30 protein-coding genes, 6 tRNA genes and 1 rRNA gene are annotated in these 40,514 nt (G+C 47.4%); 26 read left to right on the top strand and 11 right to left on the bottom strand.

The window, feature by feature from the left end; genetic code table 11:
* The first annotated feature begins 140 nt into the window (after positions 1–140).
* From rrf to IEY34_RS31775, 11 genes are all read left to right on the top strand, one after another.
* Positions 141–257 (top strand): 5S ribosomal RNA (gene rrf / locus IEY34_RS31825).
* A 54-nt stretch (positions 258–311) separates the two neighbouring features.
* Positions 312–388 (top strand) — tRNA-Met (locus IEY34_RS31820).
* A 7-nt stretch (positions 389–395) separates the two neighbouring features.
* Positions 396–471, top strand: a tRNA-Lys gene (locus IEY34_RS31815).
* Between the two features lie 19 nt (positions 472–490).
* A tRNA-Leu gene (locus IEY34_RS31810) sits at positions 491–570 on the top strand.
* Between the two features lie 43 nt (positions 571–613).
* Positions 614–688 (top strand) — tRNA-Gly (locus tag IEY34_RS31805).
* An 8-nt stretch (positions 689–696) separates the two neighbouring features.
* Positions 697–773, top strand: a tRNA-Arg gene (locus tag IEY34_RS31800).
* Positions 774–804: 31 nt separating this feature from the next.
* A tRNA-Pro gene (locus tag IEY34_RS31795) sits at positions 805–878 on the top strand.
* A 689-nt stretch (positions 879–1,567) separates the two neighbouring features.
* Positions 1,568–3,757, top strand: coding sequence for a GGDEF and EAL domain-containing protein (locus IEY34_RS31790; RefSeq protein WP_229757935.1), 2,190 nt, complete (start codon positions 1,568–1,570; stop codon positions 3,755–3,757).
* Positions 3,758–5,386, top strand: coding sequence for a thiamine pyrophosphate-binding protein (locus IEY34_RS31785; RefSeq protein WP_189019634.1), 1,629 nt, complete (start codon positions 3,758–3,760; stop codon positions 5,384–5,386). It abuts the gene before it with no gap.
* A gap of 2 nt (positions 5,387–5,388) precedes the next feature.
* The gene (locus IEY34_RS31780; RefSeq protein WP_189019633.1) at positions 5,389–5,778 is read left to right on the top strand and encodes a carboxymuconolactone decarboxylase family protein; all 390 of its coding nucleotides are present in this window, start codon (positions 5,389–5,391) and stop codon (positions 5,776–5,778) included.
* 160 nt (positions 5,779–5,938) lie between these two features.
* Positions 5,939–7,927, top strand: a complete 1,989-nt coding sequence (locus IEY34_RS31775) for a transglycosylase domain-containing protein (protein ID WP_189019631.1) — start codon at positions 5,939–5,941, stop codon at positions 7,925–7,927.
* A 166-nt stretch (positions 7,928–8,093) separates the two neighbouring features.
* Here IEY34_RS31775 and IEY34_RS31770 read toward each other — a convergent pair whose 3' ends face one another.
* Together IEY34_RS31770 and hprK are read right to left on the bottom strand one after the other, a co-directional pair.
* Complete coding sequence (locus IEY34_RS31770) at positions 8,094–9,011, bottom strand: hypothetical protein (RefSeq protein ID WP_189019629.1); 918 nt, start codon at positions 9,009–9,011, stop codon at positions 8,094–8,096.
* 571 nt (positions 9,012–9,582) lie between these two features.
* Positions 9,583–10,497: an HPr(Ser) kinase/phosphatase gene (hprK, locus tag IEY34_RS31765; RefSeq protein WP_189019627.1), complete on the bottom strand. Its 915-nt coding sequence runs from the start codon at positions 10,495–10,497 to the stop codon at positions 9,583–9,585.
* Positions 10,498–10,661: 164 nt separating this feature from the next.
* On the opposite strand from hprK, the gene IEY34_RS31760 reads away from it, so the two are divergent.
* Positions 10,662–10,931: a zinc ribbon domain-containing protein gene (locus tag IEY34_RS31760; RefSeq protein WP_189019625.1), complete on the top strand. Its 270-nt coding sequence runs from the start codon at positions 10,662–10,664 to the stop codon at positions 10,929–10,931.
* A gap of 161 nt (positions 10,932–11,092) precedes the next feature.
* Here IEY34_RS31760 and IEY34_RS31755 read toward each other — a convergent pair whose 3' ends face one another.
* The 4 genes from IEY34_RS31755 to IEY34_RS31740 form a co-directional block, all read right to left on the bottom strand.
* The gene (locus IEY34_RS31755; RefSeq protein ID WP_189019623.1) at positions 11,093–11,263 is read right to left on the bottom strand and encodes a hypothetical protein; all 171 of its coding nucleotides are present in this window, start codon (positions 11,261–11,263) and stop codon (positions 11,093–11,095) included.
* 120 nt (positions 11,264–11,383) lie between these two features.
* Positions 11,384–12,757, bottom strand: coding sequence for a DUF4129 domain-containing protein (locus tag IEY34_RS31750; protein WP_189019621.1), 1,374 nt, complete (start codon positions 12,755–12,757; stop codon positions 11,384–11,386).
* Positions 12,720–13,871, bottom strand: a complete 1,152-nt coding sequence (locus tag IEY34_RS31745) for a DUF58 domain-containing protein (protein WP_189019619.1) — start codon at positions 13,869–13,871, stop codon at positions 12,720–12,722. The genes IEY34_RS31750 and IEY34_RS31745 overlap by 38 nt, the downstream gene beginning before the upstream one ends.
* 3 nt (positions 13,872–13,874) lie before the next feature.
* Entirely contained in the window at positions 13,875–14,831 is a 957-nt protein-coding gene (locus IEY34_RS31740; protein WP_189019617.1) for an AAA family ATPase, read from the bottom strand.
* Positions 14,832–15,057: 226 nt separating this feature from the next.
* Here IEY34_RS31740 and IEY34_RS31735 point away from each other — a divergent pair, with 226 nt between their 5' ends.
* The 7 genes from IEY34_RS31735 to IEY34_RS31705 all read left to right on the top strand — a co-directional run bounded on the left by IEY34_RS31735 (position 15,058) and on the right by IEY34_RS31705 (position 25,294).
* On the top strand, positions 15,058–16,716 hold the full coding sequence (locus IEY34_RS31735; protein ID WP_189019615.1) for a response regulator: 1,659 nt from the start codon (positions 15,058–15,060) through the stop codon (positions 16,714–16,716).
* 77 nt (positions 16,717–16,793) lie between these two features.
* Positions 16,794–18,530 carry a cache domain-containing sensor histidine kinase gene (locus tag IEY34_RS31730; RefSeq protein WP_189019641.1) on the top strand — a complete coding sequence of 579 codons (1,737 nt, stop codon included), beginning with the start codon at positions 16,794–16,796 and terminating at the stop codon, positions 18,528–18,530.
* Positions 18,531–18,579: 49 nt separating this feature from the next.
* On the top strand, positions 18,580–19,560 hold the full coding sequence (locus IEY34_RS31725) for a substrate-binding domain-containing protein (RefSeq protein WP_229757934.1): 981 nt from the start codon (positions 18,580–18,582) through the stop codon (positions 19,558–19,560).
* Positions 19,561–19,672: 112 nt separating this feature from the next.
* Positions 19,673–20,752 carry a galactose ABC transporter substrate-binding protein gene (locus IEY34_RS31720; RefSeq protein ID WP_189019613.1) on the top strand — a complete coding sequence of 360 codons (1,080 nt, stop codon included), beginning with the start codon at positions 19,673–19,675 and terminating at the stop codon, positions 20,750–20,752.
* Positions 20,753–20,893: 141 nt separating this feature from the next.
* Positions 20,894–22,408 (top strand): sugar ABC transporter ATP-binding protein, encoded by a 1,515-nt coding sequence (locus tag IEY34_RS31715; RefSeq protein WP_189019611.1) that lies wholly within the window; start codon positions 20,894–20,896, stop codon positions 22,406–22,408.
* 19 nt (positions 22,409–22,427) lie between these two features.
* Positions 22,428–23,459: a galactose/methyl galactoside ABC transporter permease MglC gene (mglC, locus tag IEY34_RS31710; RefSeq protein ID WP_189019609.1), complete on the top strand. Its 1,032-nt coding sequence runs from the start codon at positions 22,428–22,430 to the stop codon at positions 23,457–23,459.
* A 104-nt stretch (positions 23,460–23,563) separates the two neighbouring features.
* On the top strand, positions 23,564–25,294 hold the full coding sequence (locus IEY34_RS31705; protein WP_189019607.1) for a methyl-accepting chemotaxis protein: 1,731 nt from the start codon (positions 23,564–23,566) through the stop codon (positions 25,292–25,294).
* A 339-nt stretch (positions 25,295–25,633) separates the two neighbouring features.
* On the opposite strand, the gene IEY34_RS31700 is transcribed toward IEY34_RS31705, so the two are convergent.
* The 4 genes from IEY34_RS31700 to IEY34_RS31685 are packed head-to-tail and all read right to left on the bottom strand — an operon-like array spanning position 25,634 to position 29,556.
* Positions 25,634–26,098: a RidA family protein gene (locus IEY34_RS31700; RefSeq protein WP_189019605.1), complete on the bottom strand. Its 465-nt coding sequence runs from the start codon at positions 26,096–26,098 to the stop codon at positions 25,634–25,636.
* Positions 26,099–26,139: 41 nt separating this feature from the next.
* Positions 26,140–27,744, bottom strand: coding sequence for an N-acyl-D-amino-acid deacylase family protein (locus IEY34_RS31695; RefSeq protein ID WP_189019603.1), 1,605 nt, complete (start codon positions 27,742–27,744; stop codon positions 26,140–26,142).
* 22 nt (positions 27,745–27,766) lie between these two features.
* Entirely contained in the window at positions 27,767–28,900 is a 1,134-nt protein-coding gene (locus IEY34_RS31690) for an alanine racemase (protein WP_189019602.1), read from the bottom strand.
* Complete coding sequence (locus IEY34_RS31685; protein ID WP_173226928.1) at positions 28,900–29,556, bottom strand: helix-turn-helix transcriptional regulator; 657 nt, start codon at positions 29,554–29,556, stop codon at positions 28,900–28,902. Before IEY34_RS31685 ends, IEY34_RS31690 begins: the two co-directional genes overlap by 1 nt.
* Positions 29,557–29,715: 159 nt before the next feature.
* Here IEY34_RS31685 and IEY34_RS31680 point away from each other — a divergent pair, with 159 nt between their 5' ends.
* From IEY34_RS31680 to IEY34_RS31650, 7 genes are all read left to right on the top strand, one after another.
* A complete protein-coding gene (locus tag IEY34_RS31680) occupies positions 29,716–31,512 on the top strand; it encodes a sensor histidine kinase (protein ID WP_189019600.1) in 1,797 nt (598 codons plus the stop codon).
* On the top strand, positions 31,509–33,068 hold the full coding sequence (locus IEY34_RS31675; RefSeq protein ID WP_189019598.1) for a response regulator: 1,560 nt from the start codon (positions 31,509–31,511) through the stop codon (positions 33,066–33,068). Before IEY34_RS31680 ends, IEY34_RS31675 begins: the two co-directional genes overlap by 4 nt.
* 135 nt (positions 33,069–33,203) lie before the next feature.
* The gene (locus IEY34_RS31670) at positions 33,204–34,550 is read left to right on the top strand and encodes an extracellular solute-binding protein (protein ID WP_189019596.1); all 1,347 of its coding nucleotides are present in this window, start codon (positions 33,204–33,206) and stop codon (positions 34,548–34,550) included.
* Positions 34,551–34,622: 72 nt separating this feature from the next.
* Entirely contained in the window at positions 34,623–35,498 is an 876-nt protein-coding gene (locus tag IEY34_RS31665; protein WP_189019594.1) for a carbohydrate ABC transporter permease, read from the top strand.
* A 28-nt stretch (positions 35,499–35,526) separates the two neighbouring features.
* Positions 35,527–36,399 carry a carbohydrate ABC transporter permease gene (locus IEY34_RS31660; protein ID WP_189019592.1) on the top strand — a complete coding sequence of 291 codons (873 nt, stop codon included), beginning with the start codon at positions 35,527–35,529 and terminating at the stop codon, positions 36,397–36,399.
* Positions 36,400–36,520: 121 nt separating this feature from the next.
* Positions 36,521–37,492, top strand: coding sequence for a phosphotransferase (locus IEY34_RS31655; RefSeq protein ID WP_189019590.1), 972 nt, complete (start codon positions 36,521–36,523; stop codon positions 37,490–37,492).
* A gap of 140 nt (positions 37,493–37,632) precedes the next feature.
* Positions 37,633–39,537 (top strand): sensor histidine kinase, encoded by a 1,905-nt coding sequence (locus IEY34_RS31650; RefSeq protein ID WP_189019587.1) that lies wholly within the window; start codon positions 37,633–37,635, stop codon positions 39,535–39,537.
* Positions 39,538–39,605: 68 nt separating this feature from the next.
* Here IEY34_RS31650 and IEY34_RS31645 read toward each other — a convergent pair whose 3' ends face one another.
* On the bottom strand, positions 39,606–39,842 hold the full coding sequence (locus IEY34_RS31645; protein ID WP_229757933.1) for an NHLP leader peptide family RiPP precursor: 237 nt from the start codon (positions 39,840–39,842) through the stop codon (positions 39,606–39,608).
* Between the last annotated feature and the right edge of the window lie 672 nt (positions 39,843–40,514).

Raw genomic sequence — 40,514 nt, 5'->3', positions numbered from 1 at the left:
ATAGGTTCGAGGTGGAAGTGCGGCAACGTATGCAGCTGACGAATACTAATCGGTCGAGGGCTTAACCAATAAACCTAAGAAATCCTAACTTTACGCACGTTTCGTATCTAGTTTTCAAGGCGCAAATCACGTTTTGACTGTTTGGTGATGATGGCGGAGGGGACCCACGCGTTCCCATCTCGAACACGACCGTTAAGCCCTCCAGCGTCGATGGTACTTGAACCGCAGGGTTCTGGGAGAGTAGAACGTTGCCAAGCAGTATCCCTTTTGGGGTATTTTACAGCAAGAGATTGTAGGGCATCTAACTATGACGCGGGGTGGAGCAGCCCGGTAGCTCGTCGGGCTCATAACCCGAAGGCCGCAGGTTCAAATCCTGCCCCCGCAACCAATGATGCGAGTCATTAGCTCAGTTGGTAGAGCACCTGACTTTTAATCAGGGTGTCGTAGGTTCGAATCCTACATGACTCACCATTTGCCTTATTTACAGCATGCGCGTATGGCGGAATTGGCAGACGCACTAGACTTAGGATCTAGCGGGCGACCGTGGGGGTTCAAGTCCCTCTACGCGCATCAATCATCCCCAAGGAGTGTTACACGCCTTGGGGATCCCTATGCGGAAGTGGCTCAGCGGTAGAGCATCGCCTTGCCAAGGCGAGGGTCGCGGGTTCGATCCCCGTCTTCCGCTCCATTAAGTAAGCGCCCTTAGCTCAGCTGGATAGAGTATTTGACTACGAATCAAAAGGTCGGGAGTTCGAATCTCTCAGGGCGCGCCATTTTTATTTATATGAATAGTTTACATACTTTCGGGACGTAGCTCAGCTTGGTAGAGCACCTGCTTTGGGAGCAGGGGGTCGCATGTTCAAATCGTGTCGTCCCGATACAGAATTAGCATAGTCAGTCAGCGCGTAAGCTGATCTGTTTATGCTTTTTTTAATATACAAATATCTATCATTTTAGCAATATGATTAATTCCAAAATTAATGTATAGTAGTGTTATATGTTCCTCATAAATAGTAGTTGGTACGATTGACATAACTAGATGGTGGCAGCAAGGAATACCCGCTGAGAACCCATTCTTATGACCTTCTGCATGGATGTGTTCTTTGCATAATGGGTGGGGTTCACGTCTGTCTTTCTAATTACTGGGGTGCGCAGCTTGGTTGTGAAAGCTGCGTTGTTCAAGGAGAAGGAGAAGACGGTAGGGGTGTAAATTATTCCATGTGACACATGCTCTTGTTGTTTCCAAAAGTGGCACCTGCTTAATTAGGCAGGTGTCTTTTTTAAAAGAAACTTCCAAGTGTAAACAAATGTAACCAATTCTAAACAGTTTTGCAGGGTAATATCTTTTTTTGTCGAATTATACTAAAAGAATTAAATCGGATCTACATAATTAATGAAATTGAACCTATAGGCTCAAACAAAAAGATACTACTATAAAAGTTTAAATAAATGGGCGGTGGTAAAATTGGAACAACTGAATCATGAACCTGACTATATCGTTGAGTCTAAGAGAAAATGTATTGCAGCAGGAATGGACCCTAATGAAATTAGAAAGCCAAAACGTTCAATGTCAGAAAAACAGTTGTTGGCAAAGAGAAATACATATAACGAAATTCTATCCGTTATTGATTTCTTTTCAAAAAAAATTCTAGATTCATTAAGTGGAACGCCTGTACTCATCGTAATCTCGGACGAAAACGGATATTTGATTCATATGGTTGGAGACGAAACCATCCGGATAACCATTAATCAACTTGGCATACGTGTAGGTGCACAATTTACGCAAGAGGATATGGGTACTAATGTTGTGAGTTTATCGTTGCAACAAACGCATCCGATCCAGCTTGTGGGCTCCAATCATTATCACACGATTCTTCATGGTACAGCTTGTTACGGGGTTGCTTTCCATTATACGGATGTAAATAATTTGCTTGGAAGCATATGCATCATGACAGCTACGGAATTACATAATCCATTTTTCCTGACCATGCTGACAACGGTAGTAGACTCGATCGAGAGAGAGCTTCTTCTTAGAAAGCAGAATCGAAAGTTAGATATGTTGAACCAGATTATGGTCAATAAAAATAGAAACGGTATCATTATCACGAATGCGGATGGGGTCATCAATTCGGTGAATGATTTTGTTATCGGGAAATTCGGGATTCAGAGAGAGATTAGCATTCTGGAAAGAAGCGCAGAAAATCCTGGATGCTTAATCAGCAGTCATATGAAGAAAGTGATTAACAACAAAAAGAGTTTCGACAACGTGCAGATGATGTTGAAAACGGTCGATAATCAAAAGGTGGTCTGCTTGTTTGATGCACAGCCTATCTACGATGAAACGAATAATTTTATCGGCTCGTACTCGCAGCTAAGAGATATAACGGAGCGTTATCTCAATGAAGAAAAACATAACTATTTGGCCTATCACGATGAATTGACTTCGCTTCCGAATCGCAGATCACTGAAAGAAACCTTGAACTCCTATATCTCCTCCTCGTTATCTACGGGTAAAAATATAGATTTGGCACTTATGTTTCTAGATTTGGATCACTTTAAAACCATTAATGATGCTTTTGGTCATTCCAATGGGGATGTATTGCTGAAACAGGTATCCAGCCGGTTAACAGAATGTTTAGGTGATTATGGCAAAGTATTTAGAATGGGCGGAGATGAATTTATTTTCTTGTTCAGTGACATTACTGGGCAGAAGGAAGTCATCAATAAAGGCAAACAGATCATTGATTTATTTGATACTCCATTCACGATTAACTCTTCGAAATTTCATGTCACGGCAAGTATTGGTATCGCCATTTATCCGAATGATGGGACGGATGCCGAAACGTTCATGGTGTATGCAGACAATGCCATGTACAAATCCAAATCAAAGGGGAGAAATAATTATACACTGTTTGATTCCAATATGAAGACCTATTCGAAAGAAAAAGATAAGTTATCTTTGGAAGTTCTTTTAAGAAGGGCGTTGGAAAAAAAAGAATTCATGGTGTATTATCAGCCGCAAGTTGATCTAATGAAGAAGAAAGTGATTGGTGTGGAAGCGCTGCTAAGATGGAATAGTCCTGAATATGGCATCGTGTCACCAGAGAACTTTATTCCGATTCTAGAAGAAAACGGGCTGATTTCTCAAGTTGGCGAGTGGGTTTTAAGCGAAGTGTGCAATCAAAGCAAGAGATGGGTCGAGAAAGGATTCCCACGCATTCGAATGGCAGTGAATCTCTCTTCCCAACAGTTTTTGAAGGACAATTTGGTAGAAATCATCAACAATACGCTTATTGAATTTGGCATGGATCCTAATTATTTGGAGTTAGAGATTACGGAAACCATGACGATGGATGTGGAGCGTGCGATCAATGTTTTGGGCCAGTTGAATGCCTTGGGCGTGAGGATCAGCATTGATGATTTTGGAACGGGTTACAGTTCGTTAAACTATTTGAAAAAGTTCTCTATCCATACGTTGAAGATCGATAAATCGTTCGTACGAGATATCATGTTGGATAAGAATGATTCAAACATTGTCAGTACCATTATTTCGATGGCGCACAATTTGAATTTGGATGTTGTAGCTGAGGGTGTTGAAACGAAAGATCAACTTGATTTTTTACAGATGAGAAAATGCGATGTAGTTCAAGGATATTATTTTAGTAAGCCTCTTTCTGCCGATGATTTTGAAAAGTCATTTTACAAAATTAATGAGGGGATCGAAATCAATTTCACAAATGAAATGGATGGTTTGTAAATGAAAAAAATTTCCGAGATAATAGCAGTCCATTTGAAAAAGTGGGAAATCAACCACGTATTCGGCATTCCTGGCAAAGCTGTCACCGCACTCATCCTAGACTTACACAACCATGATATCGAATTCGTGCTTGCGAAACATGAATCCGGAGCTGGCTTCGAGGCGGCTGGATATGCATTAATGAAGAATCAATTGGCGGTAGCGATTGGAACATCCGGCCCCGGTGGAACGAATCTCTTAACTTCAGCCGGTCAAGCCAAAGCTTCTCACCTTCCCGTTTTATTCATCACAGGGCACCCTTCCATTAAAGATTCTGGCAGGGCCTTAGGGCAGGACTCCACCATGTTCGGAACGGATGTCGTCAAAATGTTTGAACCTGTAACCAAGTTCAGCGCCCGGATAGAACGAGCGGATACGTTCAAGGCTTATTTTGAGCATGCGATCGAGAAGGCTTACTCAGGTGTTAAGGGTCCAGTGCATCTGTCGATTGCAGCAGACGTTTTGGCGGAAAGCATCGAAGAATTTCACATGGATCTACCGGAAGTGATTCACCCTGTTGCCTCGAATTTAGAGCAATGTAAAGAGTTAATCAATCGTTCTGAGAAGAAAGTCATCTTCGTGGGCAAAGGGGTACATGCAAGCAGAGCTTATCGCGAAGTGAAGATGTTAGCCGAGATTTTCGATATTCCCGTTATGACGACGCCTGGCGGCAAGGGAGCTTTTGAAAGCAAACATCACTTGTCCTTGGGTGCTTTCGGGCTGGGCGGCACGCAGGAAGCAAGTGCTTATGTGGAGAGCGGTCTGGATTTAATGATTGTCATTGGGACTAAGCTTTCCGATATGTCTGTAGCTGGCCTAAACCCTTCCGTATATCCCAAAAAAATAATTCATTTTGATTATGATCAAACATTTATAGGTAAAACCATTCAGGTCGAAACGCTGCCGATTCTGGGTGACATCAAAACCAATCTTCTTGCACTTTTTGATAAACTAGATTATAAAGAAATCATTAAAAAGCCTTTTGATATGGACAAGTATAAAGGCATTGAATCTTACATAGAGAGTAAGTCTCCCATAAGAGCGGCGGAAGCAGCTAAGGTTATGAGCGCAACATTCGATGAAGACACGGTCATTTTTGGCGATGATGGCAGTCATACGTTTTATGCGATCCAGAATTATGAAGTGAAGAGACCCGGAACCTTCTATTTTGATGATGTGTTCGGAACCATGGGCCATGCGATTGGGTATGCAATTGGCGCCAAACTGGCAAAGCCGGATGCCAAAATTGTCTGCTTAACCGGCGATGGATGCACGTTTATGCATGGTTCGGAGATTTCAACAGCTGTTAATTATGGAGCTAATGTTATTTTTGTGGTGTTCAATAATGGGAAAATCGATATGGTAGATAACGGGATGACACTGCACTTAGGGAAAGCTATCGGCACCGTATATAGAACGATGCTAGACGCTCAAAAGTATGCGGAATCCATGGGGGCGCTCGCCTTCAAGTGTACAACTGCACAAGAGTTGGAAGACGCCATTCGTCAAGCGCAAACAGCCAATACAACCGTTGTCATTGAAGTTATTGTTGATCCTTTAGAACTTCCACCAACGGCAAAGAGGGGATAGCGATGAGTAGAAATCCGGAAAGCTATAATAAAGGCATTGAAGTTTTGAATGACATGGTTGGCGAACCAGGTTTAAAAGCGATCGGGGCTTTTGAAAAATTTTACCCAGATTTCGCTGATTTTCTTGTTTCTTTTGGCTTTGGAGAAATTTATTCTCGCGAAGCGCTGGATTACAAGCAAAGAGAACTCATTACGTTAACGGCGTTAATTACCCAGGGAGCTTTTGAGCAAATGCCTTTTCACTTGAATGCTGCCCTGAATGTCGGACTAACACCCAAAGAGATTGTAGAGCTAGTTATTCATAGCGCTGCCTATGTGGGTTTCCCCAAAGCATGCAGTGCCATGACGCAGGTCATGACCGTTTTCGAGCAGCGGGGCATCAAAGATATTTAACGCGGGATTTGGTATTGCCTTTTGATCAAGCGCCGACTTCAATAGCCTGAAAGAAGCAAACGCGTCTTTTCCCAATGGGAGAAGGCGCGTTTTTTGGTGATGCGTCGCTAACCTTGCAAATCCTGCGAATATCTATAAGTGATATAAGGGGGAAGGTTGGATGAAGCAGTCATTTTGGAAAAGAAAACGATTCTGGCAATGGAGTGGTGGAATCGTTATTGTCGGGTGCCTAGGCCTATTCGTGGCTTGTTATGTGTATATTCGCGGGCTCGATGTATCACTTATTAATCAACCGCTTCCGGAGGCAACGCTCGTGCTGGATAAGGACGGTCAAGCGGCAGCACAGCTATCGAGTTCGAAGATTGAGCCTGTACCGATTTCACAAATGCCCAAAGTGTTGACCGATGCGATTGTAGCCGTGGAAGACCGAAGATTTTATTCGCATTCGGGGATTGATATGAAGTCCATTGTACGTGCGATTGCCCGCGATGTAGTGAAGGGCGGCTATTCCGAGGGGGCCAGTACGATTACACAGCAGCTTGCCCGCAATTTATTTCTAAGTGCAGACAAAACGCTTGGTCGTAAACTGAAAGAAGCGGCTTATGCGATCAAAATAGATAGGACATTCGGGAAAGATGAGATTTTGGGAATGTATCTTAATCGTATTTATTTTGGAGAAGGGAGCTGGGGTGTGCAGGGGGCCTCGAGGACGTATTTTAACAAAAATGTGCAAGAGCTAAGCTTGCCGGAGGCTGCAGTACTAGCAGCACTACCTAAGGCTCCTAGCAGATACTCCCCGTTTCAGGATGAGAATCAGGCACTCGAGCGGCGAAATACAGTGCTGATGCTGATGCGCGATGAAGATGTGATTTCAATTGAAGCTTACGAGAAAGCGAAGGCAGCTCCGCTAGGCGTCATGAAATCAGATAATGGGAATGATCTGAAGGGGCGCTATCCAGCTTATGTGGATGAAGTTATTCGCGAGGCTGTGCAGACATATGGCTTCACAGAGGAGCAACTGCTCACAGGAGGACTGCGCATTACAACCGAGCTGGATCCCGTCGTTCAGAACGCAGTTGCGGAAGTATATCAGAACGAAAGTCTGTTCCCGGCAAGTCAGCCGGATCAACGTATTCAAAGCGGTGCGGTCATCCTTTATCAGCAAACAGGAGGCATTCGCGCTTTGGCGGGAGGTCGTGGGGAAGAGGTATTTCGTGGTTTTAGTCATGCAACTCAGCTAAAGAGGCAACCAGGATCTGCTTTTAAACCTATTGCTGTCTATGGTCCGGCTTTAGAGAATGGCTACAATCCTAATTCTGCCTTATTCGACGGCCCCCTCAACATTGAAGGTTATCAACCACAGGATTGGGATCATCAAACACGTGGGCAAGTGACGATGCAGGAGGCGATCATTTCGTCCTGGAATGTGCCGGCTGTATGGCTCCTTCATGAGATAGGCATTGATCGTGGACTGCAATTCGCCAAAGCACTGGGGATTCCGCTGCCCAAAGAGGATAGACAACTTGGTATCGCGCTAGGAGGGTTATCCACAGGGGTATCGCCGCTTCAGATGGCGCAAGCCTTCAGTGCGTTCGCGAATAAAGGGATGCTGCATCAAGCACATACCATTACGAAGATTGAAACGAAGAGCGGTCACGTTTTAGTTGCGCGCAGTTCTAAGGCGGTCTCTGTGATGCAGGCTGGTACAGCAAATGCGATGACCTCGATGCTGCAGGCAGCTGTGGTCCAGGGAACAGGCAAGAATGCAGCGATGAACCGCCCTGTAGCGGGGAAATCCGGTACTACGCAGCTGCCACAGACGAAGGAGTTCGAAGGGGTGGGCAGCGGCAGTGCGAAGGATGCCTGGTTCGTTGGGTACACACCAGAGCTTACAGCTGCCGTATGGGTTGGCTATGATCGTACGGACAAGACGCATTATCTAACGACCTCAGGCGGTGCAGTACCAGCGGTAATGTTTCGTGAGATGATGGAGCGAGCATTGGCGGGAGCGCCGATTGTTCCGTTTGATGTACCACGTATAAGCGGTGAGTCTCTGGACGTGAAGGATGAGCAGGTGGAGGCAGAAAAACCCGTGAAGGAAGAGAAGAAGCCGCCTGGTCACGGGCATGAGAAGGGGAAGAAGAAATGAGGAAGAGGCAGGACCGGAAGGTAATAATACCTGAAGGGCCTGCCTTTTTGTGGAAGGAGTGAAAACTTGAAGGCCTGCCTATTGCGAAAGGTGTGAAAACCTGAAGGACCTGCCTGTTTGTGGAAGGAGTGAAAACCTGAAGTCCTGCCTGTATGTGGAAGGAGCTTTAGCGATCTGAATTGCGCTGAACATCGCCACGTGGGTTAACGTTTTTTTTGTGGGTTTCTTCCTTGTCCTTATCTTTATCTTTGTTCTTATCCTTGCGATCATCATATTTCTTGGCAGCAGGCGCTTGGTCCGGCTTCCATTGGGTTTTCATTTGGATAGTCAGTTTGCTCGCATCCAAACCATAATGCTGAGCCAGCTGCGCAGCGAGAGTCTGTTTAGCGTCAGATGATTTGAGATCGATAGAGGCGAGCAGCTCGCGGATCCAGGCTGCTGCTTGATCTCCACTTAGATGAATCGTTCCGGCATCTTCTGGTTTAATGTTTAGATCATACAAGCTGCCATGAGGTCCTTGGGATTGGCGGATATGAAGCTTAAAGTGCTTGCCATCCACGGACACATCCATACCTTCCAGATTAGGATAAACTTCATGATTCCGCTCAGGTTGTGCAGGCGCCACAGGTTTAGCAGCTGCCCCTTGCGGTGTTGGTTCTGGCGTTCCCGCAGGAAGCGGTGTAGGCGACGGTGCGGCTGTAGGTTGTGCTGTTGGTGAAGCCGTAGAATTCGCTGTTCCTGACGCTGCTGCATCAGGTTTGGCTGCATTGGCAGAAGTCGCTTTGATATAGGCTGCTTGCTGCTTGCTGTTCAGGATGAGCTCGATCTGATCGCCTGCCACTAAATCAGTAAGTTGAGCCTTGTGCTCATTTCGGTAAACCCAGACCGATTTGGCCAGTGGGACGGTTTGCTCTACAGTATCTGTGGATAACTTGATGGTAGCTGAATCGACAGAAGTGAACGTCCCCTTTGTGGACGTAGATGTGATTTGGGTTGGCGAAGTTGCCGCATAGGCGGTCCATCCGTAAAGCATAACAGCTGCCAGGGTGACGGATATGAGAATGATGGATACTCGTTTGCGCATAAGAAACACCTCCGCTTACAGGTTTCGACTCTTGATCCCGATTTGGGGCGGTACCACGCCTAAGAGCTGGCAGCGGAGGAAAAGAAGAAAGGGCTGTCTCTCAAGGTAATAAACCTGGAGAACAGCCCTATCTCTTTCTTAGATAGTATAAATTTTGGGGTGGATTTAAGGGGGACTCCCTTTTTAGTTGACGTCCACCGCAGGCCTCTTTGCTTTGGAGGTTTTCGGTCTTGAGTGGCATCTAATGAACTGTAGGATGCTTATAGACGAGAAAATGGCTACTTTGGAGATTTAATGAACTGGATTGGCGTTACCCGGCACTTTATTGGCCGAATGGGTATCAATTTCTTCAAATAGCGCCTCTGGAATTCATTAGATTTTCAGAATGAGCGATTTTGGCCGAATAAAGGGTATTGAGTTCGTAAGGAAAATTGTGAAGGTGCATGGACTTGATGACCTAGCCGCAGGCTGGGTTATTCTTGTATTCCGATAAATAAGAGCCGCTAAGAGCTCTTATGCGCGCAAGAAGCAGCTCTTTTTCAGCAATTAAAGTCTCTGGAGGCTCGTATCTTTAGTCATTGCTGTTCTGCAGCCGCTGCATGAATTCTTCAGCTGCGCTGTAGCCTTGCTGGCGCAAATACCAGTTGTTGGCGGCGGCTTCAACGAGCCCGGCAACATCGCGCCCAGGCTGCAGCTGAATCTCGATATGGGGGATTTTGATATCCATATACTCCGTGAACTTAGGTTCTAGCTCCAGATCGTTGTTGAGCGCATGCTCTTGCCATTTGGTCAATTCGATGTCTAGCACGATCCTCGTCTCGTCTTGAAAAGCTTTCCGGCCATACAGTCTCGAAACGTTGACGAGGCCGATGCTGCGCAGCGCCAGGAATTCCTTGGTCTTCCCGTTATGGGTGCCGAGGAGCGTCTCTGGGCTGATTTTCTTGAGTACGACGATATCATCCGCAACGAGACGATGCCCCCGGTGAATCAGCGTATGAGCGGTTTCGCTTTTGCCCACGCCCGATTTGCCGCGCAGCAGAATGCCGATGCCGGATACGTTGACGCAGACGCCGTGAACCGCGATTTCTTGGGCCAAGGATTTGCTCAAATACAAATCAACCAAATCTTGAAACTTGCTCGTAGGAGCAGCTGTGCGGAGCAGAGGGATGTGTTCTTCTTCGCAATATTTGGTTAAATATTTCAAGCCCTCTTGGTTTCTGGTGACAACGAAACAAGGCGGGTGATATTTGACAATATTACCGATATGAAGATTTCGTTCATTTTCACTAAGTTTATGCAAATAGGTGATTTCTTTCCGGCCTAAAAGCTGAACATGGGCTTGGGGGAAGTATTCGAAGTATCCCACAAACTCGAGTCCGGGGCGATGTGCCTTCGTTTTGGTAATCGGACGGTGCAGTTCCGAATGTCCGGCAAGTACCTCGAGCGAAAAGCGCTCAACCAAATCTTTGACTGTAACGGGCTTCACAATTGCTCCTCCTTAGATTGTACGATATCTATATTATTCGCGCTGGAGTAGCTGAATTCCTTCCCTGTAAGCGCTTGAAAGATGAGCGCTGCAAGCTTTTGACATTGCATCTGTAAGCATTCTTGTTATGATAAAGAGAAAAGCTTGCAAGGGGGATTTCAAAGATGGATGCTGTTTATAAAAATTGTCAAAGCTGCGGGATGCCTTTGGCCCGTGATGAACAGGGCGGGGGAACTGAGAAATCAGGAGCCAAGAGTAAAGTCTATTGCAGTCACTGCTATGAGAACGGGGAGTTCACGCTGCCTGATCTTACGGCTGAGCAAATGAAGGAACGGGTGAAACAGAAGCTTGTCGAGTTCGGGTTCCCAAGGATTCTGACGGGGCTCTTTACGAGAAATATTCCGAAATTAAAAAGATGGTCATCGGGCAAGTAGGGCATATCAGCAAGTAGGGCACACCAGCAAGTAGGCCACATCAGCAAGAAGGCATGCCAGCAATTCGCACACCGATGTGCTCGAGAAAAAAAGCGCTCCCTGCAGCGAGCGCAAGGAGCGTTAGGGTGGGTAGGCCTATCCTCTGTTTATGTAAAAGCAGCTTACCTGTTGAAGCCGCATTTTTTGGCAAGTGTTGGCCATGTAGAAAGAAACATGTTTTCCCACCTGTCTTCAGGTAGTACCATAATCCATTTTGCGATTTGATCCAATCCCATTTCACATAAAGTTTGAACAACTTCATGTCTTTCGCAGCCAGTTTTTAATGCTAACATCTCAAAACCACCTCAGTCGAATGTATTCAAACAATTATCTATATGCCTGTGGATGAAAAGATGTGCATGATTTTTCAGAAAACGGAAAAATCAGCCTGGCGCCATACATTGGCGATAGCATCACTTCACTTGATTGCGAATGCCGGGATCAATCGTTCGAAGCAGTTGGTCGAGCTCCTGATCGGAGATATCCTCATTGCCATAGCGAATCTTGTTATAAACAGACGTGACCGCTTGGATGGTTTGGTCAGGCAGCCGATCGATGCTGCGAAGATCAAGCTCTGTCTCATTAGGCGTGAGAGCTTTCTTGTACGAATATCCACTTTTGGCTGCCTGCCGCATCACGATGCGATAGAGCAGGCGGATGCGCTCTTGGTTATTGGGCAACTGGGCCCACTTGGCAGCGGATTTGTTCTGCGCTCTGCGATTCATCGCTTGCTGCCTCCACAGGCGGGGCAGCTCTTGCCAAGTGAGAAGGTTCTCTTTCTCATCGGTGAAGCCCTCGACATCCGCGCCTTGCTGCTGGCTAAGCGAGCGGTTCATTAAGCGCCGCAGCAGTGAGGCTGCAAGCGGTGCAAGCTTGGAGACGATCAGGTAGAGAACGAACAGGATAAAGGCAAGGACAAGCAGATAACCGACAATGACCTGCACGTAGTGCATCAGGATGCTCAGCCAACTCGGATCGCCGGCAGGTTCAGCCGGTGGAAGAACAGGAGGCGGAGCAGATGGACTAGGTTCCGGCGGGTTTTCCGGAGCATCCGATCGAAACAGCTCGAGCATCCAGAGGATGGCTCCTCGGAGAAAGGCCAGTATAGCGTGCTGAATTTGCCTAAAGTAAGCGACGGCGACAATCAGAACAATGAAGGTGATTAACCAGATACGGCTGGAACGTTTGACGGTAGTCGAGAGGGAGGATGCCGCCGCACGCTCGGAGCTCGCCAACGTTGCGTTTAGAAGCTGAGCGCGATTCGTCGTGAAGAAAAATAGGATTAACGAACAGAATCCGAAGCCGTTCAGCCCGACCATATAGGGCTGGAAACTGACGATGCGCCCCATAATCGGCACACCCGCCAAATAAATCATCCCTGCGACAACAAAGGTCGCCACCGGGAAGATAGCCTCCCACCCTTCCTTAGCGCTGCGCAGCCCACGATAAGCGACGATAGTGCCGATCACCGCGAACAACCAGCTGTGCCAGTCGGTCCCTTGGATCAGGAAGGACATGATACAGCCTACGAGGACACTAGAAGCTATTTCATAAATTAGGCGATTAACCCAGCGTACACGTCCAAGAAAACTTCCAAGAACAAAGCTCAGCCAGAATTGCAAACAGGATGTCCATAAAGGAGTCACAGAGCCATAGAGATGAATCAGCACAACAAGCGGATAGAAGAGTATCAGCTCAAATCCACCGAACAAGAACGCAGAGCCGAGGTTTCTAAGCCATAGAGACTGATCAGCTCCCTGAGGTGGCGTTGGAATGGGGGTAGTCATCGGCTGCATTCGCCTCCTGTTCAGTTTGAGGTAGCAGATGATGCTGCAAGGGCACGAGAAAGACCGAGTGACCTAGCGCTTCCAACCGCTCTATGCTTTCTTCCATATCAGGTGAAACGAACGCGGTCAACAGGATAATATCCATGGCAGTTCCTACTTGTTCAACTTCCAGATCGAGAAAGTTGCTGCACGAGCGAGTGCAGGAGACGGCCAGCTTCGCCATCGTTTCGAAAAGGTACTCCAAGTGAGCAGTCCCGCCCTCAGGAGTCATATAAATGGGCACGCCCGGTTGCCCAACCAATGAGCCATTATAGCCGAAACCAACGGGGACTCCTTGGCTGACGGCATATTCGGCGAGCGTAGCGGCATAGGACAAGCCTTTCTCCACGAGCTCCGGATCACTCACCGCGTCCCACATGGTCTCGGTGACTTGTGTATTCACGATGATCAGCAAGCGAGGATCTGCGGTGAATTCACGGTTGTATACCTGTAGTCTTTGGCTGCGAGCAGTGGCTTTCCAGTGAATGCTGTTCATTGTATCTCCGAAACGATAGTCACGCACACCCGAAACAAGAAACGGGTCTGGCATGATCCATCGTTTGACTGTAACATCTCCCTGCCAGCGGCTGGAGACGAGGGGAATGTCCTCTCGGCTCACGAGGCGCGGATAGACGAGCAGTTCCAGCTCGAAGCGATGCGTTCGTGTCGCCGCCGCCATCCCCACGAAATCGCCGATGGATGCAGCCACGGTTTCGAGCTTATACCAGCCTCGTTTGGCCGCCTTCACCCGGTGGCGACGGACAATTCGCGTGTAAGGCATGAGGCTGAATAAACTGCGATGATTCTGGAAAATGGTCCCACTGCTCACTTCCAGATTGCTTTGCTTCGCAAAATGCAGTCCCGCGTGGATCGTTGATTCTAAGCGCAGCCAGGGGAGAGGAATGAGCTTGCGATTGACGATCGTTTCGATCATCTCGATGTCATCTCCCACATGGCAATGGGTTTTGTTGAAGGCTCGTGCAATGCGCAGCCCGCGAAATCCGAGGCGGGCCATGAACATATGCTGGAGAACGTACAGAGCGACAGCGATGACGAGAATCCAGCTTATTCCCATCGGCTACCCCAGCTTCACTTCCGTAGGAACGGGGGTAACGGCAAGAATGCTGGACAGCAGCGTATGCACCTGCAGGTCCTGTTGGCGCGAGCGTGTGCGCAGCATGATGCGATGCGCCCACACGGGCTTCGCCAACGCCTTGATGTCGTCAGGCAGCACGTAGTCGCGGTCGCGCAGCGCCGCGTACACCTGCGCCGACTTCATCAAGGCGCGTACGCCGCGCGGGCTGACGCCAAGCGCGCTGTCGGCATGCGAGCGCGTCGCCTCCGCGAGCTGCACGATGTAGTGCAGCAGCTCGTCGCTGACGCGCACCTGCGTGAAGAGATGCTGGGCTTCGAGCAGCTCGGCGCGCCTGACGACCGGCAGAAGCTGATCCAGCGGATCCTGCTGCCGGTATCGCTGCAGGATCAAGAACTGCTCGGCGGCGGTTGGATAGCCGAGAGAGAGCTTCATCAGGAAGCGGTCAAGCTGCGCTTCCGGCAGCGGGAACGTCCCCTGATTCTCGACGGGGTTCTGCGTCGCAATGACGAGGAACGGCGCCTCGAGTTTGCGGGTTTCCCCGTCGATGCTCACTTGGCGTTCCTCCATGCTTTCGAGCAGGCTGGACTGCGTGCGCGGGGTCGCGCGGTTAATCTCATCGGCGAGCACGATGTGAGCGAACAGCGGTCCAGGGCGGAATTCGAAGTCGCCCAGCTTCTGGTTGAAGAAATTGATGCCGCTTACATCGGACGGCAGCAGATCAGGCGTGAACTGAATGCGCTTCATGGTGCCGTCCAGGGAGCGGGCGAGCGCTTTGGCGAGCTGCGTTTTGCCAGTGCCGGGAACATCCTCCAAAAGGACATGACCCGAGGCGATAAGGGCGATGACCATCAGTTCGACGGTATCGTCTTTACCGACAATGACTTTGCTAACATTGTCTTGTATAAGGGAAGCGATGCGTTTGATTGGCGTTAAATCCAAAGTCGTTACCTCCTAGGCATGGGGAAGAATCAGTTTTATTTAGATAGGAATGAAGGGCATAGTTATCTTCTTGATTTTAACAGAGATCAGGTGAATTTTACCATTATTTCCTCAATCGCGTATTAGCTAGTTGTGTAATCGAGAGGCAGTTAGTACAATGATGGTGAAAAAAGACACTTAAAAGGAAAAAATTTGAATAAAATCAGAGCTTCATGGGAGGTCGATTATGTATAAGCTGTTAGTAGTGGATGACGAAGAGGATGTGCGCGAAGGCGTTGTGCGTGAAATCAACTGGGAAGCGATTGGCTTGGAAGTGATAGAGAAAGCAGAGAATGGGAGAGAAGCGCTGGAAATGGTAGAGCGTTTGCAGCCGGACGTGGTTGTGACAGACATTCAGATGCCGTTCATGAACGGGCTTCAACTTGCTGAGGCTATTCGCGAGCGTTTTCCCACGATTAAGCTCATTATCTTGACGGGGCACGATGAGTTCGAATATGCCCAAAGGGCGATTAAGCTGCACATTGATGAATATGTGCTCAAGCCTTTTTCGGCGCAGGAGTTGGTTAATGCTTTATTGAAAGTGAAAGCGCAAATTCAGGAGGAAGTAGCTCATCGGGAAGACGTTCAGCTCCTGAAGGAGCATTACCGCAAAAGCATGCCAGTGCTGAAAGAAAATTTCTTAGCGACGTTAATGAACCGTAAACTTCCGCGGGATGAAGTCTATGAGAAAGCAGCGAACTATGGGATTGATCTGAGTGGCCAAGGATTTATCGCAGCCGTTCTCAGCATTGACGGGGTGCTTATTCAGGAAGATGATCTGGAGAATCGCAGCGAGTTGGCGAAATCAGTTTCTCTCAAGTATTCCGAGGATCAGGCGTTGAAATATTTTGCCCTGCTGAATATTACAGAGGAAATTGCCGAGAAGCGGGGGCTTGGCCTTGTTTTTATGCATAACGATGAGGTCGTTGTTCTAGCATTGAGAGAAAGCAGGGATAGAGCAACTGCGCTGCAGGAAACAATGAAGGTGCTGGAAGAAGTCCGGCAGAGCGTGGAGAAATATTTGAAATTTACGCTGACGGTAGGAATTGGCACGGTGATGAATGAAATCACCAACATCAGCTATTCGTATGAAGATGCGGTCCTTGCGCTGGATTACCGACTTATTCTGGGCAATAACCGAATGATCTGCATCGATGATGTAGAGAAACGAACAGTGGATAAGATTCGCTTCGATGATGTGAAAGAACACGCTTTGACCCGCTGTATTAAGGTGGGGACGGCCGCGGAGATTCGGGAAACGATGGACGAGCTCTTTCAAGGCATTGAGGGTGGTGTTTCCGTTAAGGATTATCAAATCTATCTGCTCGAAATTCTGACCTGCATCCTGAAAGCAGCGAAGGACTCCAACTTGAATGTTGACGAGGTATTCGGCGATAACTTCGTTCCTTTTACAGAGATTAATAAATTCACCTCGCTCGAGGAAGCGAAGATGTGGTTGGTCGATTTGTGTGCGAAAATGATGACGCATATTGCGACGGATCGCCAGTATACGTATAAGAACTTGGTCGAAATGGCCAAAGACTATACGAAGAGCAACTACCATGAAGGGGATATTACGATTAATAAAGTGTGTGGTCACCTGCATATCAGCGCGGGCTATTTCAGCAGTATTTTCAAAAAAGAGACCAAAATGACGTTCGTGAACTATCTCAATCATATTCGGATGGAAGCCGCTAAGGAGCTGTTGCGGACGACTGATATGAAGGCTTTGGAGATTGCTGAGAAGGTGGGCTATGCCGATGCGAATTATTTCAGCTTCTCATTCCGCAAAAATGTGGGGGTTTCGCCCAAAGAATATCGCAATAACAGCTCGAATGCAGAGTAATACAGGGGCTCTAGAATGGGGGTGACAGCTTGAGGCGGAAAGTGAAAGAGCTTTTCCAAACCTTGTATGATGTGCTGATGGATACGCTGAGAGTGAAGAGCATTCAATTTACGATTACGATGTCGTTTATTTTGATTACGGTGGTCGTCATGCTGGTCGTTTCCCTCGTGTTGTACAATAAATTCTCCACAACAGCGGAAGAAAATGCATTCCTGAGTACACAGCAAGTCATCGAACAGGTGCAGCTCAACCTGGAAAATTATATTAAAGGCATGGCGGATACGTTCGAAGTGGTCGATGCCAAGATTGCCAAGAGCCGCGGTATTCCGACGGATAAATTGCTTGAGCAGTTGGAGACGATCGCCAGCACAAGGGAGGATATCGTCTCGATCAATCTATTTACGGCTGATGGTGGACTTGTGACGGGCATTCACACAACAGAAATGCGCAAGAATACGCGGCTGCTCGAGCAGTCGTGGTTTCGTTCTGCGCTTGATAATCCCAACCATCTGACATTCTCCCTGCCGCATATCCAGAACTTGTTCAAGGACCCCTACAAATGGGTGGTTTCGATGAGCAAAGGGGTTTCCATTATGCAAAATGGGAAATGGGAGGATGCGGTCTTGCTCGTAGACATTAATTTCAAGACGTTGGATGATGTGTTTCGCACTGTGTCTTTGGGCAAGAAGGGATACGTGTACATTATCGATGACTCCGCGGGAAACATTGTGTACCATCCGCAGCAGCAGCTCATTTATATTGGCTTGAAATATGAAAATGTCGAACAAGCGCTTAAATTCTCTTATGGCAAATATATGGACGTCAGCGAAGGCGAGCCCCGGCTTAATGTGGTCAGAACCGTCAATAACATCGGGTGGAAAATTATTGGGGTCTCTTATCTCGATGAAATGATGACGACCCGCAAGGAAGTCAGTACATTCATGATTTGGCTGCTGGTTATTGTGCTTATCTTTATTTTACTGATCTCTTCTTTCATGTCCGCTCGGATTTCCAAGCCGATCAAGCGGTTGAAGAAGTCGATGGAAATGGTGGAGAAGGGACACTTCGATACATATATTCATGTTCGCGGAGCCGATGAAGTGGAGCAGCTTTCACGCAGATTCAACCTGATGGTTTCACGGGTTCGAGAACTGATGGATCAAAGCATCCATGAGCAGGAGACGAAACGAAAAAATGAGCTGGAGGTTCTGCAATCGCAGATTAATCCGCATTTTTTATACAATACACTCAATTCGGTCGTGCGGATGGTGGGCAATGGCAAGAATGAGGAGGTTGTGACGACGATTACTTCGTTGTCCAAATTCTTTCGGATATCCCTCAGCAAAGGGAAGAACATCATTACGATCGGGGAAGAGATTGAGCATATCCGCAATTATTTGATCATCCAGAAGATGCGCTATAAGGATAAGTTTGATTACGACATTAAGGTGGATAACGAGATTCTGGAGTACCAGACCCTGAAGTTGATTTTGCAGCCATTTGTGGAAAATGCGTTGTATCACGGGATCGAATATATGGTGGATAAAGGTCATATTCACATAACGGCGAGCAGGCAGGAGGAGCGCATCCTATTTCAAATTCGCGATAACGGGGTCGGCATGTCGGAAGAAACGCTGAAGAATATTCTCTCCGGTCAGGTGAAAAGCGATAAAGGCTCCGGTGTCGGGCTGCGCAATGTGCATGAGCGAATTCAGCTTTATTTTGGATCCGATTACGGAGTTACGGTCGAAAGTGAGCTGGAGGAAGGGACGCTGGTGAAGATCTGGATTCCTGCCGAGAAGGTGCAGCCGTGATGCAGCAGGCTCGACGATTAGACCTTATGTTGAATAGGAAGGAGATACGATGGTTAAAACAATGAAACTAGGACCCCTGCTTTTTGCCATCCTGATTGCTGTCGTCTCCGTATCCTCCTGCTCCAGACAAGACGAGATGACGCCAGCCGAGCAAAAGAGGCACTTGGAAGTCGTGCTTAGAAGCCAAAACGGCGATTATTGGAAGACAGTGAAGATGGGGGCCGAAGTGGCGGCGAAGGAATTCGATGTCGCCCTGGATTTCCGCGCACCAGGTGATGAGGCGGATGTGAAGGGTCAGATTGCTTTGATGGAGCAATCCATTAGCAGCAGACCGGACGCGATTGTTCTCGCGGCTAACGATTACAGAGAATTGTCTCAGGTTGTGGAAGATGCGAACGCTTTCGGCATACCGGTTATAACGATTGATTCCGAAGTGGAGTCACGCAAAGCGAAGAGCTTTATTGGCGCTAATAATTATGAGGCGGGACAGTTGGCCGGCAAACAGCTCATTAAACTCGCTGGAACGAGCGGGCAGATTGCGATTGTCAGCTTTAAGCAAGGAGAGCGCAATACGGAGCTTCGTGAACAGGGTCTTTTGGACGAGATCGCCCAATATCCGGACGTTCGTGTCATTGATAAAGTGTATAGTCTGACAGACCGGGAGCTTGCCGCCCAGATGACGCAGAACATCGTCGCCAAATATCCGGATTTGGACGGAATTGTTGCCTTGAATGAAATATCTTCGATTGGCGTGGCGGATGCAGTCCAACAATTGAATTTGCAGGACAAGATCAAGATTATTACTTTCGACAGCACATCGGAAGAATTGGAGCTGCTGCAAGAAGGCGTCATCCAAGCGACGATTATTCAGAATCCGTTCAGCATCGGGTATTTGGGCGTGAAGAATGCGGTCGAAGCTGCCAAGGGGAAGAAGGTCCCAAGCCGCGTGGATACAGGCATTCGAGCGATTGACCTGACGAATATGTTCTGGTCGGACAATCAGAAGCTGTTATTTCCGTTTATAAAGTGATGAGAATTTCGATAGAACATGTGAGGATATTGCATTTGTTTTGAACACGCGAAAGTTTATAGTTAGAAATGTAAACAAACCAAACAAACAACCTTTTAGGGAGGGTCTTACTTTGAAAAAACTTCTTACTCTAGCAGTGGCAGGCGCGCTGGTTGCAACCGTCGTAGGCTGCGGTAATAAAACAGAAACAGCAACACCAGCTCCGGCAGCTTCTACAGGTGCAGCAGCGACAGCAACGCCTAAAGCAGCTGACACAGGTAAAAAACCAAATATCGGTGTAGCGATCTATAAATTTGATGATACTTTCATGTCCGGTGTTCGCGCAGCGATCGCGGATGCGGCGAAAGACAAAGCAACGGTCGATATCGTTGACAGTCAAAACTCTCAACCAACGCAAAATGATAAAGTTGACCTTTTCATCACGAAAAAAGTAAACGCTCTAGCGATCAACGCAGTTGACCGTACGGCAGCAGGCGTTATCATCGATAAAGCCAAAGCAGCGAACGTGCCAGTCGTCTTCTTGAACCGTGAGCCTTTGGCTGATGACATGAAGAAATGGGATAAAGTTTACTACGTAGGAGCAAAAGCGGAACAATCCGGTACAATGGAAGGCCAATTGTTGGTTGATTACTTCAAAGCTCATCCGGAAGCGGACAAAAATAAAGACGGTAAAATCCAATACGTCATGCTTAAAGGCGAGCCAGGACATCAAGATGCTGAGCTTCGTACGAAATTCTCCATCCAAGCGATCACAGATGCTGGTCTGGGTGTAGAAAAAGTAGCAGAAGATACAGCGATGTGGGACCGCGTTAAAGGTCAAGAGAAAATGGCGGCGTTCTTAGCTTCCAGCGAAAGCAAAATCGAAGCTGTTCTTGCGAACAACGATGATATGGCGCTTGGCGCGATCGAAGCTTTGAAAGCAAAAGGTTATTTCAAAGACAATAAATTCCTGCCCGTTGTTGGTGTAGATGCTACAGCTCCTGCGCTGCAAGCACTTAGCGATGGCACGTTGCTCGGAACAGTTCTGAACGATGCGAAGAACCAAGGCGCAGCAACGACGAACGTAGCAACGGCTCTGGCTAACGGCAAAACGCCTAGCAAAGAAACAACTGGCTATGATGTAACTGACGGTAAGTATGTATGGATTTCCTACAAAAAGATTACAAAAGAGAACATGAGCGAAGCGAAGTAATCCAGAGTGAAGCGGGCAAGAGCAGCAGCGTCAAGCTCTTGCCTTCCTTATTTGGGAATCCGTGCAAAGGCTAAGAGACTAAAGCTTCGAAGAAAGGCTTCACTTTGTGGGGATTATCGTGAGCTGGTAGGGGGAGTTACCATGACTGCAGACTATTTACTGGAAATGAATCAAATATCCAAAGAGTTCCCTGGCGTTAAGGCGCTGGATAACGTCACCCTCCAAGTTCGCCCAGGCAGCGTACATGCACTGATGGGAGAGAACGGGGCTGGGAAATCAACGTTAATGAAATGCTTGTTCGGTATTTATAAACCGGATGGCGGAGAAATCAAGCTGAATGGCGAAATCGTTTCCATTCATAATTCCAAGATTGCTTTATCAAGCGGCATTTCCATGATTCATCAAGAGCTTCACCCGGTTCCTCATCGCAATGTGATGGAGAACATTTGGTTAGGACGTTTTCCGCTTAAAGGGATCGGACCTTTGAAATTAGTGGATCACAAGAAGATGCGTAAAGATACAGAGAACCTGTTCAATCAACTCCAAATGGATATTAAGCCGGATACGCTAGTGGGAACGTTATCGGTTTCCAAAGTGCAATCCATTGAAATTGCCAAGGCCGTTTCTTTTAATTCGAAAGTCATTGTTATGGATGAGCCGACATCGTCGTTGACAGGCAATGAAGTTGAGCAGTTGTTTCGCATCATTCGCGACCTGAGAAGTCGTGGCGTTTCGATCATCTATATTTCACATAAAATGGAAGAAATTCTTGAGATTTCGGATGAAGTTACAATTATGCGTGACGGAACGAAGATTGGGACCTGGCCATCCGCCGATTTAACAACAGATATGATCATCTCCAAGATGGTTGGACGTGATCTGAAAGAGCGTTTTCCTGAGCGTCACAATGTGCCTAACGGTGTATTAATGAAGGTTGACGGATTGACGTCTGTCATTCCCAAATCGTTTAAGAATGTCTCCTTTGATCTTCGCAAAGGTGAAATCCTCGGCGTGGGTGGACTTGTCGGGGCGCAACGTACAGAACTGATTGAAGCTTTGTTCGGGATGAGAGGCATAGCTTCCGGCAGCATTGCGATGAACGGAAAGCCGGTTAAGCTCAAATCACCGATTGATGCCATTAAACATAAAATCGCGCTGCTCACAGAAGAGCGTCGTGTGACCGGGATTTTCCCCGTATTATCGGTACTGGAAAACACGGTTATCGCCAATTTGGGCAGATACATGAATCCCTTAGGCTTCATTAATGAAGCTAAACGGAAAGTCGAAGTCGAGCGAAGCATCGAAATGCTTAGGGTGAAGACGCCTAATATGCATGCTTTGATCAAAAATTTGTCCGGTGGTAACCAACAAAAAGTGCTGCTCGCGAGATGGCTTCTTACGGAGCCCGATGTGCTTTTGCTCGATGAACCAACACGGGGGATCGACGTAGGGGCTAAATTTGAGATTTACTCCATCATTGCTGATCTTGCCAAGCAGGGAAAAAGTATTATCATGATCTCTTCTGAAATGCCTGAACTTCTCGGGATGTCAGACCGAATCATGGTCATGTGCGAAGGACGCCTTACGGGGATTGTAGATGGAAACAAAGCAACAGAAGAAGAGATCATGCGCCTTGCTGCACAGCACATGGCATAATGGAGGGGGCCAAGAAACCATGAGTACCAAGACAGAAACTATAAAATCCAGAGACATCAGTGGGTTCGTGACCAAATACGCAATCTACATCGTGCTTGTCGTGCTGGTTGTCGGAATTGCGATTTATGATCCACGCTTTTTATCGGTGAATATTCTTAGAGATATTTTGCTGCAGTCGTCTACACGCGTTATTATCGCCTTGGGTGCTGCGTTTATCTTAATTACTGGAGGAACCGATTTATCGACCGGACGGATCGTTGGTCTGACTGCCGTTATCTCGGCTTCCATGCTGCAAACGCAGGAATATGGCCGGAGATTCTTCCCGGATCTGCCGCATCTGCCGCTTCTGGTTCCAATTATCCTGGCGATTATCGCAGGTTTGTTGGTAGGTCTCATCAATGGGATTATAGTCGCTAAATTGAGGGTTCCACCATTCATTGCAACACTAGGAACGATGGTAGCTGTATACGGTATCAACTCCCTATACTTCGATATGAAGCCGAATCAGTCCCAGCCTATCGGCGGTTTGAGACCTGACTTCAGTAAACTAGGAACGGGTTCAATTGGATCTGATGCCACGTATTCATTACCTTACATTGTTATTATTGCTATCGTAGTATCGATTATTGTCTGGATTGTTTTCAACAAAACGAAGCTCGGTAAATACATGTACGCCATTGGCGGCAACATTCACGCAGCAGTCGTTTCGGGGATTAACGTAAACCGTTACCTTATCTATATTTACTCCATTGCAGGTGCTTTGTACGGATTAGCCGGGGTGCTTGAAGCAGCCAGAACCGGCGGTGCTACGAACAACTATGGGAATATGTACGAGCTTGATGCCATTGCCGCTTGTGTAGTCGGCGGTGTATCAACTTCGGGTGGTATTGGGACGGTGCCGGGCGTTCTTGCCGGGGTATTGATTTTCAGCGTTATCAACTACGGTTTGACGTTTATTGGGATCAGCCCTTACTGGCAGCTAATTATTAAAGGTGTAATCATCGTCGCTGCGGTAGCGTTTGATATGCGCAAATATATGAACTCGAAGTAAGCTGGCAAGTTGAATATCGAGGTGAAACAGGCTGTCGCAACTAATGGACAGTCTGTTATCGCGTCCTTTTTGAAAGCGTTTTCTAAACGAGAGGTGGCCTACCTATGTCTAAAAACTTTGTAGCTGTTTGGAAGAAAAGGCTGCTGGTGTTGTCTTTGAGAAGCAAAATTGTGGGAGCTTTCGTCATCGTTTCTTTGCTTGTGGCTGCGACCAGCGGCATGTCGTATACCTATTTGAACAAAGTGGACAGCTCCTATGCCAAGCTGTTAGGCGACAATGTCTCCATTCTGCGCATTGTTTCGGAAATTAAAGAAAAAACACAAATGCAGAACAGCATGCTGTTCGGGTATGTGCTGGATCCGACCAAGGAGAAGGAGCAGCGTTTAACGGATATGAATGCAGCGCTTGCTGCTGTCATTGCCCAGATGGGGGAGTTATCCCCTAACGAAGATGAGCAGAGCGCTATTCAGTCTATCATGGATTCCAATATGACGTTTGCACGTCTTGTGAAGAAAGTAACAGAGTATGCGAACAAAGGCAATGTTACCTTGGCTAAGGCGGAAGCGACGCAGTGGGCCATCCCTACGACAGAAACCTTAACGCAGGCTGCTGCGAAAATTGAAGACCTCGAAAAGTTGACCCAAGAGGATGCTTCTGCACGTAATCACGATGTGGTCAAATCGACGGTGCAAACGCTGATTTGGGTTAGCTTGGGGGCATTCCTATTTGCTTTGGCCATGGGTCTTGTATTGTCGCGCATGATCGTGACCCCCATGCGTTCCATGGTGCGAGCGGCTGAGCGAATCGCTGCCTGCGACTTAACCGTTAGCGATATTCAAGTGAAGAATCGTGATGAATTGAGAGATCTGGCTAACGCTTTTAACCAAATGAAAGCTAATTTGCATCGCTTAATTAGTCAAGTAGGCGGCAGTGCTCAGCAAGTTGCCACAGCTTCGGCAGCTTTGAGCAGCAACTCTGAGCATGTCAGCGAGTCCTCTGAGCGAATTACAAATACGGTCCAGCATATTTCGATCGGTACGGATGAGCAAGTAAGGAGCGTTCATTTGGCTGTTGCCATCATGGAAGAAATGTCGGCAGCTGTGAGTCAGATTGCCGGTGTTACGCAGTCCGCGAACCAACAGTCTTCTCTCGCCCAACAGGAGGCAGGGGCAGGCAATGCTGCTGTTGAGACAGCGATAGCTCAGATGCATGCCATCCATCAGAAGATGGAAGAACTGGCCGAATCGGTGCAAAGACTCGGCCAGCGCTCTGAACAAATCGTTCATGCGAACAGCATGATCGCTAATATTGCGCGACAAACGAATATGCTCGCGCTTAATGCTTCTATTGAAGCGGCTCGTGCTGGCGCTGCCGGCAAAGGTTTCGCGGTTGTGGCCGACGAAGTCCGCAAGCTGTCTATGCAGACGGGAGCGGCGGCTGAAGATGTGGCAGCTCTGGTGACCAGCATTCAGGAGGAGACCAGACGTGTTGTTGGCTCTACCGAGGCGGGAACCCGCGAGGTAGAGACCGGGCTTGAGGTTGTCGGCGTGGCGCAGATGACATTCAAGCGCATTCGTGTGGCGATGGACGAGCTCGCCAGACAGATCACGGAAGTCGCCGGCAGCTCGGCGTCGATCTCGGAGAAGACACGCGCAGCCGTGGATGTGATCCGGGCGATTGACGAAGTCGCCGGGCAAACGGCTTCGGGAGCGCGTGTGGTTTCCTCCAACATCGAGGGGCAATACGCGAGCATGGAGGAGATTGTTTCGTCGGCCACGGTGCTGAACAGCATGGCGGCGGACTTGCAGACGCTGATTGGCCGCTTCCGTGTGTGATTGATGTGATCTGTGGGTCAGAGCAGTTGAGCAGCCAGAGTGTATTCCAGGTAGGGACGTGATGCTTGTGAGTGCCATATTCAGGATAAAAGGGAACTACAGTACGTTATATGCTCCAAGAATGTCTCTTTCTATGCTCAAGGGGAACTAGGATACGCTATATCAGTAGTTTGCTCGATTTGAAGCATGGATTTGAATAGATAGCGTACCATAGTTCCTTTTGTGGTGGGTTTAGACGGGTTTTGGCACAAATAAAGGATTGTAGTTCCCTCCCTTTAGCAGTTGGTTTGATGATAGAAAAGGACCTAAGGCAGCAGCCTCAGGTCCTTTTCTGTTTTCCTAATCGCGTACTTCTACGATAAGCTCAATTTCGACTGGTGTATGAAAGGGCAGATCGCTTGTCCCGATCGCGGAACGAGCGTGTTTGCCTTGTTCGCCGAACACAGCGACGAGCAAATCGGATGCGCCGTTGATGACGTAAGGCTGATCGCCGAAACCAGGTGCGCTGTTCACGAAGCCGAGCATTTTCACGATTTTCACAACACGGTCAAGGTCGCCCAGGTACCCTTTCATAACCGCCAAGCAGTTGATGATCGTTTGACGAGCTGCAGCTTGGCCTTGCTCGATCGTAACTTCGCGGCCGACTTTACCTTCAAACATCAGATCGCCATTGATGCGGCAGTCTTGGCCGGACAAATAGATCAGATTGCCTGTTTGATTGCAAGGAATATACGTGAAACGCGGTTCTGGGGATGGGGGAAGCGTGATGCCTAGTTCTAATAAGCGTTGTTCGATTTGGGACATGGTAGTAACCTCCGGATTAGTTAGTAGATTTGGATAAATGATTAATGACGGCAGCAGTGCTGCGCTCGGATGAATATCCCTTCGCGTGCATGGGTATGCTCACCGTTAGACAAGGTAAGTTTTCCATTCACCACAACGTGCGGGATACCATCTGGATAAAGTCTAGGTTCCTCGAACGTAGCATGATCTTGAATGGTATCTGGGTTAAAAACAGTGACATCGGCGATGTAGCCCGGGACAATGAGTCCGCGTTTCCCTAGCTTAAAGCGCTGCACAGGGAAGGAAGTCACTTTGCGTACGGCTTGCTCTAAGGTAAGGACACGGTGCTCGCGCACAAATTTGGCGAAGACGCGCGGGAACGTTCCGTATAACCGCGGATGCGGTTTACCTGTATCACAAGTAAGACTATCCGAAGCGATGAGTGATTTGTCGTAGGCAACGACTTGCTTCACATCATCATCGGACATGTGGAAGTAGACAATGGAGATTCGGCCTTCTTCTTCCAACAGCAGATCCATCATGCAATCCGCTGGATGCTGACCGCGCATTTCGCTGATTTCGGCGATGTGCTTGCCTTCGAGATGACGGTTTTTCTCTGTATGCATAGCGGACAAGAATACACTTTGCCAGCCTGTGGAGCAAATGAGATTGTCCCAAGTGACTTGTTCATGACTTAGCTCCTCACGGATAACGCTGCGTATCTTAGGACTGCGCAGCAAATCGAGTACTTTCTCGATACCGCCTTCCAGTACCCATGGAGGTAGAATGGTTGTCAAACTTGTAGATCCGGCATTGTAGGGGTATACGTCACAGGTCACATCCATGCCGCGCGCTCTGGCGTCTTCAATAAGTTCCAGGGCATCGACAATTTGTCCCCAATTACGTTTGCCCGCTGCTTTAAGATGGCTGATATGCAGCGAAACGCCGGCTTTCTCAGCAATCCAGATGACCTCTTGAACGGATGGCAGCAAATTATTGCCCTCTCCGCGAATATGTGTGGAGAAGAGACCGTTATAGGCTGGCAGCACCGAACATAGCTCAGCGATTTCTTCTTTGCTCGTGTAGCTGCCAGGAGCGTATAGAAGTCCGATCGACAATCCGATCGCCCCGGCCTTTAAGCCCTCTTCCAGGATTTGCTTCATCTGCGCAACTTCTAGTGTGGTCGCCGGACGATTGGCAAAGCCCATCACGGCAATGCGCAGGGCACCGTGGGCTACATAGGTAGCCATGTGCTCGGAAGGGCGGGAGTCGGCAACAGCATCCATGTATTGTCCGACTGTTTCCCATGGCCAAGCCCATTTGGTTTGGCCGATGACAGGCTGAATATAGCTTTGCAGCAGCTCAGCTTGGGCAGGGACGAAGGGCGCCGGTGCCAAGCCGCAGTTGCCAACGACTTCGGTTGTGACGCCTTGGCGCATCTTGATTTCGCTGTGCGGATAATCGAAAATCATTAAATCGGAATGACAATGCCCATCAATAAAGCCAGGGGCAATCACTTGGTGCTGCACATCGATGACTTGTGCGGCTTCCTCATGAATTTGGCCAACAGCTACAATTGTTTGGCCTTGAATGGCGACATCGCCGGCAAACCAAGGATTGCCTGTGCCATCGACAATCCGGCCATTTTTCAAGATAAGATCCAACATAATAGCTACACCTCCTGATTGATTACTCTAGCATTCCCCGAGCAAGCACTGGCACACGTTCATAGGTATGACCGCGTTGTATAACAACTTGATTGTGCAGGTTAACGGTGCTGCAAATATGATTAGGGATGATGCGCAGCTTATCGCCGACTTGCAAGAGGGCTGTTTGCGCCAGCGGTCCCAGTTCAATCATGCCGTGTTCTTCCGATAAGCGAACGAGATACGCGTCTTCAAGGTTCATAATATGGCCAAAACCGCGAAGCTGAAGGGGTTCTGTACCTGGCTGCACATCGGTAGCGAATGTTTTGCTGCCGCCGTCCACGATGATAAGATCAGCGGAGGGGCGGCTGACGATCGTGACGAGCACACTGCCTGCGCAATCTGCGATATCGCAGACGCCAAGGCGGGCTTGCATCCGGTCGTGGAACACGTAGGTGCCCGGGCGGACTTCGGTCACGCCTTCTACGGCAGCTGCGGAGATGGCTGTCGGTGTAGAGCCGACGCTAACATCGACGATGGCAATGCCCTCGGCACGAAGACGCTCGGCCAACTGCACCATCAGCGTGCCTTCTTCCAGGCCGGCCGCCGCTACGTCAAGCGTAGCCTTGCCAGCATGGAACGAGCCGCGGAACGTGTAGATGCCGGTTAGCCGCAAGTGCGGCATACGGGCGATTTGCGCCGCAAGCGCAGAGGCCTGCTCATAGAGCACGCCGGTTCTGCGAAAGCCGGTGTCGATTTCTAAACGAACCTGCAGCGAATGGCCGTGCACAGCAGCGATCTGCTCCAGCTGCTGTGCGCCTGCCAAGCTGTCGACGCCGATAATCAGCTCGATTTGCTCGCTTAGGCGGACCGCTCTTTCAATTTTGCTAGGCGTCACGATCGGGTAGGCGACGAAAATATTGTTAATGCCACTCGCTGCCATAACCTCAGCTTCAGAAATCTTGGCAACCGTGATGCCGACAGCGCCTGCTTCTATTTGTTGACGTGCAATTGCTGGCATCTTATGGGTTTTGGCATGCGGACGTAGTTTCACTTGATGCTGCTTAATGGCATCAGCCATCACTTGGATGTTGCGATCGACAAGCGCGGAATCAATGATTACGCACGGTGTTTCCAAGGTTTCCAGTGTTTCGTTGGCTTTTAAGGTTTCTGTCATCACGCTTCACTCTCTTTCGCGGCGCTTTTGCCTTCTTCTAAATGGCTATAAAGGGTATACTTTGAAATATTCAGATAGGCGCAAATCTTCTCTCCGCCTTTTTTGATCAGGAATGCGCCTTTGGCATCCAGCAACTGAATCATACGCATTTTGTCTTCTTTGGTCATCACAGCTACAGGCTTGCCGACTTGCTCTTGAGCCTCTTGTATAAGGGCATCCAGCAAATCGCTGACGCTCGTGACGAAGGATTCCTTTACTTCCGTTTGCTGCCCTGGATTAATGAGCGTTTGCAAAGTTCTGTCTGCAATCATAAGCTCGGTAATATCAAAGTTAATGCATAGCGAACCGATGATGTGTCCTGCCTTATTTTTCATATACATCGAACTTGAACGCAGGATGCGTCCGTCCTTCGTCTGTGTTAAATAGTTGTATTTGTTGCCGTTCACATGATTGCCACGCAGCAGTTCAAGTCCCAGGTTCGTACCGGGGTCTCCGACCTTGCGTCCTGTAATGTGACCGTTCGCAATGGCGACGATGGAACTTTCGTAAGATCCGGTCAAATCATGGAGCACGACTTCGCAGTTATCTCCGAATTGAGCGGCAAGCCCTGTCACCAGATCGGTTAAAAAGCCAAATTCATCTTGAATGGATTCCACCCGTTATCCCCCTTGAAAGGTTATTCTGAGCAAAATAGTAACACAAACACGATGAATGTCAAACAAAAAGTTTGTTCAACTAAAAAAAAGTATGATTTTTAGTTTGGGCTCTGGTACTATGTAAAAAAAGATGTTGGAATTGTAAAGGAGAGATCCCCCGTGAAACGCTGGTTTGCCAAATCACTGAAACGTAAGCTGTCTTTGCTCATTTTATTCGCAGTGGTGCTCCCGCTGCTTTCTATGGGGATTGTTTCCTATCAAATCGCAACATCCGTGACTGAGGATAAAGCGAAGCAAGCGGGGATGAACACCCTGAAGCAGATGACGGATAAACTCGACTTCGTCATTCAAGACGTGGAGAACACGTCGATCTTTTTGATTGGGCAAAAGGATATCCAAACCTATTTGAACAGCAAAGAAGGCGATGTTAACAGCTACTCACAAATCGTCGGAACTCTATGGAATCTATCGTATTCCAAGAAATACATTCTCAATATTACGATTACGCCAAGCAATAGCAATCCTGTACTTTTTACAACAACCATTACCAACTCCGGCTTACAGCCGCTTCTGCAGCAATATGAATCCGTATACAAATCAGCAACGAAGTGGTGGTCACCGCTTTATGAGATTCAGACGTCGGACGGTCCTAAGAAAGTGATCTCCCTAGTTAGACCGATTCGTGATGTCAGCACGTTTAAGACGTTGGGTACACTTACCGTTTCGCTGGATCAGGCTGAAATTGAGCGTTATTTGACCGATTCCGGCTGGGAAAGCAGTGGTTTCGTGCTTCTGCTGGATCAGTATAGCCGCATTATTTCGGGTGGCGATCCCAGTTGGTTGGCCCATACCTTTGCCGAGATTTATCCGAATTTGGGGAAACTGGAGCAGACAAGCGGTGTGCTGAATGTGGAGAACATGGAGCAGCCGCATACGGTATTGTACAATCAGATTCCTCGATTAGGCTGGACGTTGATTGGTTTCATTCCTACTGAGATTTACCAGAAACAGAATGGGTATGTGTTGACTGTAACGGCCGTTACAATCGTAATTGCACTGCTGCTGGCAATGGGGCTGGTCCTGTATTTCTTGCAATGGGTGACCAAGCCTTTGACCAAATTGACCAAATATCTGAAGGATTTGAACCCGGAAGAGACGATACCCACCTATGAGGTGAAAAGTGTCGACGAAGTCGGGCTGCTTGTTCACAGCTATAACAAGCTTAGTGAGCGGATCAGCAGGCTGAAGGACCAGGTGCAGCTGAACGAAGCGATGAAAAAAGAGGCGGATATATTGGCGCTGCAAGCTCAAATTAATCCGCACTTTCTCTATAACACGCTTTCCTCGATTCATTGGATTGCCCTGATGAACAAGGATCGTCAGATCGCGGATATGGTAGGTGCGTTGAGTGATTTCTTGCGGTTCAGTTTGAATAAAGGCGAAGAGTTTTGCTCGGTGCAACAGGAGATTTCACATGCCCAAAACTATGCGTATATCCAGGCGATCCGCTTTCCGGATCAATTCGAAATTGAATTCTTTATGGATCCAGGTATGGTCCAAAACTCGATGTTAAAGCTGCTCCTCCAGCCTTTGATTGAGAATAGTCTGATCCACGGCATTCAGAAGAAAAAAGCGAAGGGTCATATCTATGTGCACGGCGAGCTGCGCGACAATCAAATGAAATTCGTTGTGGAAGACACGGGAATCGGGATGGAAGAAGCGAAACTTCGTGACATTCAAGGACAAATCATGCAGGCAAATCATCAATTGGGTGTGCGAAATGTAACGTTCAAAGATGTAAAGATCGCCGTTACGAGCTATGGGCTCATTAATGTTCACCGGAGATTGTTATTGCATTATGGCGCAGGCTCGGGGCTTGTGGTTGAGAGCACGATTGGTGTCGGGACGACGATTTCATTTTCAATTCCTCTGGAGAAGGGAGAGATAGAGCAATGAGAATCTTGATTGTGGATGACGAGGTTATTATTCGAACTGGACTCTGTACGGTAATTGACTGGAAGGAGCTTGGGCTTGAACTGCTTCCAGCCGCTTCATCGGCGGAGGAGGCTCTGGAGCGTATCCCCGTGGAGAAGCCGCATATTGTCTTAACGGACATTCGGATGTCCGGTATGGACGGTATCGAGCTTGCTCGCCAGGTGAAGCTGCTGCTGCCGGATACGGAAATCGTGATTCTGACGGGTTACGATGATTTTAGCTATGCCCAACAAGCTCTGCGCGAAGGCGTAACCGATTACTTGTTGAAGACGAGTCGCCCGGAGGAAATTATTAAGGCTGCGCTAAAGTGCAAGCAGAACATTATGGATAAATGGGAGTCAGTGAAGCAAGATATGCTTCAACAGGCTGCGCTCCGCACTCAGCTGCTAGACCGGGTTCTAAACCGCGGCTTGCAGGAGGATGAACATGCACTGGACCAACTGATGGTTTGGTTTCGCAAGTATGGGGTAGACGTGTATCCGGATTCCGGGCTGCCTGCTCCTATGCAGGTGCTTCTTCTTTACGTTTCCGGATGGGGAGAATCGCCGATTACGGAGCTGCTGCAAGGCGCGGCGGAGAATATTCTCTTCGAGCTGATCCCTTGCGTAACCCTGATGAACAAGGATCATTTGCTCCTTGTTGTTCGCCATGAAGCCGGATTCACCGATCAAGCCGGGTTGACGAAAGCGCTAAAACGGGTCACGGATACGCTCAAATGCTCCGCATTCGCAGCGCTGGGCACGGTAGCGCCGGATTTCAACGGACTTCGGGAATCGTACCGTACGGCGAAGGAGGTTTTTGCTTATCAAGGGCTGATCGGGACGAAGGGCTTGTTTACGCTTGAAGATATTCGTGAGCGCAGCGGAGGCCGTACGGTTTGTACGGAGAAGGAAGAGGCAGAGCTTACGGCAATCTTAATGAGCGACAATGCAACAGAGCTGCGGCACTGGGTAAATCAGAAGGTGCGTGCTTTGATGGAAGATACGGCTGCAACGCCGCTTTCGGTTCAAGGCTATTTACAGTCCATGATGATTGCAGGGCATCGCTGGCTGGAACGCGCCTGTTCGGCTCAGAATGGGACAGCTTCACTAAGCACGCTGCCTGTCTATGAGGGAGAAGGGCGTCCCGAAGATGAAGTCTTCAAGGTGCTTTCTGCGGTGATGACGCGTTTCCATCAAGGCTTGGATCAAAACCGGTATGCCTATGTCTACAAATCCATTGCCTATATACGGGATAATCTGCATCAGCCGATATCGCTTCAACAGGTGGCTGGTTTTGTCCACGTCAATCCCAATCATTTCAGCGAGGTCTTCAAGCGGGAGACAGGTTGTACGTATATTGAATTCGTCACCCAGGAGAGGATGAAACGCGCCATAGATATCCTTCAGGGGACACAAACCAAGGTGAGCGATATTGCCAGAAGAGTCGGCTATGAGGATATCAAATACTTTACGCAGCAGTTTAAAAAGTATACCGGAAGAACGCCCTCCGAGTTTCGGCAAGGGAATAAAGACTGAATAATGTCCCCCTTCGTGCCGAAGTCTCTCCCGTACCGCCTCCTGAAATTGTCCCCTATACTAAAGGTGTAGCGAGAGAGATTGAATCGAAAAGAAGCTAGTTTTCTACGAAAACCTTTAGGGAGGTCCGAACACATGAGAAAGTCATTAATCGTTACACTCGTAACTACAGTGTCAGTCGCTTTGTTGGCTGGTTGTGGTTCAACAGGAACAACAGGCGGGACGAAAGAGAGCACGGCTCCTAAAACAACAGATGCCGGAAAACCGGCGGAGAAAGTAAAATTATCCATTTGGCACAACTATACGGGCGAAGATTTACGCGCCAAAACCATGCGTGAATACATGGAGAAATTCAAGAAAGATCATCCTAATGTCGAGTTGGATATCCAAGGGATTCCGCCCGATGGTTACCGCCCACGTCTGAAAACGGTTGCTGCGGCTAACGAAATGCCGGATTTATTCGTCATGTGGCCGGGCGTTATGACCAAAGAATTCGTTGCCGGCGACTTGATTCAGCCAATAAATGAATTACTCGACAGCAAAGCCGATTGGAAAAACGGTTTTATGCCAGGGTCCTTCGATGACTTCACCATCTCTGGCAAAACGTACAGCGCGCCAATGGCGTTATCACCAACTTCCATTCTTTATTACAACAAAGAAATCTTCAATAAATATAGCGTTCAACCTCCAAAAACATGGGACGATCTCATGAAACTGGTGGATACGTTCAAAAAGAACAACGTAACGCCAATCGCGCTTGGTAACAAGGCTGCATGGGTTGCACAGTCCAGTATCCTCAGCTCGCTGGCTGACCGTGTGACAGGCACAGATTGGTTCTTGAAAGCTGTTGATCAAAATGGCGCGAAATTCACGGATCCTGAATTCGTTCAATCCTTGACGTACCTTCAACAACTTGGTAAAGCAGGAGCGTTCCAAGAAGGCTTCAACAGCATCGACAACACGCAGATGGAACAAATGTTCGCGCAAGGTAAAGCGGCTATGATGATCGATGGCGGATGGGCGCTGCCGAACTTGGCTGCCAATACTTCCAAAGAAGCTTTGGCGAATATGGCTGTAACGGTTCTGCCATCTGTGCCTAACGGTAAAGGTGATCCAAATTCCCTTTCCGGTGTTGTAGGAACAGGACTTGGGATGAGCAAGAAAGTAAGCGGCGCACAGAAAGCAGCAGCTTACGAATTGATTTATGCACTGTCTGGCCCTCAAGCACAAAAAGCAATTCTAGAAAGCAATCAGCTCGTGAGCTACAAAGTAGACTTGGACACTTCCAAAGTATCCTCATTGTTCGCAGATGTTTATAAAATGATGAGTACCGTTAAGAAAACTCCGGTTTATGATGGAAGACTTACTTCCGCTAGTGCCGATGTCGTGAATAATGGTTTGCAAGAGCTCCTTATGGGCGGCAAGCCAGAGGATATTGCTAAGAAAATTCAAGACGCGCAAGCTAAAGCCGTCGGTAAATAAGGTACGGCACCAGGACTCCAGCCAAAGCCCGGCTGGAGCCTTTTTTCAAAAAAGATGAGAAGGAGGGAAGTCATGACTGCATCTGCAAGAATCAGAGGATTCATTACCATAGGGCTCCTTCCGGCCTTAGTCATTTATTTGTTTTTTGTAATTGTGCCAATTTTCTGGTCGGCCTACTATGGCTTTTTTGACTGGAAAGGGATCGGAGCCGCTAAATTTATCGGATTTGACAACTATGTCGAAGTCATCAAGGATCCAATTTTCTGGAAATCTTTCAAAAACAACATGCTCATCGTGGCAGCTTCCGTTTTTGGTCAGGTTCCCATTGCCATGATTCTAGCGCTTCTTCTGATGCGCAGCACTTTTTTTCAACGTGTAATTCGTGCTTCTGTTTTTATGCCCATGGTGTTATCCTCGGTTGTTGTCGGGATTATCTGGGGCTATATCTACCACCCGCAAATCGGTATTTTGAACTTCATGCTTGATGGGATTGGACTTGACAGTTGGAAAAAAGCTTGGCTCTCGGATCCGAAAGTATCGATGTTCGCACTGATGGTGCCGATCATCTGGAATTATATTGGTCCTTACATGATTATGTTCATTGCGGCTTTACAAAATATTTCACCTGAAATCGAAGACGCTGCACAGCTCGATGGCGTAGGTCCGGTTCGCAAATTGTTTGCCGTCACACTGCCCATGATCTGGGATACCGTCAAAGTAGCCGTTGTGCTGTGTATTTCCGGAAGCTTGAAAGCATTCGATCTCATCTATGTGATGACGGGCGGTGGACCTGCGCATTCCACGGAACTATTAGCTTCATATATGTACAACAGCACGTTCAACGTTTACCGTTTCGGTTTTGGCAGCGCGATTTCTACGGCTATCATCATTCTTAGCTTGATTTTGATTGTCGGCAGTCAATACCTGATGAAAAAGGATTATCGATAGAAAGAAAATGCTCTAGGGAGGGACATCTATGGCGCAGGTTGTATCGACGCAGACGGGATTTCCCGCTGGAGGCAAGAAGCGAAAGGCATGGATACAAGGACTTGTCAACGCAGGTCTATCCTTGTACGCGCTTGTCACCATTTATCCATTGATTTGGTTGTTTATCAGTGCGTTTAAGTCGAATGAAGAGTTTTATTCGCGGCCTTTTTTACTGCCGACCGTGTGGAAATGGGACAATGTGGTTCGCGCATGGAAAGTATCGGGGATGGGGCTTTCACTTATGAATTCAACCATCGTTACGGTAGCTTCCTTGCTGCTCACGTTAGTCATTGGCGCACTAGCTGCTTTTGTATTATCGCGGTTTACGTTCAAATTAAAACCATTTTTCATGGGCTTATTTCTATTAGGCATGCTAATTCCTATTCACAGCACCCTAGTTCCTTTATTCATTATTATGAAAAAAGTAGGTCTGCTGAATACGTACGGAGCACTTATTCTCCCTTATGTGGCTTTTGAGCTGCCGCTTGCTATTTTCGTCATCGCCGCTTACTTAATTACGATTCCCAAAGAGATTGAAGAAGCCGCGTTAATCGACGGAACAGGTTATTGGGGAATTTTCTTCCGCATGATGCTTCCGCTTAGTATGCCGGCGCTATCCACGGTCGCAATTCTAGGGTTTCTACGGTTCTGGAACGACTTTGCCTTTGCGCTTGTCTTTATCAGCAAGCCTGCGCTCAAGACGGTTCCGCTGAGCTTATCCGCTTTTGCGACCGGGTATATGACGGATTATGAATTAACGATGGCTGCTTTAGCGATTGCTGTATTGCCAACGATTATCGTCTTCTTACTGTTCCAGGAACAGATTATGAAGGGCATGACGGCTGGCGCAGTAAAAGGATAAGAGTCAGATAGAAGTGCGAGAAAGGCCACCATGAGACTGCTTCCACAGAGTCATAGGGTGGCTTTTTGCTCTGTCTTCTTCTACAATCATAATAAGAAATCTACAAGGTGGCGATTCGTCCATGAATGCGAAGATAGAACTCATCTTTACCGATCAAGGGGACATTCGAAGCGGGATTCCTCATGAGAGTGAAGAGATATATGTGGGGCGAAATGGTCAAAAAGTGGAGCGCATAAGGGTTCATTTGGAAAATCATACGGATAGTTTTATCTATAAGCGCCTAACCAATTTCCCCAGTTTAGGAAAGGAAATGTGGGTGCAAGATTATATCATCCCTTTGATCCCGAGTGTGCGCGTTCCAAGAATCCTCCTAGAGGCAAGAACGAATGAACCAGAAAACTACTGGATGATTATTGAGGACATGGGGCCTCTGAAGCATGGCTTTGAAACAGAGGTGCTGAAGCGTACGGCTTCATTGATACCTGCATGGCATTTGCTGTCCAAGGAACTGCTTGTCGGTGAGTTTACAGGACACACACCCGAAGCAGCCGCTGTCCAGGCTTATTTACGGACCAAAGATCAGCAAGTTCGCAGCATACTCGCTTCTCCAGAGTTTAAGCCTACGGTTGTGGACTTCTTTTACCGGGAAATCGTGCATCATCATTGGGGGGAAGAGACTGTCGTTTCTCATGGTGACTTGAATCCGTTGAACATCGCCATGGCTAATTCCGGCTTGGTTATTATTGATTGGGAGTATATACATGTGAATAGTGTATACTGGGATTTATTTTGCCTGTTGGATATTACAAGTCCCTTCTATAGAAGGCCGATGTCAAATCTTAGAGACAGACTCCCCATTTTAATGACTTACGCTGCAGAGCGCGGCAAATTGCAAACAGATGTAAAGGATTCATTCATCTACGATTATCATAGATATTGTGCACTTTACTCCGTCTGGGTTCTTATATTAATCGAATTCGATTTGGAACAAGACAAATTTGAACGCTCCTTATTGCTTAACCAGCGAGCCGAAACGTTCGAGATTATAATCAGTGTCGTAGACTACCTCATGAAAAACGCCGATTTGTGTTAGTTTGCTAGAATTCCACTGCGAACAGATCAGAGCGGCTTTTTTATTTTCAAGTTGCAGCAAAAAGCAGGATAACCATAAAATTTGCAGAAATTAGAAGGTTATCACAATTTTGCTATAATATCTTGGAAAAGGTGACGATAATGAAATTCTCGGAAAGAATGCGCTCGATCGCTTTTCTGATGATCATCATTGGTTGTTGTTTTAGTTCTTCTTCTGTGCATGCATCCAGTCAGGATAGCGCTAATTCGATCAAAGAATGGAGCCTGCTGTGGGGGATGGAGAAGGATGGATGGAAGGAGATATCCGAAGTTCCCGACTCCAAATGGATGAAAATCTCCGATTATAGAGCAAGCCCAGCGAAGCCTTCAACCATTTCGACCGCTTGGGTCAGAGTGGATCTGCCGCTTGATCTTCCGGACCAATCCAGTATATCAATCAACGAAATTTATGCGCAGCAGGTCGGCGTATACTTAGGGGATCAACTGGTCCATGAGAGGCACTATCGGTTTACGTTCGATGTACAGCGAATTCTCATCCCGATCAATCATGGAGATGCAGGCAAAAATGTTTATATTAAATTAGAAACAAGTCTTGATCGTTTGGGAATCAATTCACCAATCAAGCTTGGTAACCATACGGAGTTAATGCGGCCCTTCGTCGTACATGATTTAGCCAGCATCATTATCGGCTGTTCCTTTATCTGTATCGCTCTGATCATGCTCATTTGTTCCATGTATCTCAAAAGGAATCAGATTGCCAGTTGGCTTTCATTAAGTATTATTTTTATTACAATGGGTATTATTTTTATTACGAACGCACCGTTTACCTATGTCTATTTTGGGGATTACGGCGCAATGTATTCGAATATGTTCGACCTCTCGCTTGCGATCTTCCTACCCACGCTAAGCTACTATTTCGAAAAAGTTTTTGAAAATGGACAGCTGGTTGTCATTCGCAATTTTAGAAGATTCCAAGTCATCTATTCTATTTTCTACCTAGTATTTATGGTGGATAATCAAATTAATGACTACAAGTTTAATAAAGCTTATTATTTCATGACCTCTACCGTCTTAGGTTACATCATGATCACTCAATTCGTTCTTCTGGTTAGCTTTTCAGTTCTTTATGCGAAGAGGGGCAATAAGGATGCCGTTATCTTTTCCAAAGGCTTTGCCTTTTTTGCCTTATTAGGAACGATCGATCTCGTTTGGTACTATTTCAGTTCGCAAATACATCAACTTTTCCTATGGAAGTGGGGGATTGTAGGGTTTAATTTTGCGCTCATTGTTATTTTGGGAAGAAGATTCGCTGCCCATCAAGATTTATTAATGAATTACTCCAAAGAGCTTGAGTTCTATAATCAGCATTTGCAAGCATCAGAGAAAATGGAGGTGATTAGTTCCCTCACAGCCTCTGTCGCGCATGAAATTAGAAATCCGCTGCAAGTTACACGGGGATTCCTGCAGCTCGTATCCGAAGATTCCAATGAGAAGAATAAGAAGTTTGTCGAAATCGCCATTGGCGAGTTAGATCGGGCTGCCGAAATTATTACCGATTTCTTAACCTTTGCCAAACCCCAGCTTGACGAGGTGACCGAGTTAAACATATCCAAAGAATTGAAGCAAATCGAAGGCATTATCGTGCCCTTGGCAACTTCCCATGGCGGGACGGTTTTTCTTAATATTCCTAATGATCTCTATATCTGCGGGAATTCATCCAAATTAAAACAAGCGTTAATTAATATCATTAAAAATAGCATTGAGGCTTTTCAAAAGGATGGCCAGATTCATATTCAGGCTCACGAACACAACAACAATGTTGTGATACAAATCAAAGACAACGGGGCAGGCATTGAACCTGCACAATTAGCCAAGCTGGGGGAGCCTTATTTCTCCACGAAAACAAAAGGAACCGGCCTCGGGCTAATGGTGACCTTCCGACTGATAGAAGCCATGAAAGGAACAATCGAATTCAGCAGTCAAAAGCATGTGGGGACGGAGGTCATGATTCGTTTCCCGGCTGTCAGTCAGAGACCAACTGAATAAAAAAAGAGGCTGTCCCAAGTCAATGTAATGACTTAAGGGCAGCCTCTTTCATTATGAACAGATAGGAATTACCACTGCGCGTCTGAACCGTTTGGAGTAACCAACATTTTTGCAGGATTTGTAGGAATGACAAGGACGAATTCGTTCTCAGTCTCTTCTACCGCTTTGAGTCCTACATGATCAGGAATCACGATGCCGAATGCTTCTTTAAGAGCAGCTTTGGGATTTGAAAGAAGCTGTTCCTTGAAAGAAGGGTCTTCCCAAGCCTTTTGAACAATTTTCGTTGTTAAAATTTCCGTTGACATCTTGATCACTCCTACTAGGTTATTTGTCTTACAAGATGAGAATACCATATTTTAACAGTAAAAATCTAGTAAAATTTTACTGTTTGGAAAATCATAGGGTCCTATAGTTTACTCGATAGATTTTGTCGGTTTTAAGCGGCTCATCTCTTAAGCGAGGGATGCGGTTTTTCTAGCTAGTCAGACATATGGATGAGACGTTCCTCTGAAATTGTCCAATAGATTGCTTTGAAAGAAGTGGTTAAGCCATAGGATGTACAAAGGTTTCAATTGATTGCGGACTTTAAGGCTGAAAAACAGCGCTAAGAAGTGGCATCCTGCTGAAAGTGCCGCCGTAACGCTGTTTTTCACTCTTACAGCAAGGTGATTGGAGGAAATGAGAGGATCATGCGGACTTAAGGCTGAAAAACAGCGCTAAGAAGTAGCATCCTGCTGAAAGTGCCGCCGTAACGCTGTTTTTCACTCTTACAGCAAAGTGATTGGAGAAAACGAGAGGATCATGCGGACTTAAGGCTGAAAAACAGCGCTAAGAAGTGGCATTCTGCTGAAAGTGCCGCCGTAACGCTGTTTTTCACTCTTACAGCAAGGTGATTGGAGGAAATGAGAGGATCATGCGGACTTAAGGCTGAAAAACAGCACTAAGAAGTGGCATCCTGCTGAAAGTGCCGCCGTAAC

The sequence above is a fragment of the Paenibacillus marchantiophytorum genome (assembly GCF_014640555.1).
Taxonomy (GTDB): Bacteria; Bacillota; Bacilli; order Paenibacillales; family NBRC-103111; genus Paenibacillus_E; species Paenibacillus_E marchantiophytorum.
Note: the sequence above shows the minus strand (reverse complement) of the source record. Positions and strands in the feature narration are given on the sequence as shown.

Coding starts and splice junctions, on each gene's coding strand:
- IEY34_RS31790 (WP_229757935.1), top strand. CDS start 1,568: ATGTCAGAAAAACAGTTGTTGGCAAAGAGAAATACATATAACGAAATT.
- IEY34_RS31785 (WP_189019634.1), top strand. CDS start 3,758: ATGAAAAAAATTTCCGAGATAATAGCAGTCCATTTGAAAAAGTGGGAA.
- IEY34_RS31780 (WP_189019633.1), top strand. CDS start 5,389: ATGAGTAGAAATCCGGAAAGCTATAATAAAGGCATTGAAGTTTTGAAT.
- IEY34_RS31775 (WP_189019631.1), top strand. CDS start 5,939: ATGAAGCAGTCATTTTGGAAAAGAAAACGATTCTGGCAATGGAGTGGT.
- IEY34_RS31770 (WP_189019629.1), bottom strand. CDS start 9,011: ATGCGCAAACGAGTATCCATCATTCTCATATCCGTCACCCTGGCAGCT.
- IEY34_RS31760 (WP_189019625.1), top strand. CDS start 10,662: ATGGATGCTGTTTATAAAAATTGTCAAAGCTGCGGGATGCCTTTGGCC.
- IEY34_RS31755 (WP_189019623.1), bottom strand. CDS start 11,263: ATGTTAGCATTAAAAACTGGCTGCGAAAGACATGAAGTTGTTCAAACT.
- IEY34_RS31750 (WP_189019621.1), bottom strand. CDS start 12,757: ATGACTACCCCCATTCCAACGCCACCTCAGGGAGCTGATCAGTCTCTA.
- IEY34_RS31745 (WP_189019619.1), bottom strand. CDS start 13,871: ATGGGAATAAGCTGGATTCTCGTCATCGCTGTCGCTCTGTACGTTCTC.
- IEY34_RS31735 (WP_189019615.1), top strand. CDS start 15,058: ATGTATAAGCTGTTAGTAGTGGATGACGAAGAGGATGTGCGCGAAGGC.
- IEY34_RS31730 (WP_189019641.1), top strand. CDS start 16,794: ATGGATACGCTGAGAGTGAAGAGCATTCAATTTACGATTACGATGTCG.
- IEY34_RS31725 (WP_229757934.1), top strand. CDS start 18,580: ATGGTTAAAACAATGAAACTAGGACCCCTGCTTTTTGCCATCCTGATT.
- IEY34_RS31715 (WP_189019611.1), top strand. CDS start 20,894: ATGACTGCAGACTATTTACTGGAAATGAATCAAATATCCAAAGAGTTC.
- mglC (WP_189019609.1), top strand. CDS start 22,428: ATGAGTACCAAGACAGAAACTATAAAATCCAGAGACATCAGTGGGTTC.
- IEY34_RS31705 (WP_189019607.1), top strand. CDS start 23,564: ATGTCTAAAAACTTTGTAGCTGTTTGGAAGAAAAGGCTGCTGGTGTTG.
- IEY34_RS31700 (WP_189019605.1), bottom strand. CDS start 26,098: ATGTCCCAAATCGAACAACGCTTATTAGAACTAGGCATCACGCTTCCC.
- IEY34_RS31695 (WP_189019603.1), bottom strand. CDS start 27,744: ATGTTGGATCTTATCTTGAAAAATGGCCGGATTGTCGATGGCACAGGC.
- IEY34_RS31690 (WP_189019602.1), bottom strand. CDS start 28,900: ATGACAGAAACCTTAAAAGCCAACGAAACACTGGAAACCTTGGAAACA.
- IEY34_RS31675 (WP_189019598.1), top strand. CDS start 31,509: ATGAGAATCTTGATTGTGGATGACGAGGTTATTATTCGAACTGGACTC.
- IEY34_RS31670 (WP_189019596.1), top strand. CDS start 33,204: ATGAGAAAGTCATTAATCGTTACACTCGTAACTACAGTGTCAGTCGCT.
- IEY34_RS31665 (WP_189019594.1), top strand. CDS start 34,623: ATGACTGCATCTGCAAGAATCAGAGGATTCATTACCATAGGGCTCCTT.
- IEY34_RS31660 (WP_189019592.1), top strand. CDS start 35,527: ATGGCGCAGGTTGTATCGACGCAGACGGGATTTCCCGCTGGAGGCAAG.
- IEY34_RS31655 (WP_189019590.1), top strand. CDS start 36,521: ATGAATGCGAAGATAGAACTCATCTTTACCGATCAAGGGGACATTCGA.
- IEY34_RS31650 (WP_189019587.1), top strand. CDS start 37,633: ATGAAATTCTCGGAAAGAATGCGCTCGATCGCTTTTCTGATGATCATC.
- IEY34_RS31645 (WP_229757933.1), bottom strand. CDS start 39,842: ATGTCAACGGAAATTTTAACAACGAAAATTGTTCAAAAGGCTTGGGAA.